Below are 57,671 nucleotides of genomic sequence, written 5' to 3'. Positions count from 1 at the left end.
TCGGTGTCGTCCCGCCCGCCCGGCGGGCGGGCTCCACGCGGCGGACGCCGCCGTGTGACGGCTCGCACGCGGCACGCGTCAACCCCGGACGATCAGCAGCCTTCCATACCGCCGGCACGCCCGGAGACCCCCGGGCAGGTCGACGTGCCGCTGGCCGTGCCAGGCCGTGACCAGCCGATCCACTGCATCGACATGGACGGCCGCGAGCGTACCCGGTGGGCTGCCGGCGCCGACCGCCGCCGTCCGCAGCACCCGGGTGCGCACGGCTCTGGGCAGCTCATCGAGCCCTTCCAGCCGGATCGCGAGGACGACGTCCGGGCCATCGTGATCGCCGGCCCCGGGGTCCACCAGGTCTCCGTACGCGCGGGCCGCGAGTTCGTCCAGGGCGTCGGCGTCATCGCGCAGCATCCGCGCGGTCCGTGCCAGGGCTTCGGCCACTCCGGGCCCCAGTGTGTCTTCCAACACGGGCAGAGCCTTGTGCCGGACGCGCACGCGCGCGTAGGCGGGATCGACGTTGTGAGGATCGTCCCAGGGGTCGAGCCCCATCGCCTTGCAGGCCCTTCGCATCGTCGCCCGGTCAAGTTCCAGGAAAGGCCGGAGGTACCGGACGGTCTCGCCTCCGTCCTCGTCCGGCCTCGTCCGAGTGAGGGACGGCGCCATGCCGGCAAGGGAACGCGCCCCCGCCCCCCGCGCAAGCCCCAGCAGGACGGTCTCGGCCTGGTCGTCCCTGGTGTGCCCGAGGAGGACCGCCGCGGCCCCCAGCCGTACGGCGGCTCCGTTCAGGGCGTCGTAGCGGGCGTCGCGAGCCGCGTTCTCCATGCCGCCGCGCCGCCCCACGGTGACGGCGATCGACCCGGCCGGATCCAGGCCCAGCCCGGCGAGCGTGCGGACGACGGCCGCGGCGTGCGCGTCCGAGCCGTCCTGGAGGCCGTGGTCGACCGTGACCGCACCGGCCCGATGCCCGGACCGCGGCGCCTCGAAGGCCAGCGCCCCCGCGAGCGCCAGCGAGTCGGCGCCGCCGCTGCATGCGGCGAGCACCATCGATCCCGCCGGCAGGGCGGCGAGGCCGCGCCGTACCGCGAGACGTACCGCTGCCACTGCCGGATCAGGCCCCATGGGAGAAGCTCTACCACCACGCGTCCCGGACCGGGAAAGCCGGCAGGGCGGCAGAGAGGCCCCTGAGGCGCCGCCTACGCCTCATTGGCCTCCGGTGGGGCCACGTCGATGGCCTGCGAGCCGACGACCCGCCCGATCCACAGGGCGGGCTCCTTGATCTCGTCGTGCGAGGGCAAGGACTCCGGCGACTCCCAAACCTTGTTGAAGCCGCTCATCCCGACCTCGGCGACGACCCGCCGCACGAACCGCGAGCCCTCCGCGTACTGCTTCATCTTCAGGTCGATGCCGAGGAGCCGGCGGATCGTCTTGTCCAGCTTGGAGCCCCCGTCGCGGCGCCCCTGGAAGCGCGACCGGATCTGCTGCACCGACGGCACGACCTCCGGCCCGACGGCGTCCATCACGTAGTCGCCATGCCCCTCGACCAGGGTCATCACGGCGGTGAGCCGGTCGAGGATCTCACGCTGCTCCGGGCTCTGGATGGCGTCGATCAGGTTGGCGTCACCGCCGCGGACGGCGTCCGCGACGGCTTCGGCGGCGTCCCGGATCCGGTCCAGCATGACGCCGGGGTCCAGGTCGGACGCCAGCAGGAACTTGGTCATCTGGTCCTGCACGTACTCGCGCAGCCAGGGAACCCCGGTGAACTGGGCGCGGTGCGTCTCCTCGTGCAGGCACACCCAGAGCCGGAAGTCCCTCTCGTTGACGCCGAGCTCCTGCTCCACGTGCACGATGTTGGGCGCGACGAGGGTGAGCCTGCCCGTCGGAGCCCGCCCGGAGGGGTCGGGCGGCAGGAACAGCTCGTACTGCCCGAGGACCCGGCTCGCCATGTAGGCCAGGATCGCGCCCACCTGCATGCCGGTGACCCGGGAGCCGAGCGCCTGGACGACCGCGTTCCCCGCCCCGCCCAGCGGCCCGGGGCCGCGCCGCTCGGACATCTGCTCCATGAGCGGTTCCAGCACCACCCGGAAACCGTCGACGTTCGCCCGGATCCAGCCGGGCCTGTCCACGACCGTCGCCGGGGCCGGATCGATCTCCGAGGCCATGCCGGTGAAATCCCGAACGTGACCGTGCGCGAGGCCCGACAGCTCCCGCAGCTCCGCGACGACCTCGCGGGCCTCGGCATGGCTGACCTGCGGCCCAGGCCGTACCAGCCGGGTACCGGCCTGGACCGCCATGTTCCAGTCGATCATTGAGGCGCTCATGTGCTCCACCGTACGTTTCGGACACGGCGCCGGAGCGCCCCTGCACGATCGCTCAACGAACGACCGTTCTGGTTATCTCCCGTACGAACCCGGCCACACCCGGCCCGGCCGGTCAGCCGCACCCGCAGGAGGCGACCGCCGCCGCGAGCCGGTCCAGCATCCCCGGGTCCACCGGGCCCTTCCCGTCGCCCGCCATGAACGCGAACGCCAGCAGCCGCCCGTCGGCGTCGTGGGCGACCCCCGCGAGCGTGCTCACACCCGCGAGCGTCCCGGTCTTCGCCCGGACCGTCCCGGCCCCCGCCTGGCTCGCGGGGACGGTGTAGCGCGGCGGGCGGAGCGTGCCCGAGAACCCCGCGACCGGCAACCCGGTGATGACCGCGCGCAGGTCGGGACGCTCGGGCCCGGCGGCGAGCGAGACGATGCGCGCGAGCGCGACCGGGGAGATCCGGTTGCGCGGCGACAGCCCGCTGCCGTCGTTGACGAGCACGCCCTCGGCGACCCCTAGGGTCGACAGAACCTGCCGCACCGCCTGCGCCGCGCCCGCGAACGACGCCGGGCGCCCGAGCTTGACCGCGACCTGCCGCGCCACCGCCTCGGCCACATCGTTGTCACTGTCGGTCAGCAGATGCTCGACGAGCGCCGACAGCGGCGGCGACTGCACCGCGCCCAGCCGCGCCGCCCCCTGGGGCGCGGCCGTCGCCCGCCCCGCCTTCGCCACCACCCCGTTCTTCGCGAGCATGCGCGCGAACAAGGCCGCGGCGGCGGCGGGCGGATCGCCGACGCGCCCCTTCTTCGTCGGGTCCGCGGGCGAGAGGCGCCCCTCGTCCACGGTCAGGGCGGAGACGGGAGCGAGTTCACCGTCGGGCAGGTAGTTGGGCTTCCAACTGGAGGCGGCGCGAGGGCCCTGGTACAGCGACGCGTCGTAGTCCACCCGCACGCGGCGCAAGCCGGATGTCTTGAGCGCCGTGGCGGTCTGCCGGGCGAGCTCCGCGAGCGAGGCGTACGGCGGATGCCCGGCGTCCCCCCGTGGGGGAAGGGCCGTCAGTGTAGGATCCCCGCCTCCGACCAGTACGACGCCGCCGCCGGAACCACGCACGACCTGGGTGACGATCCGGTGCTGAGGCCCCACCGAGGCCAGCGCGGCCACCGTCGTCGCCAGCTTCGTGGTCGACGCCGGCGTGGCGGGCTGCCCGGCGCGCTGCTCGAACAGCGGACGGCGGGTCACGGCGTCGATGACCACCGCGTTCACCTTCGCCTTCGGGCCGCCGATCAGCGGTCCCAGCCGCGCCGCGAGGACGGAGGGGCTCGGCGTCCGCGCCGACGCGGAGTCGGCGGGCGGGATCGGCGCCGCGGCCTGGACCAGGTCACGAGCGGCGACGCCCGGCGGCTGGGGCGCCAGATGCCGATCAGGTGTGAGTTTGACCACTGCCAGCCCGGCGGCGGCGGTGAAAACGTTAAGGAGGGACAGTGACAGGACAGCGAGGACCCGGCCGCGTCCAGGCACGTGACCGTCCCCCTCCCACTCAGCACTCACCAACGTGCGACATCCTTATATAAGGGAACACCCACCCCGTGGGGTCTGCCCCGCCCGCACAGACCCCGAAAGACTATTCACTGCGACCGCGCAGGGAGCGGAGGACATCTTGGATTTCGACGTCACCATTGAGATCCCGAAGGGCCAGCGGAACAAGTACGAGGTGGACCACGAGACCGGTCGCATCCGGCTCGACCGCATGCTCTTCACCTCGACGCAGTACCCGGCCGACTACGGGTTCATCGAGAACACGCTGGGCGAGGACGGCGACCCCCTGGACGCGCTGGTCCTGCTGCAGGAGCCGACGTTCCCCGGCTGCCTCATCCGCTGCCGCGCGGTGGGGATGTTCCGGATGACGGACGAGGCCGGTGGTGACGACAAGGTCCTGTGCGTCCCCGCGACGGACCCGCGCATGGAGCACCTGCGCGACATCCACCACGTCCCCGAGTTCGACCGGCTCGAGATCCAGCACTTCTTCGAGGTCTACAAGGACCTCGAGCCCGGCAAGTCCGTGGAGGGCGCCAGCTGGGTCGGCCGTGTCGAGGCCGAGGTCGAGATCGAGCGGTCCCGCAAGCGGGCCGTCGACCAGGGCGGTCACTGACCGTCCACCCGGCCCGGACGCCCGGCGCCGCCCGGACCGCGCCCGGGGGTCGCGTACGGCACCGAACCGCTCCCTGCCGTCCCACGCGATGCGGCATGCGAGAACCCTTCCGCACGGAACTCCGCGCGGAAGGGTTCTCGCCTTCTGCGGGTCGCCTCTTCCGCGCGGGTCACCCGGCCGGACGCGTGGCTCCGATGAGGTCATTGCGTCGGATGCTGGAGATGCGCACGTGCGCTCCCGTGTAGGGCGCCTCCACCATCCGCTCCCTGCCGATGGCGATGCCCACGTGATGGATCGTGTCCGGGTTGGACGTGTCCCGTGCGAAGAAGACCAGGTCGCCCGGCCGGAGCGCGCGCAGCGGCACGTGCGGTCCTGACGTCCACTGTGTTCCCGTCCAGTGGTCCAGCCGTACGCCGGCCCTGGCCCACGCGTACATCGCCAGACCTGAGCAGTCGAAGCCCAGGATTCCCGATCCCTGATCGAAGCCGAAACTCGGGCCGCTGGCGTTGCCTCCGCCCCACGAGTAGGGCGTGCCGAGCCACTTGAGCGCCGCGCGGGCCACCAGCGCCCCTCGTGCAGGGGAGGCCGCTGGCCCGGCACTGGGCCGGTTGGACGCAGCAGGACTGGACGCAGCAGGACTGGACGCGGCAAGGTTGGACGCGGCAAGGGCAGCACGCGCCTTCGACGCCTCTCGCGCGTCCAACGCCTTCCGGCGCGCGCGCCGCAACTCAACTGCGTGAGCCTTGGCCTGGCCGAGGCGCCTCTCCAGGTTCTTCTTCTCTGTCCGTATCCGCTGGACCGACTCCCGTTGCCGTGTCACCGCGTCCTGCGCCGCCCTCTTGGCGTCCTCCGCACGCCTCGTCGCGGCCTCCTGTTCCTTGAACGCGGCCTCCGCCTCCCGGCGGAACACGTCGGCGACGTTCTGCGCGGCCTTCACCCGGTCGACGAGCCCGACCCGTTGCTGGGCGAGCACCTTGACCATGCCGGCCCGGTCCATGAACCCCTGCGGACCGCCCTTGCCCACGAGCGCCGACGAAATCTCGTCATAGCCGGTGTTGTGCTGGTAGGCGCGCGCGGCGAACGAGGCCAGCTCGGCGCGGCCCTGCTCGACGCGGCGGCCCGCCTCCGCGACCCGCGCCTGGGCTCCGGCGTAGGCTCCCCGGGCCCGTGCCAACTGGACGAGCTCACCGTTGTAGCGTTCCACCGCCGCTTCGGCGGTCACCGCGAGGCGGTCCAGCTCACCGTCGGCGAGGGCGAGCCTCGCCTTCGTCCGGCCGACCTCCGCGGCCCGTTCCCGCACCTGGCGGCGGCTCTTCTCGACGTCCCGCGCACTCGGGACGGGCTTGGCGGCGGAACGCGCGGACGCGACCGGGGCCAGCCAGGTCATGCCGATGGCCACGCCCGAGGAGAAGGCGATCAGACGCAGCGTCGGCGACCAGGCGGAGGACCGCGGTCCACGGCGGCGAAGCCCTGCTGTGCTCAGTGCCATGCCGACGTCCTGCCCAGGCCGTGTTTTACTTAGGGCAAATGATCATCTACGAAGCGTAGTTCACTTGGGCAACGATCGGAACGTCCGGCGTGGCCGGTCGCCGCGCTCAGCCTGCGGAGGCCGGCCTCCCGAGCGCGGCCCCGGGACCCGCTCCGGAGGCCGACGGTAGCCCGGGAGCGTGCACGGGCTGAACAGGGTCCGCGCCCCCGCCCGGGGCGGGCACCGGCAGGTACGGCGGTCGCGGGCGCGCGGCGCTCGACACGGGAGGCTTACCAGGCCGCTGCGTGTCCGTCGGTGTGGACGAAGCGGAGTCGCCACCACCTGTAGGAGCCTGCGTGGGTGTGGGATCCGGCGCAGGAGCGTTCGGACGCCACGTGACCCGGACCTGGACCGCACCGGGCTGGAACGCGATGCCGCCCTCACCTCGTGAGTGGGCGTACCGCACGATGTGCACACCGACGGTGACGGTTCGCCCCTGCTCGACGCGGCCGGACGACTGACTCAGCCGCACGGCTCCCCAACTGCGCGCGCGCCAGGTGACGGGTCCGCCGTCCGCCCGCAGCTCCACCGACCCGTCCGAGCCTCCGGCCAGATCCAGGAAGCCCGGGGAAACGGTCAGCGTCCCGGTCACCTTCGACGGCGCCGGGGCCTGTGCCCCTGCGGCCGGGACGGTGGAGGACACCGAGCCGGAAGGAGAGGACGACAGGGCGATCGGCGGCGTGGACGACTCCCGTGCCCCTAGGGGGAACGTGGCGGAGACGGGCGCCACGCCCATGGCGCCCTTGCCTTCTGGCCGTCCCCCGTTGGGACGACCCGGGAGGGGCATCTGCGACACACCCGGACTCGCTGTCGGTCGTGGGCCGGCGAAGATGCCGGCCGTCTCGACGCGCCGGTGCCCCAGATCGAACAGCTTGTACACGGACACGACACCGACGCCGAACAGGAGCGACACCAGCGCGAGCACCGCGGCCACTCTGGCGGCCTGGATCTGAAAGCCTGCACGCTCAGCAGCGTCCCTCGTTCCGCGGACGGTGCGCGACACCGATGGCCTGCGACCCGGGCGAGAAGGCCGGGACGGACTCTGCTCCCGGCGGGACTGGATCGGGAACCCGGTCGGAGCGAACTCGGTGACCCTGGTGGCGACGAAGAGCCGGTAGCCGACGAGTTCCGGATCCATGAAGCAGCTCATCACCCGGAGCCTCAACTCGGGCGGCGGAACCACGTCCGGCAGCAGCCCGTACACCTTGGCGGCCGAGACCGTGCGGGGACGGAGCGCTCCGCAGACGTCGCACTCCCCCGCGTGCCCCGCCAGCCGCCCGCCGAGGTCGGTCCCTTGCCCCGCCGACCGCTCGCGCAGCAACCGGGCCCGCTCGTCACAGCCGTACGGGCCCTGATGCGCGAGGATCTCCGCGGTCAGCGACTCCTCCAGCTCGCCATGAGCCCGGTCGAGCGCCGCCTGCGCCTCCTTGGGACCGAGGTCGAGGACGGCGGCCAGATCCGGGACCGCCAGCCGGTGCCTGACCCGCAACTCCAGGATCTCCCTGGAACGGGACGGCAGCGCGAGCACGGCCTGCCAGGCCACGATGCGCTGGTCGGCGTCCTCCTGGGCATGGCCGTCGACCGGCGGGTCCGGCGGACGCACGCGGGCCGACTGCCGCCGCCCGCACTCCAGCCGCGCGAGGGCGTAGAGCCACGGCCCGAACCGGCGCTTGTCGCGCAGCCTGCCGATGTGCGCCTCGGCCACGACGAAGGCGTCGCGCAGCGCCGCCTGCGCCGCGTCACGGTCGCGCAGCCGGAACCAGCAGTACGCGTAGAGCCGGTCGGCGTAGGCGCCGTACACCGTGGCCGGAGCACCGGGATCGCGGTCGCGCAGCGCCTCGACCAGGAGATGGTCGTCCATGCGAGAAAGGTAGGGGCTCGACGGTACCCGCCGGTGGGAAATCAAAGCACCGAACACCGATTCTGGACGCAATTTCTACTCGCGTTGCGGCTTTTTCCCGGAGGACTGTGAACAGTGCCGCAAGAGGCTTAGCTCCATCTTGTCGCCGCGCACCCCAACTCTCCCACCAGCAGAAGATCACCAAATGCCACCAAGGAACTACAATAAGCAAATAACCGGAATAGCGGACGAAGCGCACCGCCCATTACTCCACTTCGTCCCTCGCCAGGCAATCGAGAAACCCTGAACTCGCAGGTACGGACACTTTTCCAGCGCGGGCGGCTTGATCGGATTCGATCGGACTTGACACTGTCATCGTGACAGTGTCATCATGGCGGCATGGACGGTACCTGGACGATCGGCGAGCTGGCGGAACGCGCCGTGGTGGCGCTCACCGCCGGTGACTCCACGCAGGTCAACGGCCGGGTGCGCGATCTGCCCAATGAGCGCCTGATCCGCTGGTACACCACGATCGGCCTCGTCGACCCGCCCCTGGGCCGCCGCGGCCGAATCTCGCTGTACGGCCCGCGCCACCTGCTGCAGCTCGTCGCGGTGAAACGGCGGCAGGCGGCGGGCCGCTCCATCGCGGAGATCCAGCTGGAACTGGCCGCCGCCACGGACGCCGCCCTCGCGCGCATCGCCGGGCTACCCGAGCACACGGCGGTCGGCCCACACCCCGAGCCACACCCGGAGTCGCGCCCTGGCTCACACCCTGGCTCACACCCCGGCCCACACACCGGCCCACACACCGGCCCACACACCGGTTCGCGTCCTGGCCCACACACCGATTCGCGTCCCGGCCCGCGTCCCGGCCCGCGCCCTGGCCCACACCCCGGCCCCCACCCCGAGTCGCGCCCCGGCCCACACACCGGTTCGCGCCCTGGCCCGCACCCCGTACCGGTCCCGGCCTCCGCAGAGCAGCCTGCGACTCCGCCGGAGGAGCCGCCCGGCCCGCCGCGCACGGAGCCCCCGGTGTCGGCGGCCCCTTCCCTTGCTCACGACTCGTCCTCGGCCACCGAAGAGCCCGCGCCCGACGCGGATCCGCGGTCCGCGCCGCCCGCCGCGCACCGAGGCGAGGCGTCCACGCGTGACCGTTTCTGGAGCAGCCGGCCCGAGGTGACCTACGCGCCCGCGTTCACCGTCGAGTTCGGCGAACCTCCTCCGGCGGTCGTCCAGGGCGTCCGGCTGGCCCCCGGCCTCACCCTGCTGCTCGACGTCCCCGCACTCGGCGGCGACGACCTCGCCGCGATCCAGGCCGCCGCCCGGCCACTGCTGGAGGAACTGCGCCGGCGCGGCCTCGCCGCCCCCGCCGCCCACGCGCCTCCGCCCACCGCGACGCCCACCGAGACGCCCCCCGACCTGCCCGCCGACACTTCCCGGAGGCCCCAGTGACCGTGCGCATCCTGCCACTGCCCGATACCCCGACGCCTCCGGACGGCGATCACGGGCTCGGCGCCCTGACCACCGGCAGGGGCAACCTGCCGCTCGACTCCGTCCACGTGCACGCCGCCATCACCGGGCTGGCCGCCGGCCTGGAGGTCGTCCAGGGCTTCCGGAACCCCTTCGACGTCCCGCTGGAGGCGACCTACGTCTTCCCACTGCCCGACCGGGCCGCCGTCACCGGGCTGCGGATGGAGGCCGCCGACCGTACCGTCGAGGGCACCCTGAAGGAACGCGGCGCGGCCCGGCGCGACTACGCCGACGCCGTCGCCGCCGGCCGGCGGGCCGCCATCGCCGAGGAGGACCGCCCCGACGTCTTCACCATGCGGGTCGGCAACATCCTGCCCGGCGAGCGCGTGACGATCAGGATCACGCTCGACCAGCCCCTGCCCTACGAGACCGGCGGCTCCGGCGCCGGCGCCGCGACGTTCCGGTTCCCGCTGGTCGTCGCCCCCCGCTACATCCCCGGCACCCCGCTGGACGGCGAGCGCGCCGGCTCCGGCGTGGCCGACGACACCGACGCCGTCCCCGACGCCTCCCGGATCAGCCCGCCCGTCCTGCTCCCGGGGTTCCCGAACCCGGTCCAGCTCTCGATCACCGCCGACGTCGACCCGGCGGGGCTGCCGCTCACCGGGATCCGCTCCGCCCTGCACGTGGTCGCCGAGGACTCCGACGGCGGGCGAACGACGGTGCGCCTGCGTCCCGGTGAACGCCTCGACCGCGACTTCGTCCTGCGCATGGACTACGACCCGCACGAGAGCGCCGCCCTCTCCCTCGTCCCCGACGAGTCCGGCGACGAGGGCACGTTCACGCTCACCGTGCTGCCCTCCGGGGAATCCCGGCCCGCGCCCCGCGACGTCGTCCTCGTCCTGGACCGGTCCGGCAGCATGCAGGGCTGGAAGATGGTCGCCGCCCGCCGCGCCGCCGCCCGCATCGTCGACACGTTCCGCGCGGAGGACCGCTTCGCCGTCCTGTCGTTCGACACCGTCGTCGAACGTCCCCGCGACCTCGGCTCCGGCCTCGCCGCCGGCACCGACCGCAACCGCTTCCGCGCCGTCGAGCACCTCGCCGCGCTCGGCGCCCGCGGCGGCACGGAGATGCTCGCCCCGCTGGACGAGGCGTGCACGCTCCTCGCCGACTCCACCCGTGACAGGGTCCTCGTCCTCATCACCGACGGCCAGATCGGCAACGAGGACCAGATCCTCGCGCACCTGGCGCCGCGGCTCCAGGGCGTGCGCGTCCACACCGTCGGCATCGACCGGGCCGTGAACGCGGGCTTCCTCACCCGCCTCGCCGCCGCCGGGCAGGGCCGCTGCGAGCTCGTCGAGTCCGAGGACCGCCTCGACGAGGCGATGGAGCAGATCCACCACCGGATCGGCGCGCCCATCGCGACTCACCTCGCCCTGCATGCCGACGGCCTGCGGATCGACGCCGCGTCGGTGGCCCCCGCCCGCCTCGGCGCCCTGTTCCCCGGCGTGCCCCTGGTGATCGCCGGGCGCTTCCGGGGCGCGCCGTCCGGCGCGCTGTCGGTCCAGGGCACCGGGCCCGGCGGCGCGCTCTGGGAGCAGCGCGCGACCGGGACCATCGTCGGTGACCGCGCCGCCGCCTCGATCTGGGCCCGCGCGCACCTCCGCGACCTGGAGGACCGCTACACCATCGGCGGCGCGGACGACCTGGAGCGGCGCATCGTCGACACCTCCCTGCGCTTCGGTGTCCTGTGCCGCTTCACCGCCTTCGTCGCCGTCGACAGCCGCGTCGTCACCGACGGAGACACCCCGCATCAGGCCGTCCAGCCGGTGGAGGTCCCCGACGGCTGGGCCACCCCCGCCGTCGCCTCCGCCGCGGCGGCCCCTCTGGCGGCCTTCCGCCCCGGCGGCGTCGGCGCCGCGAGGCCGAAAGGCCGGCCAGGCGGCGGCGCCGGTCACTCCGCGCCCGGGCCACGGGCGGCCTTCGCCTCCGCCGACGACTTCGACACGCCCGACTTCATGTCCACCGGCGCCCCCGCCGCTCCGGCCGGTCCGCCTCCCCCACCGGGCATCGCGCCCGCCGCACCCGCCGCGCCGGCGTACGGCGGCCCGCCCATGCCCCAGGGCGGCCCGCCCCGTCCACCGCGGGCGACCCCCGGCCGCCAGGCCCGCCGCGCACCGGCCGGACGGCTCGCCACCATCCTCGAAGGGCTCCAGCGCGTCCCGGACGACCCCGAGCAGCGCCTGAACCACCTGACCGGCGAACTCCTCCCGGCGTTGGACACCCTCATCGGCGACCTGGAGACGCGGAGCCTCGATCTGACCGCCGTCTCCGCGCTCAGAGACGAGCTCCGCACCCTCCGCCCCGGCACGGACGCGGCGCGCGTGAACGACCTGTGGGCCCGGGCCCTCCGCGTCCTCACCGATCTCGGGCACCAGCCGCTCCCGTCGCGCCGCCCCTTCTGGAAGCGCAACGGGTAGCCGCAGAAAAGGCAAAGCGGCAAGAAGAAGGGCGCCCTCCCGCGAAGGGAGGGCGCCCGGGTCGGAAGGGAAGGGTCAGTGACGCTTGGTGCGGAAGCCGAGGGCCACCAGGTTCAGCAGGAGCCCCACGACCGCCACGCCCGTGACCAGGTTGACGCCGGGGTGGAACTGGGAGAAGTCCCCGCTGCCCTGGCCGTCGCTCGCCACCAGCGCGGTGACGACCGCGAGCACCAGCGCGCAGCCGACCTGCCCCGAGGTCTGGACGAGACCCGACGCCAGTCCCTGCTCGGAGTCGGCGATGCCGTCGGTGGCCTGCGCCATGATCGCGCTGAAGCCGAAGGCGAATCCGCCGCCGAGCAGGATCGTCGTCGGGAAGACCGCGACCGCGTAGTTCGGGGCGTCGCCGGCCGTCGCCAGGAACCAGATGTAGCCGAGGCTCAGCGACAGCATCGAGCTGATGATCAGCCGCGGGGTCCCGTACCGGTCGAGCAGCCGGCCGACGAACGGCGAGCCGACGGCCACGATCAGCCCGACCGGCAGCAGCGCCATGGCCATCTTCAGCGGCGACCAGTGCAGCACGTCCTGCAGGTAGAGGGTCATCATGAACTGGAAGCTCATGAACGAGCCGAACAGCGCGACGATGCTGAGGTTGGCGCGGACGATCGTGCCGACCCGCAGGATGCCGAGACGGATCAGCGGGTGCCGCACCTTGTTCTCGGTGACGACGAACGCGATCAGCAGGGCCACCGCGAGAGCGAACGAACCCAGCGTCACGGGGTCGAGCCAGCCGCGGTCCGGCGCGGACACCACCGTGTAGACGGCGAGGAGCATTCCCCCGGTCAGCGTGACGGCACCGAGGATGTCGTGACCACCGTCACTGGACGGCTTGTCACGCGGGATCAACGCCATGCCCGCGGCGAGGGCGAGCAGGGCCAGCGGAACGGGGGTCAAGAACGTCCAGCGCCAGCCGAAGCTGGTCAGCAGCCCACCGAGGATCAACCCGGACGAGTAGCCGCTGGCACCGAAGACCGAGAAGACCGACAGCGCCCGGTTGCGCGCGGGTCCCTCGTGGAAGGTCGTGGTCAAAATGGACAGGGCGGTCGGCGCGGTGAAGGCGGCCGACAAACCCTTGACGAAGCGGGTGACGATGAGCAGCGTGCCGTCGTTGACCAGGCCGCCGACCAGCGACGCGATGGCGAAAACGGCCAGCGCGACGAGGAAGACGCGGCGGCGGCCGAGCAGGTCGGCGGTCCGTCCGCCGAGCAGGAGCAGTCCGCCGTAGCCGAGCACATAGCCGTTCACGATCCACTGCAGCGAGGTGGTCGACAGCCCGAGCTCGGTACCGATCGAGGGCAACGCGACGCCCACCATGGACACGTCGAGCCCGTCGAGGAACAACACGGCGCACAGCACCGCGAGGACTCCCCAAAGCCGGGGGGTCCAGGTCTGCTCGGCCGGCGAGGCCGCCGGCGCACGGACGGCGGGGGCAGGTGAGGTGTCGGTGATAGCCACGTTGGAGGACAGTACATGCATATGCATCAAATGTCCACGCACTAAATTCTGCGGAATTTAATGCAAGTGCATCTCATGCGTCCGCATGCTAGGATGCGCGGCATGGAGTCGAACGCTGCTCTGATCGGCCGGTGGCGCTTGCTGGCGACCTGCTACAACACCGTCGCCTGCGACCTCGATCGCAAGCTGCAGGACGCCCACGGCCTGACCATGAGCGAGTTCGAGACGCTGGACCGGCTCGTCGAGCGCGACTGTGACTCATGCCGCATGCAGGAGATCGCCGCGGACATGTACCTCAGCCAGAGCGCGCTCTCCCGCACGGTCGCCCGCCTGGAGAAGAACGGCCTCGTCCAGCGCGTCCTATGCGAATCGGACCGCCGCGGCGTCGTCGTCCAGCTCACCGACGCCGGACGCCGCTGTCACGCCGAGGCCCGAAAGACCCACCTGGCGACCCTGGCCCAGCATCTAGCCCCCCTGGCCGAAGCAGTCGCCTAGCGCTCAGGCCATGCTCGTCGCCTTGCGCCGGGCTGGCGGCCGGCGCGCGAGCACAGGACGCGCGACGGTGGACAAGCCCTACCCGCCTCCTCCATGCTCACCCGCGTCGCCCCGCCGGGCGAACCCCTGTACCCGACCATAAAGCCACCGGGGGAACGCCTCGACCGCGCCTTCGCCAGCGAGGTCTCCCGGCGGCATCACCGTCAACGCATGGCGCCCGGCCTGCCCCGCACAGAGGGGCGTCCCGGCGGCCGCACCCCCTCGATGCGCTCGTCGCCCAGCCCTGCTCGGCCGGCTGGGCGAGACTAAGGACATCAGCTTCCCAGCCTCCGACGCCGCAAGGTGCATCACCGGTCACAACATGACCGCCGGCAGCGGCCTGCCCGCATAGGGAACAGCACACGCACCCCCAGGCTCTCCGCCGCCAGCGCCCACCGCTCGTATCAACTCATGGTGGCCACAGACCGCCAGGCTCGCGAAGCAACGAATGGGCCATCAGGCCGGTCATCTTCACCAAGTCAGCAGAACCCCGACCGCCCCAGCGGACACCGACGACCGCCGACGTCCCGCCCCATCCCCTGTCCCCGTGTCGACCAACCCGCCTAGCCCCAAGCCTTGCTCGCGAGGAACAGCCGACCGATCTTCACCGCGCCAATCCGGCGCGTCGGCCACGGTGCAAGTCCGTCCCCACCCATCGGGACGCCGCCGACACCCCGGTCGCGCCCACCCGCGCCGCCCCCGGTCACCCCGAACTACGCCACCAGCGCACCGGATCTCCCAGCCCCAACCCGCCTCCCTCGACCAGCATCACCAAGACCACGGGTGTGCGGAGATCACGGCCTTACCTGGGACGCCGCGGCGCCCAAGGCGAGGCCCGGGCCGCCGATTTGGGGGCCTTCCGGCCAGAGTGAGGCCAGGTCGGAAGGCGTCAGGGGGGCGGTGTAGGCGGCGCGGAGCACCGTTCGTCCGAGGGCGGGGTCCGCCTCCGCGAGGTGGACGAACCAGTCGATGCCCGCCGGGTAGGACCACAGGTACGAGCTGAGCTGGGGGTCGCGCCGGTCCCCCAGCAGGTCGGCGATGGCAGCGTCGTCCAGCCAGGGGACGTCGCGGCGCGCGCGGTCGGCCAGGTCCAGGATCGGCTCGCCGCGGTGGAGGCCCACGTGCAGGTCGGCGCGTACGAGCTGGACGTAATGGTCGAGCCGGACGCGGGCGACGAGTGCCTGGTCGTCCGGGGTGACGAACAGGGGAAGAGCCTGAGCCAGCCCTTCCAAAAGCACCTGATAGAGGGCGTGGACGGACATCAGGCGCACCCATGGCACACCGCCCTTGGCGGTCTCCGTCCAGCTGGAGCTCTGCAGGCCGTGCCCGAGGATCTCGTGCAGCGCGAACCGGCGGGCGCCGGTCTCGGTCAGGACGGCGTTGCGCAGGTTCAACCGCAGCCGCACGCGGTTGCCCGCTCCGTCGAGCCAGTACGACCAGTACGCGTCCACCCTGGTGGTCTCGATCTCGAGCTCGAACGGGGCGGTGCTGCCGGTCGCCTCGCGGACGGCGTGCTCGAGGTCGTCGCCGGCCTTGCGGATGGCGTCCGGGGCGTCCTCGACGGCCAGCCGCCCCTCGGCCTCGTTGAGGGCGGTGGCGGTGCCGGCGCCCCAGGCGATCCCCATCCCGGTGAGGAGCTCCCGGGCCTGGTCACCGCGTGCCCGGACGTAGTCCGGCGGCCACCCGGCCGTCCCGCAGCCCTGTGTGCGGCGCACGTACTCCGCCAGCGGCGGCCGCTCGCCGAGCAGCGCCGCAAGGTAGGCGAGGTCGGCGTCGAGCCGCTCGGCCACCGGGCCCCCGGCCCGCCGGCGCAGCGCGGCGAGGCGGCGGTACACCTCGAGCCTGCCACCGGCCGGGACGGGCTCCGCGCGCTGCGGACTGCAGTCGAAGTCGATCACCGGGGAGCCGCCGCGGCCGAGCTCGTACGCGTGCCAGGCCCGCAGGACGGTCTCCGTCTCGTCCCGTACCCCGTCGCTCTCTCGAAGGTCCACGCCAGCTCCAAGATCGAGTCCTGCCGGGACCCTAACCCGGCCGCGACATCGGCCATAGCCCCCAATCCGGCGGGTCCGTCCCTCCTCGCCACCGTCGAGGGACGAATCACCCGATCCGGTCAGCCCGGCCACGGCTCCGGCGTGCCGATGCCCACGGACATGCCGAAAGTCGCGGCCGTCCACCGCAATACTCGCCAGTCCACCCTCGGTCGCCGCGCGGCCACGAGGACCGTACACGGCCGCGGCCCGGGAGAGGCCGACGGCGGCTCGCCTGGGCGAGCCGCCGTTCGGCGTTCGTGGTCGGGCGAACCGTCGTCAGGCGAGCAGGGCGGGCTTGAGGATCTCCTCGCACCACTGCGCGAAGGTCGTCGGGCTCGCGGTCTCCGGGGTGCGCCGAACGCCGTCGTCGAGGCCCTCGTCCTTGGCCCGCTTCATCTCGATCATGCCGTGGACGAAGGCGTCGCCGAGGCCGTGGCCCGCGAGCGCGGCACCGAAGTCGCCGGGCGACCGCTGCTCGTAGCGGACCGGCCGGCCGAGCACCTCGGACATGACGCGGGCCATGTCGTTCGGTGAGAGGTCCTCGGGGCCGAGTACCGGGATGTCGCCCGTCCCCGTCCACGTCCGGTCGAGCAGCAATCCGGCGGCGACCTGGGCGAGGTCACGTGTCGCGACCGACGGCGCTCGCCTGTCCGCGGCGACGATGTCGGTGAACACGCCACCGGCACGGATCGAGTCCACCTGCCCTAGCAAGTTGTCCATGAACGAGGGGCTCGCAAGGGCCCGGTAGGCCACGCCCGTGCTCGCGATGAGGTCGTCCATGGCCAGTGACGCGGTGACGTGCCCGGCGCGGCGGGCGACGGGGGTACCGCGCCCGAGCGCCGAGACTCCGACCACGTGCGCGACGTCGTGGACGGCGAACGCCTTGGCGGCGGCGCGGGTGAAGCCGGAGAACGCGTCCTCCAGGCTCGGCGCCTGAGTGTCCGGCGGGACGACCCAGAAGACGGCGTCCGCGCCGGCGAAGGCCCGGTCGACGACCTCGGCGTCACCGTGCGAGCCGGGCACGACGTCGGTCCGCGCGCGGACGGAGTCGGGGAGCTTGGCGGGATCTCGCGCGATGACGCGAATCTCCTCGCCGTGGAAGGGAGCGTTGTCGAGCAGGATGGTCAGGAGGCGGTGGCCGATGTCGCCCGTGGGCGTCGTAATGACGATCATTGCTCGAGTGTCCGGGCGGCACTGGCGGGACGTCCAATACCCTTCGCCCGCGATTGATACCCTGCGGGCATGGATCTGGACCTCCGTAAGCTCCGCTACTTCGTCGCGGTGGCCGACCAGCGGCACTTCGGCCGGGCCGCGGAGGACCTCTACATCACCCAACCGGTCCTCAGCCGGCAGATCCGCGCCTTCGAGCGGGAGGTGGGGTGCGCGCTCTTCGTCCGGACGAGCCGCAGCGTGGAGCTGACGGACGCCGGGCGGCGGCTCCACGAGGAGGCTCGGCGGATCATCACGACCGTCGACGCGGCGGTGCGGCGGGTGCGCGAGGCCGGGCGGGGCGTCGAGCGGCTCGCCGTGACCTTCTCCGCCGGGCTGCACGTGTCGGAGGCGATCCGCTCGTTCACCGCGAGCCACCCGGACGTCGAGATCGAGCTCGTCCCGTCGCAGCAGTGGGACCGGGACGCGCCGCTGCGGGACGGCCGGGCCCACGTCGGATACCTGCGGCGGCCGTTCAACGACTCGGGCCTGCGGACCATCCCCATCGGCCACGAGCCCAAGGTGGCGTGTCTTCCCGTGACCCACCCGCTCGCCGGCCGCCGGTCGCTCACGACGGCGGATCTCGGCGGTCAGCCGATCTTCGACGCGCGGGCGCGGCGGACGTCCTCGGCGGAGGAGAAGTTCGAGCTCATCGCCTCGGGGCACGGCATCGCCCTGGTGCCGCAGAGCGTCGCGCGGTCGTACTCCCGGCCCGATCTCGTCTATCTCCCCCTCACCGACGCCGAGCCCGTCGAGACGTGCCTGGTCGTGGTGGAGGACAGGCGCGACAAGGCGCTGCTCGACTTCCTCCAGATCGCGACCACGACGCTCCGCCGCACGTCGACGCCCTGAGCCGGTCGCGTCCCACGGCAGGTCGAAACGGCCGGGCCCCACCTTGGTGAACGGGACGAGGGCGCGGCCGTGCCGGATGGGGCCGGGCCGTGCCCCTCCTGGAAGGGCACGGCCCGGTCAAGCCGGATCAGTGTCCGGGGCACTTCTTCCAGGCGAACTGGTAGATGGTCCGCACGTCCCCGTCGGTGGAGTCGAAGGAGAGGAAGCTGGTCTGGTCGGGCTTGGAGCTGCCCTTGTCCACGCGCAGCTCGGTGTTGATGTTGAAGTTGCGGTCCTCACCGCACGGCTTCCACACCAGTTCGGCGACCGGGGTCGAGTCGGTGAACTGCCAGTTGTCGGAGACCTTGCCCTTGATGGTGTGGCTGACGGGCGTCGACTGGGGCGAGCCCTGGTGGTAGTAGTTCGCGCGTTCCACTCCGGACGCACCCTCGGCCAGGCTCGCGAAGCCGCGGTAGTCGGCGCTGGCGATCGCGTAGGTGAAGCCCTGCGGGATGTGAACGCCGAGGCTGAGCTGGCAGTTCTTGCGGAAGTCGGTCGGCTTGGAGTTCCCGCCGGCCTGCGCCGTGTAGTTGCTGTAGGTGACGGTGAAGGCGGTGTTGTCCTTCGACGGGGCCACGGCGGCGGTGCCGGCGGGGCAGCCGGAGCCGTTCACCGTGAGCACGTTGAGGGTGATCTTCCCGATCGGCGGGGGCTCGACGGCCGACGTCGACGACGCCGAGGCCGTACCCGTGGTCAGCGCGAGAGCGGAGAGCAATGCCGCCGAAGCAGTCATTCCCTTGCGCATGGATTCTTCTCCTTCAGAGTGGGTTTCTCGAACTACGGACAGCGCTTCCAAGCGAAGTGGTAGGTCGTCTTGATGCTGCCGTCGGTGGAGTCCATCGTGATGAAGCTGACCTTCGCCGGGTCCGAAGTACCCTCGTCAACGCGCAACTCCGTGTTGATGTTGAAGTTGCGCTCCTCACCACACGGCTTGTACACGAGCTGGGCGACCGGCACCTCGTCGTCGAACTGCCAGCTCTTCTTGGCGGGACCCGGCAGATGATGGCTGATCGTTTCGGTGCCCTGGCTGCCCTGGAAGTAGTAACTGGCCAGTTGCCAGGCTTCCGAACCGGGCTGCAGGGAGGCGAAGCCGCGGTAGTCCGTCGACGAGATCGCGTAGGTGAAGCCCTGCGGGACGTGGACCTTCATGTTGATCTGGCAGTTCTTACGGAAGTCGGTGGGCTTTGATGGGCCGCCCACCTGAGCCGTGTAGTTGCTGTAGGTGACAGTGAACGCCTCCTTGTCGGGGGACAGTGCGACCGCGGCGGTGCCGAGCGGGCACCCGGAGCCGTTGACGGTCGCGATCTCGATGGTCACGCCGTTGGGACCCGGCGTGAACAGTGGTGCGGAGGCGGCGGCCGTGGTGACGGACGCCGTGGTCATGGCAAGCGCGCAGGCAGCGGCGGCGGAAAGGGCGATCCTTTTACGCATGCGATTCCCCGTTCAGTGGAGAGTGGGCGCGTTTTTCATCGGTGACCGACAACCCGTGCGCCGGGAATTCCGGATTAAACGGTTACCGTCAGGGGACAGAGATCCAGGATCTCAACGGAGAGTAACTTTCATGGCAAGGGCTGTCAATCGCGAGGTTTTCAACTTATTTCGATTCGGAGTTAATTGGCGACCGGGAGCGCGTTGTTCAACTTGATCGATGATTGTCGAAGGGTGTTGCCGGCCATTTGAAAAAGGATCGTTCCAGCACGTGTCCCGGCAAGCTGGAGCGCGGCGAACGGGCGGGCGTACATGCGGGAATGGCGCGGACCGAGCGATCTCGACGGCTCATGGAAACGACCCGGCGGGCATGTCGCCCGCACCGTGCTCGCAGCCGAACCGGTTGCGCCGACGCTACCGAGAGCGACTGGATTTGAATCGGATGGAGCGCATGCCCGGCCTCTTCGCCCCCACATTTCGAAAGTGCCGGAGCCCCGCCGATCACCGGCCGGATCGGACCGGATCCGTCCCGCCCCGCCGGCGCCGCCGAACCGTCACCCGTGGCCAGGACGAACAGAAGCGCTCGCACCCGGGTCTCACCCGGTGACGTTCACCGGCGACGGCCCCGAGCCGTCCACCGAACCCGTCCCAGGCGGCCTGACAGGATCTGGCCACCGTCGCGGCCATCTGGACGGGCCGAGCGCCTTCGACGCGGGGAAGATCACGGCTCCGCACGTCCGATGTCACCCGGATCACCGGGCACCGCCCCGCGTCGCGGAAGGCCCGGTAGCGGCCTGACGTGCGAGCCGCGGGCCGAAAGAATGTCCGCCGCACCGGGCATCCTTGCCGCGTGATCAGCGAAGAGGATCTGGTGTTCGAGGACGTGCGCGCGCGGGTGGAGTCGGGCGACTACCTCGACGAGCGAGTCGGGTTTCCCGGCGTCGACACCGAAGGCGGTGGAACCTTCAGGCACACCCGTGACGGGCGGCTTCAGCGGTTGTACTGGCGAGGCTCGCCCGAGTACCTCGCCGCTCACGCCGCCGGACAGTTCGAACCGCTGCCCCCGCTGACGCCCGCTTCGGAGGACGAGGTGAACGAGTGCGAAGCCTCCCTGGGGCGGCCTCTGCCGTCCTTGCTGCGCCGTTCCTATCTGCGACTCGGCGACGGCGGCTTCGGTCCCGCCTATGGCCTCATTCCCCTGGAAGGCATCCTGAGCAGGTACCGAGGGCAACAGCAGCATTGGACCGGGCCATGGGAGGCAAGGGCCGGGTCATTGCTGCCGATCTGCGACTGGGGATGCGGCATCACCTCTTATGTGGACGTCGCCGATCCGGCCGCCGGGATGTGGGCGATCGACCCCAACCCCGCCCCGGCGGACGATTTCCACGTGGCCCTGTTCCCCCAGCACATGAGCCTCGCTACGTGGATGCGTAGCTGGCTGGAAGGCACCCTTCTGCAACCATGGCTATTCCAGGACCAGGACACCGGCGAGTGGCGGGGCGCGACCAACGCCGAAATCGCCGCCGCGATGGACCAGGACCTTGAGTAGAGAGTGACGGGTCCTCAGGCGGGGAGCTTCGTGTCGACGACGAAGCCGATCTCGATGACCTGGCCGGAAAAGGCCAGGTCAGTGACACCGAGGACGGTGCTGACCGGGCGGTGGCCGCCGAAGTAGGCCAGGTTGCCCTCCATCGTCGCCGCTGCGTTCTGCCGCAGGTCGACCACGTACAGGGTCTGCGAGATGACCTGATTCCGGGTCGCACCGAAATGGGCCAGGACCTTGTCCAGGTTGATATGGGTCTGCTTGAGCTGAGCGGCGAAGTCGTCCGCGTGGACGAACTCGCCCGCCTCGTCCAGCGAGACCTGTCCGGAGACGTGAATCAGGTCGCCCGACTTGATCGCCTGTGAGTAACCGAAGTCACTTTCGGCGGAGATCTCGTGGTTGAAGACATCGATGGCGGCCACAGTGCCCACCCTTTCCCTTGCTCTCTTGTGGTTACTCAAGAACCGTAGGAGAGTGAGAGCCGACGTGGAAGAACGCACTTTCCGGTGACTGAGGAACCCCATGGTGACCAAGCAGCTGCGCGAAGACCTGCCCGAGGACGCCGACCTGAGGCGAGCGGACTCCCTGGCACGGGAGATCTTCTCCGACGTCGCCAACAAGTGGGCGCTCCTGATCACCGAGGCGCTCGGCGAACGCACCCTGCGCTTCAGCGAACTGCGGAACGAGGTCGAGGGCATCAGCCACAAGATGCTCACCCAGAACCTGCGGATGCTGGAGCGCAACGGCCTGGTCGACCGGAAGGTCTACCCGACCGTCCCGCCGCGTGTCGACTACACCCTCACCGAACCGGGACGGGCACTGCGCGGCACGGTCGACGCCATCTGCGGCTGGACCCACCAGTACCTCGGCAGCATCGAGGACGCGCGTCGCCGTTTCGACACCTGACGCGCTCAGATGCCCCCAGTGCCGCACCCGCAGCCACTAGCAACCGCCTTGGCCGCACTTGTCCTGCGGCGGGCCGCGAGGACGAACGTGACCACGGCCCAGAACGGTCAGGCCCCCGGCGACGAGCGGCAGGCCGCCGGCGAAGGACACCACCGCGCCCCCGCCGAGCACCCCGGTGCCGAGAAAGGACGGCATGCCGCGGCGGCCAGTGCGCCCAAGCCCGTCCCCGATGCGGTCTTCACGCGCGCTCCTCTTCGGCATCGGCGAGGCCGGCGAACGGCAGCGGACAGCACGGCTGTCGGGCGCACGTCATCAGGTCGTCACAGCCGGCGTCGATCGCTTCGTGCAGAGCGGACCGGATGACCTCCAGGTCAGCGATGCGCCGCTCGACCTCGACCAGCTTCAGCCGTGCCCGGTCCATCAGGCCCGTGTCAGGCCGCCCATGCCGATGCCGCGCGGCCTCCAGCAGCTCGGCTACCTCGTCCAAGGTGAAGCCCAGCCGTTGCGCCGTCTTGATCACCCGCAGGACGGTCACCGCCTCTCGGGGATAGAGCCGATGTCCGCCCAAGGTCCGCTCGGGCTCGGCCAGCAGGCCGCGCCGTTCGTAGTACCGCAGGGTCTGCGGGTTCACGCCCGCCGCCTCCGCGACCTGGCTGGACCGCAGCCCCTCGTACTGAGCGCTCATCTCGTCCATCCCGTGGCCACGACCTCCGGCGGCGCGTTGCGCTCGGCCAGGGCCTGCATGCCGTCCAAGGTCGGCGCGGCGTCCTCCGGAGCGATCACCTCGACCCGCAGCCCCGCCTCGGTGCGGTCGAACGCGAAGCGCAGGAACGCGCAGCACTGCCGCTCCGCCTCGAAGACGTCACGAAGCCGATTCTCCGTTTCGGCATCGGCATCGAAGGTCAGCCGCAGCCGGAGCGGCTCGCGCTCCACCGTGGTCAGGCTCTCGGCGAACAGTGCCTCGAACTCCGTCAGCCGGTCCACGATCGCGTTCGGCGACAGCGTGCACAAGATCGGCACGTCGGGCTCGGCCATCATCCAGCCCCCTTCGTCTCGGCGTCGCCCACCTGGCGGCGGCCGCGTCTCGACGGTAAGCCTGTACCTCGGTACAGGATGCAACCTCCGTCACGACCAGCACAAATACGGCGGGACGGGCCCAGGACGCCCTCGGAGCACGCTTCCCCTCACCGCGTCTTCAGCACGGTGGTCGTGTCGACATCGGCGGGGTCGCCGCCCGAGAGGGTGGGCCGGAGCTCCGGAATCGGGAGACCGCGCTCGTCGACGAGGACGGAATGGGTCTCGTCCGGGGCGAAGGCGTGCCGTTCACCCCACTGCCGCAGGGCGACGATGACGGTGAACAGATCGCGCCCGACCGGGGTGAGCGCGTAGAGCTGCCGCTTGCCCGATGGTGCGACCTTCCTATCGAGGACGCCACGCTCGACCAGCCGCCGGAGCCTGTCGGTGAGGATGTTGCGGGCGATGCCGGTGCGCTGCTGGAAGTCGGTGAACGCGCGCGCGCCGTCCATGGCGTCGCGAACGATGAGCAGGCTCCAGCGGTCGCCGATCAGGTCGAGGGTCCGCGCCACTGGGCAGGTCGGATCCGTCCAGGCCACATCCTCGGCACGGATCGCGGGCTGGGACATCACACCTCCCGAAGAGTTGCTGATTGAAACCATTCTGCCGTAGCCTCAGGTTAGTTGCAATTTGCTACTGATCGAAGGAGGATCGGATGGGGTTGACCGCTGGCCGAAGGGCCTTGTTCGCCGCCGTCTGCGCGGTGGCGGTCGCGGGCATCTACGCCGCGCAGCCCGTGCTCGCCCAGATCCGCGACGACCTGGGCGTGCCGGACGCCCACCTGGGATGGACCGTCACGGCCGGGCAGCTCGGCTATCTGGCGGGGCTCGCCCTCCTCGTCCCTTTGGGCGACATGGTGGACCGGCGCAAGCTCATGGCGGGGCACCTCCTGCTGACCGCGGTGGGCGCGTTGCTGGCCGCGACGGCGTCCCGGACCTGGCTGTTGCTGGTCGGACTCGCCGTCGTGGGCCTGTTCGCGGTCGTCGTGCAGACGACCGTCGCCTACGCCGCGGCCCTGTCGACGCCCGGGGAACGCGGCCGCACGCTCGGCGTGGTGACCTCCGGCGTCGTCGTCGGCATCCTCGGCGCACGCGTCGCGGCCGGGGCACTGGCCGCGGTGTGGGGCTGGCGCAGCGTGTACTTCGCACTCGCCGCGATCCTGGTGACGCTGGCGGGCCTCGTCCTGCGGGCGCTGCCGCCCGACCCGCGCACCGACCACACCACGTATCGGCAGGTCCTGACCTCGCTGGGCGGACTGTTCCGCGAGCGCTCGTTCGTCTCGCGCGGGCTGATCGCGTTCTTCCTGTTCGCCTCCTTCGGCACGCTGTGGAGCGGCCTGGCCCTCCCGCTCGCGGCCGCCCCGTGGCACCTGAGCACGGCACAGATCGGCCTGTTCGGCGTCGCCGGCCTGGCCGGGGCACTCGGCGCCGCGCGGGCCGGACGCTGGGCCGACGCCGGGTTCGCGAGCCCCGTCACCGGCGGAGCACTCGTGCTGCTCGCCCTCTCGTGGCTCGCCATCGCGCAAACGTCCTGGTCGCTGTGGCTCGTCGTCATCGGCGTGGTCGTGCTCGACTTCGCCGTCCAAGCCGTGCACGTCAGCAACCAGCACCTGCTCACGACGGTCCACCCGGACCGCACCAGCAGCGTCGTCGGCGGCTACATGATCTTCTACTCGCTCGGCTCCGCCCTCGGCGCCACCACCACGACCACCGTCTTCGCCAATGCCGGATGGACCGGCTCCAGCATCCTCGGCGCGGCCTTCGCCGCCTGCGCCCTCGCGGTCTGGGCCGTCAACCGTCGCGCGACCCCCGCCCCGCACCCGCCTCTGAACAACCTCGGTGACCTCACCCGCCCCGCCGACCGAACCCGAGCCGACCACTGACACCACTAGAGCCGCTCGGACGGGTTGCCGGTTCGCCGCGACGGCCTTCAGCGGCGCCCCTGAAAGACGCCCCCTCGCGAAGTCGCGAGGGGGCTTCGGGGCATATCCGCCGAGGCATTCGGCGGTGACACCGTCCGGGGAACCGCCAACGGCGGAAGCTCGACCAGGGACGGTCGCCGGCCTTCGGCCGTTCAGGTCGCCTCGAAACGCGAGCGTCCACCGATCTGAGCGGTGGCTTCGGAGGCGAGCCTTCCCGGTTCGGGACGGTGGCGTGGTCGCCGTCCACCTGCATGAAAGCGTTGGTGACCGAAGCCGGTGGCTAGACCCGATCGGCTCAGGAGCCGGCCCAACATCGACGAGGTCGCCGGGTCTCCTGGATGAAGGTCGCGACCTGGCCGGAGAGATGCACGCCGGCGTTGTGCGACGTGGCCCGCCCCCCTTCACCGAACCCGGACATGGAGCACCTACCGGGCGCGGGGCACCGTCCGGGCACTTCCCGTCGGCGGTGAAGAACACGACGCCGCCGACGGTGAACTTGCCGGCGACCAGATATTTCGGCCGCACTTACGGGGTCTGCTGAGTCGGCACCCCACCCGGCCCAGAGGGGGCCTCCGGCGCCGAGGGAGCAGTCGGCGGGGGCGGGGGCGGCACGGAATCGCTGTCGGCGACACTGCCGCAGGCCGTCAAACCGAGCGCCAGCACAGCCCCCGCTCCGGCGATCACAAACTTCCGCATGAGCCCTCGTCCCCATCCCCAATGCGCAACCCTCTCGGTCGCGCCGTACCAGGTAAGATGCACACCCGCACCGACGAGGTTGGCGCCCGTGGACGTGATCAACACGACTCCGCGCACCCGAACCCACCGGCCCGCGCCCGCGTCCGGCTGATCAACACAAGAAGAAGCCCACCCGCTTTCGGCTCTCCCCGCGCCGCCCGGCTTATAGGGGACTCAGGTTCGAGAGGTGGCCGCAACATCGGCCGATCAACTGGCCGGGGTTCCTGGCCGGGCGCCTGTCGTGGTCCGACGTCCAGGTCAGCGTTGGCCACGATCACACCGCGGTCGTTCGCCGACGTGGCGCTCCCGACTCTGGGGACTCTGGGACTGGTCGCCGCCCTGGTCCTGCTCGTCGCCGCCGCCACCGCCACCGCCTCGACATTCTCCGCCGAGCTCACCGCGAGGGGAATCTTGGACAGGCCACGGCCCTGCTTCACGCCTTAAGAAACTGCATTGGGCAACGTAGCCCTCTGGTTCAAAAAGACTCGACCATCTGATTTGAGGACGAAAGACCAACCCCAGGCGACTCGGCTCTATAGGCTGGATGCCTACGGCAAAGCTCTGCGAGAGGATGGCAAAATGCACAGCTTCTACGTGTTCGAGGACTCATTCTTTCAAGGCGGTGGAGGCTGGGGAAATCTAACAGTGGCCGGTTCCCTGGAGGAGATCCACGAGGCGGTCTATGACGTCCTACGAACGGGATGGAATCTCAGCCCCGCAGCCGACCTGGACATCCGCGTATATCAGAAGGGCGAACTCACACTGGTCCGAGACCTGTATCCGCACATTCGGCTGGAAATCCCCGGACTAACCGAGATCCGTTGGGACGACGAAGGCTGGATCCTTGGTGGTGAACCTCTGCCTGATTCTGACATGCAGTGGGTCACCGAGGATCTCAACAGCGCGGAGCCGAGGAACCGTAACGAGCGGATGTGGGTGCTCACGGACGAGCGCTTGTTGAGAGATACCGAGTACACCGTGACCGTCGACTGGGCGGGTCTCGGATTGCCTGAACTGCTGGCGCCGGTACTGAAGGAAGGCCGGATCGAACTGGACGGGGAAGAGCGCAGGTACGGCTTCAACGATCTCCTCATGAACGACGACGAGTACGACTACGAGTAGAGTTCACCGTCCCGCAAGGCAGCCTCACGATTCTAGGGAATCCATCAATCACGCCCTGGGGCCCTAATCTCACCCATCTACTGGCCTGGACAACGGCGGCTACCCGGGCTGACCTGAAAGGTTCAACTGGCTTCGTAGTGCCGGCGCCAGGCTGCGCAGTGTTCTACGAAGGCGGCGAGATGCCGGGCGTCGAAGTCTTCGGCCGACCAGTCGTCGGGGTCGACGTCGGTTCCGGGAATGCAGGCGTAGGCCCAGCTGTGGCGTCCGTCACGCAGATCAACGCGAACGAGTTCATAGACCGGGCCCTCGAATGCGTCCAGGACGCGCCACTCATCGCGGGTAAGACCGGTCATCAGGTAGCCATGGGCCGTGGCGGTACCGATGACCAGCCCGGGATAGACCCGTCCAGGGAGGGCGGCGACGCGCCACCCCTCGGCGGCTGCAGGCTCACGGTCGGGAACGCGGTCGATGAGGGTACGCAGGACGTCAGAGAACCGGAGGGTCCCATAGACGAACAGGGCATCCAAGGCCACCGGCAGTCGGTCCGCTCGGCCATAGCCCTGCAAGGTCGGTCGGGATGAGCGGGGCTCGGCAGACGTCATGGAGTACCTCCCGAAACACCTTAGCGTCGCGCTCGGCGGGGGACCTGCAGGCGGGCACCGCCAGGCAACTGGGACAGCCGTGACGGGAGCACCCTCTGGTTTCGCGTCCGCGGTCGGAACTGAGCGGAACGCCAACAACGTGCTGCAGTCGTTTCGTCCATCCGAGCGAAGACAGACCTCAACGCGGACGAGCCGACGCTGCGGCAGCTTCGTGTCGGTGCTGTCGGACGCCGACGTCCCGATTGAGGACATCTCACGGCCGGTCCGCCACAAGAGCACGGAGGTCACCGAGACGGTCTACTGGCACCAGATCCGGCCCGCTCTGCTGGCCGGCGCCGAGGCGATGGACGACGTGTTCCCGCTCGTCGACGAGGGCGGCTAGTCAGGCACTGTGTCAGTCAGTCATGCAGAAGGCCCCTCGCGAGCGATCGCGAGGGGCCTCTGAGGTGGAGCCGCCTATCGGAATCGAACCGATGACCTATTCATTACGAGTCTCACGGACAAGATCCGAAGACGTCCAAATTTGTCCGCTGACCTGCAGGGCGGCCCTCGCGGACGCCCCCGGGTTCCCCCCTCGTCCAGGCCCGTCCAGACCCGCCGTAAGCATCCGCGTTAGCAAGCCTGAGCACTCCGCGCTGTTCGGTCCGGGGTGTTCGTTCGCACGAACGGCGCGCTATGTGCGACAGACCGTTCTTCGCGCGAATGAGCCCCCCGGCTCGCGGGGTCCAGGGGGCCGGCGCAGCCAATGCAGTTGCTTTTGGTGGTCCTGGCTGTCGTCGGCCCGGATGGACACAGTGACGTGCCGGGGCGCACGATCGCGCGAACGGCGGTCAGGCGTGACGGTCGGTAGCGCGCGATCGTGTGTCCCGGGGCCAGGAGGGGTCTGGGGAGCCACGGGGTTCCCCAGTCGCACGCGCCCAGCCGACAGCGCCAGCCCCCGCGCTGCGAGAGATCACGAACCGTGTCCGTGATCGTCACGGGTTGGTGATACCGCGTGGTAGCGACCGCTCTGTGCCTGAGGGTTTTCGAGCGTGAGTGCCGGAACCGCTGGGCTGCGGGTCCGGCTCGGGGTTCTGACGACGGTGTTCACGTCCGAGCTGGTCGACGTGGTGATCGCCAAACACGACCGGGCCGAGCGTCGGCGCAGGCTGCTGCCGGCGCGGCTGGTGGTGTACTTCGTGCTCGCCCTGTGCCTGTTCGCGCGCGAGTCGTATGAGGAGGTCATCCAGCTGCTGACCGGTGGGATTTCGGGGACCCGGGCATTAGCCCGCGTCAACAGGTCGTCGCTGTCGCGTGCCCGTGCTCGGCTGGGCACCGAGGTGATGGAGACGCTGTTCCGGGAGGTCGCCGGGCCGCTGGCAACACACGACACGCCCGGCGCCTGGTGGCGCGGGCTGCGGCTGCTGGCGCTGGACGGCACACAGTTCGACGTGCCGGACTCGATGAGCAACGGCTCCGCCTTCGACGGGCCGTCCACCACAGACCACACCCCGCTCGGGTTCCCACAGGTCAGGGCCGTAGTGCTCGCTGAGATCGGCACGCACGGCGTGCTGGACGCCGCGATCGGCGGCTACCGCGACGGCGAACGCGCACTGGCCTTCTCGCTCGCTGCTGCGGCCGGTCCCGGTGACCTGGTGATCGTCGATCGAGGATTCTGGTCGGTCGAGTTCGTGGACACCTTCGCCGCGACCGGCACGAACCTGCTGGCCCGGCTGCAGTCCAATCACCTGGGCACCACCATGAGGGAGCTCCCCGACGGGTCATGCCTGGCGGTCTCTCGGCCGGGCAAGGGCACCCGCCTGCGCGCCAAGGCCGACGGCCGAGAGTTGCCCGAGCAGATCACCTTCCGCGTCATCACCTTCACCACCGACGACGGCAAGACGCTGTTACACCTGGGCACCACACTGCTTGACCACGAACGCCACCCCACCATGGAACTGATCGCGCTCTACCGGCAACGCTGGGAGATCGAGCTCGCCTTCGACGAGGTCAAGAATCACCTCGGCCCCGGCGGTCCGCTGCGCTCGCGCACTCCCGACGGTGTCCGCCAGGAGCTGTGGGCCTTTCTGGCGGTGCATCACGCTGTCCGCCGGGTCGCCCACCACGCCGCGGTCCACACAAGTGAACCCGTCGTCGACGCCGACCGCATCCCCTACCTGACCTGCGTCAGGATTATCCGCCGCAGCGTGATCGCGCACCTGGGCGCCACCGCCGCCAAGCTTGCCGAGGCCGTGGCCGACACCGCCCGGCAAGCCCGCCGGCGGCTGCTGCCGCCGCGCGCCGGCCGCCAGTGCCCCCGCGCGATCAAGAAACCGCCCCGATGGCCCGTCCTGCGAATCCGCGCAAGCCGCGGGCAAGCCGACACCGGCCGCTGGAACTGGAACCCCTCCAACAAACACAAGCCCCGCCGCAACGCGGGCAAAGCCTTCAAGGCCACCGCACCCTCACCGTGATCTCTCGCAGCGCGGGGGCTGGCGCTGTCGGCTGGGCGCGTGCGACTGGGGAACCCCGTGGCTCCCCAGACCCCTCCTGGCCCCGGGACACACGATCGCGCGCTACCGACCGTCACACCTGACCGCCGTCCGCGCGATCGCGCGCCCCGGGCACGTCACCGTGTCCATCCAGGCCGACAACGGCCAAGACCACAAAAACAACTGCATTAGGCTGCGCAGCCCCCTGGTTCGAGCACGCTCAAGCGGCTTCCGGCTCGCCACAGACCTGGGTTCGCGATCCCTGCCGGAGAACGAGGACCTGACCACGGCAACGGCACGCCTCTCTGAGGACGTATTGCGAACCCTCGTAGGGGCGATGAGGACAGGTTCCGGGCATCGTCGGTGTCCGAGATAGCGTGTTGCGAACCCTCGTAGAGGCGATGAGGACGTCGGAGGACGCGCCGCACACCGGGTACGGGCATTACGTTGCGAACCCTCCTAGGGCGATGAGGACGCCGATGGGCGCGTGGGACGGCGCTTGAGTACGCGTTGCGAACCCTCGTAGGGGCGATGAGGACGGGAATGGACGAGATCGGCATCGCCGAGTTCAAGTTCGTTGCGAACCCTCGCAGGGGTGATGAGGACCACTCTTCATGGGACTGGAACTCCTCGCGGACGGCGGGTTGCGAACCCTCGTAGGGGCGATGAGGACCGAGAAGGACGGACAGAAGCGCACCGTCTTCGAAATGTTGCGAACCCTCGTAGGGGCGATGAGGACCCCCATGGTAAAGCCGCTGGCGAGGTGGTGCATAGGCGACCGTACATGGCGCGTTTTTGCAGCGAACCTCTGGTCGTGCACGAAACCCCGGCGTGTCGCTGAAACGATCAAGACGGGCCTCGGTGGTGGGCACGTCCCCAGCATCTCAGGGAGGCGCGGACGTTCGCGCTCTCTTGGGTTGGGCTCTGCCTCTGGAGGGTCAGCGCGGGACGGCGGGACCGGCCCGGAGAGGCCGCACGCCCGCCGTCCCGGGCTGGCCCGGCGGCCGCGGAGCGGGCGCCTTTAAAGACGTAAAGAAAGTTCTCATCCGGGGCTCTGCCGCTCCCGGTGATCTTGATTCTTAGGTGTCTTGGCCGCCGATGGTGGGGCCCGTCGGCCAGAGTGCTGCCAGGTCGGTCGGGGTTAGCGGGGCCTGGTAGGCGGCTTGCAGGACTGTGGTCTTGGTGGCCTGGTCTGCTTCGGCGAGGTTGACGAACCAGTCGCATCCGGCTGGGTAGGCCCAGAGGTAGGAGCGCAGTTGGGGGTTGGCTCCGCGATCGGTGATGATGTCGGAGATGGCCTCGTCAGAGATCCATGGAGCGCGGAACCGGGCGTGGTCGGCCAGTTCTTCGATGGAGGCGCCACGGTTGAGAGCCACGTGAAGTTCGCCGCGGACGAGTTGGCTGTAGTGGTCTAAGCGGGTGCGGGTGAGCAAGAGTTCGTCATCGGGGGCGATGAACAGCGGTAGCGCTTGGGCCAAGCCCTCCAGGAGTACCTGTTGCGGGGCGTGGACGGAAGAGAGCCGTACCCAGGGGACGTCTTCGGCGGCGGCCTGTGCCGTCCAGCTCGCGCCCTGGAGGCCGTGGCCGAGAACCTCGTGCAGAGCGAATTGCCGGGCTGCAACCTTGGTGAAGGCACTTCGGCGGAGGTTGAGTCGGAGCCGTACCCGGTGGCCGGCGCCGTCCAGCCAGTACGCCCAGTAGGCGTCAACGTCGGCCGTTTCGATCGTCAGCTCGAACGGGGCCTGGCTACCGGTGGCCTGCCGGACCGCGTCCTCGTAGTCGGCGGCGGCCTGGCGGATGGCGTCGGGGGCTTCGTCGGTCTCGATCGGGCCCTCGATGGTGTGCAGATCGCGGGACGTGTCCGGGCCCCACTCGACACCGAGGTTGGCCAGTGCTTGACGGGCTTGGTCGCCGCGCTGGGTGATGTACCCGTCATGCCACCCGGCCGCCCCGCATCCCTGAGTGGCGCGGATGTAGGCGGCGAAGGGCGGGTGTTCGCCGAGTAGCGCACCGAGGTAGGCGATATCGGCATTGAGGCGGGAGACCAGGTGGGTCGCCTCGTCCCGCTCGGCGCGGGTGTGGAGTTCGCGGAGACGGAGGTAGACGGTCAGACGGCTGTCCGCCGGTTCGGTCGCGGTGTCGGTGGGGTTGCAGTCGAAGTCGATGACGGCCGCCGATCCGCGGTTCACCTCGTAGGCATGCCACGCCCGGAGCGTCTGTTCGATCTCGTCACGCAGGTCCACGGAGCACATCACAGCGCAGTGTCACGGCCTGGTTCGGGCGTAGGTAATCCCGGGTCAGGGACATGATGGCGTCCTTGCCGTCAATGTCCCAAACCAGACTGTCAGTGGCGGAGTTCTCCGATCCGTCCGGGTGCTCCTCAGTCGCCGTGCAGCCTCCCAGGTCGATGTTGCGCTGCCGGACGTTGATCTCGTAGCGGCGGCAGTAGCGGGGCATCGACTCGCGCCAGTAGTGGTTGACGTCGAACTTGCCGTGTTCGCAGACGTAGCCGACGCGGGCCCACTCCCCCGGGCGTAGTGGCGGGGAAATCTGGAAGGCGAACTTGGCCAGGTTGGTCGTGTCGTGGATGCGCTGGATGGCGACGCGTCGATCGATGTCGGGAACCGGCTTGATGACCAGCGGGCCCGTCGTGTGCTCGAACCACACTTCGCGGGTCATGCGGGCCTGCGGCTGGTCGCCGAGGTTGAGCAGGTCGAAGCGGTATTCGATGTGGGCGCCGCCGTCTTCGTCGATCTCCAGGTTGATCGTTTTACTCAACTCGATCACATGACCGGTGAGGCCGGCCAGCTCGGTGATCTCGGCGGCGATCACGCTGCGGGTCTACGCGCACGTGGTCAGGTCGGCCGAGGTGGCTGCGGCGGACGTGTTCGCTCGGGTCATGAGCGAAGCGGCATAACGGTCGCTGTTAGCAAGCCTGTTAGCAAAGAGGCCCCTTCCGGGATCGGAAGGGGCCTCTGAGGTGGAGCCGCCTATCGGAATCGAACCGATGACCTATTCATTACGAGTGAATCGCTCTGCCGACTGAGCTAAGGCGGCTTGCCGTGCTCGGCACGGCCGGGAGCAGTCTACCGGGTTTCGGAGGGTGGGTGTGCACCCGTTTTCAGCGGCAGACCGTGCCGGGTTTCGGGGGGTCTGCGGTGACGAGGTAGGTGTCGGTGGCCTTGGTGATGCAGGGGTCGCCTTGGAGGTAGGCGGTGTGGCCGTCGCCGTCGAGGGTGAGGAGGACGCCGCTGGAGAGCTGTGAGGCGAGGCTCTGGGCCCACTTGTAGGGGGTGGCGGGGTCACGGAGGGTGCCGATGACGAGGATGGGGGCGGCGCCCTTGGCGGTGATGGGGGCGGGCTGCTTCTTGGTCTGGACGGGCCAGTAGACGCAGGGGAGGCCGCCCCAGACGACAAAGGGGCCGAAGCGGGGGGCGACCTTCTTGGCCTCGGCGGCGGCCTTGCCGTACTCCTGAGCGGACGGCGGGTTGGGCTTGTCGACGCAGTTGACGGCCATGTTGGCGTCGGTCTGGTTGCTGTAGGAGCCGTCGGATTTGCGCTCGACCATCTGGTCGGCGAGGGAGAGCAGGAGCGTGCCGTCGGATTTCTGGATGGCCTGGGTGAGGGCCTGGCGGAGGAGGGGCCAGTACTCCTTCAGGTAGAGGGCGGTGGCGATGCCCATGACGGCTAGGGCCTCGGTGACCTGGCGGGTGTCGCGGGTGTTGGCGAGGGGTTTCCGGTCCGTCTCCGCTAGGAAGGACGTCAGTTTCGCGAGGGCGGCGTCGGTGGACGTGCCGAGGGGGCAGCGGCCGGACTTGACGCAGTCGTCGGCGAAGGCGCGGAAGGCCGTCTCGAAGCCCTTGGCCTGCTCGACCAGGAGGCCGGTGGAGGATTCCTTGGGGTCGACGGCGCCGTCCAGGACGAGGGCGCGGACGTTGGCGGGGAACTGCTCGGCGTAGAAGGCGCCGAGGTAGGTGCCGTAGGAGGCGCCGTAGTAGGTGAGCTTCCGGTCGCCGAGGGCGGCGCGGAGGACGTCGATGTCGCGGGCGGCGTCGGCGGTGCCGACGTGGGGCAGTTCGGTGGCGGCCTTGGCGCCGCAGTTGACGGCGAAGCCCTTGCTCTCGGCGGCGAAGGCGTCGACCTCGCGCTGGTCGTCGGGGGACGAGTCGGCGGCGAAGAAGCGGTCGAGCTGGGGGCCGGTGTTGCAGCGGACGGGGTCGCTGGCGCCGACGCCGCGCGGGTCGAAGCCGACGATGTCGAAGCGTTTGCGCAGGTCGGTGCCGAAGCTTCCGGCGGCCTGCCGGATGAAGTCGACACCGGAGCCGCCGGGGCCGCCGGGGTTGGTGAACAGTGAGCCGATGCGGCGGGACTCGTCCTGGGCGGGGAGCCTGATGAGGGCCAGGCCGAGCTTCTCGCCGGACGGCTTCGCGTAGTCGAGCGGGACCTGCGCCTTGGCGCACTGGAACCCGCCGCCGCAGGACTTCCAGTCCGGCCGCTGGGAGTAGAACGCGTCGAGCCCGGCGGGTGCGCTCTGTGACGGCGCGGCCTGCTCGGCCTTGCCGTCGCCGCTGCATCCGGACATCGCCAGCGCCGCCGCCATGGCGACACCGATGAACCTCACTGCCCGCACCCTGGTCCCCGTCCCGTCGTAACAGCCCGCATGCCGACGCCTACGCTACGTCGTACGGGCGGTGGAGGCTACTTCTCTCCGTATTCGTGTTCGATGCCGTCGAGCAGCAGTTTGAGGCCCCGCTCGAAGTTCTCGACGCCGTACAGGCCCAGCTTGAAGAGCCGTTGCAGGTGGGGGATCTCGCCGCTGTCCAGGACCGACTTGTAGTACGGCTGCTCCTGGAGGCTGTCGTACGCGTCCTGCATGCCGTTCCGCTTGGCCTCCTGGACGCGTTGCTCACGGAGCGTGAAACCGAGCATGTAGTGGTCGACGGTGGTGATGACCGTGAGCATCACCTCAGGGTCGTCACTGAGGGGCGCCACGGCGGCGAGGGACTGTTCCAGGTGGCGCAGGCCGTTCGGGCCGACGCGGGGAGAGCGTCCGGCGAGCTCGAACATCCAGGGATGGCGCAGGCCGGCGTCGCGCTCCCGCCGGGCGATCCGCAGGATGCCCTCGCGCCAGTCGTCCGGCGGATCGCCGGGGACGAGGACCTCGGCGGCGACGACGTCGTACATGAGGTCGAAGAGGTCTTCCTTGGCGTCGATGTGCGTGTAGAGGCTCATCGCGCGGACGCCGAGCTCGGCGGCGATGCGGCGGATGGAGACGGCGTCCAGGCCCTCGGCGTCGGCGAGCGCGATCGCGGCGTCGACGATCGCCTCGCGGGTGAGCTTGGGACGGCGTCCGCCACGGGGGCGTGTCCACACGTCACCGGGCCGCTCGCGGTCGCGGGGTCCCCTGGGTGTTGCTGCCACGTCCCCGATCGTACGCGATACACCGTATCGATACACTGTACGGATTCGCCGATACGGTGTACGTTTCTGCCGATACAGCGTACGGAAACGGAAGGTGGACGACGCATGAGCACCAAGGTGGCCGCCGCCCCACAGGGCACGCGTGGCCTGGATCCCCAGCTGCGCAGACTCGCGATCGTGGTGATCCTCGGCGTGACGATGACCGTGCTCGACAGCACGATCGTGAACGTCGCGCTCAGCTCGCTCGGCAAGGACTTCGACGCCTCTCTCTCGTCCATCCAGTGGGTCGTGACCGGGTACATGCTGGCGCTGTCGATGGCGATCCCGATGACGGGCTGGTCGGTGCGGCGGTTCGGCGCGCGGACGATGTGGCTGGTGTCGCTCGGGCTGTTCATCGGCGGGTCGCTGCTGTGCGGGCTGGCCTGGTCGCTGCCCACGCTGGTCGCGTTCCGCGTCCTGCAGGGGCTCGGCGGCGGGATGCTGTTGCCGATCGGGCAGACGATGCTGGTGCGGGAGGCCGGCCCCGATCGGATGGGCCGGGTGATGAGCGTCGTCGCGGTGCCCGCGATGCTGGCGCCGGTGCTCGGCCCGCTGCTCGGCGGCGTGATCGTCGATCATCTCGACTGGCGCTGGATGTTCTACGTGAACGTCCCTGTGTGCGCGCTGGCGCTGGTGGCGGCGATCCGGATGCTGCCGCGCGACACCGAGCGGGACGCGAGCGCGCGGCTCGACGTCCTCGGCATGGCGCTGCTGTCACCGGGCCTGGCCGCCCTCGTGTACGGGCTCGCCGAGGCCGGGGACGGGGCCAGCCTGACCGGCGCGACGTTCCTGACCAGCGTCATCGCCGGGACCGTCCTGGTGGCGGCGTTCCTCGCGCACGCCGCGCGCAAGGGGGACGACGCCCTGATCGACGTCCGGCGGCTCCGCACCCGGTCGTTCGCCGCGGCCACCGGAGCCTTCTTCCTCTACGGCGGCGCCGTGTTCGGGCTGATGATCCTCATCCCGCTGTACGCGCGGATCGTCCGGGAGGACTCGGCGCTGGCCTCGGGCTGGCTGCTGGCCCCGCTCGGCCTCGGCGCGATGGTCACGATGTCGGTCTCGGGCCGGATCGCCGACCGGTTCGGCGGCCGCTGGGTCGCCCTCGCCGGCGTGCTGGGCGTACTGGCGGGGACCCTGGCGCTGACCACCCTGGAGGCGGGGACCGGACGCGCCATGATCATGGCCGCGATGTTCGTGGTCGGGCTCGGGCACGGCATGATCGCGCCGCCCCTGATGGCGATGAGCTACCAGGGGCTGCCGCGCTCGGCGGTGCCCGCGGCGACGACCGGCGCGAACGTGCTGCTGCGGATCGGCAGCTCGTTCGGCACGGCGGCCGCGGCGGTCGTGTTGCAGATCGCGCTCCGGGACGAGATCCCGGGTGCGAGCGGCAACCTGAAGGACGCCGCCGCCCAGCACGGCGCGCGGACCCCGGCACTGCTCACCGACGCGTTCACCCAGACGTTCTGGTGGACGGCGGGGGTCCTGATCCTCACGCTGCTGCCGATCCTGCTCGTCCCGCGTAAGCAGGCAGAACCCCAGGACGCGTGAGCGTGGGGCCCACACCCCGGGGTGTGGGCCCCACTCGCGCGGAAATGGCGGAATGTGGACGGTTCCCAGGTGAAATAGGCACACGGACGGAGCTGTTGGCCCGGACATGGGCACACCACAGAAGACGCGCGTCCGGATCGAACAGAGCGGCAAGCGCGTCCGGGCGTATCTGGGCGGGAGCCTGGTGGCCGACACCACCGCCCCGATCCTCGTATGGGAGATCCCCTACTACCCCACCTACTACATCCCGGTCGCCGACATCCGCGCAGAGCTGGTTGAGGACGGCCCAGGCGAGCACTCACCGAGCCGTGGGGACGCCACCGTCTACACAGTGAAGGTGAACGGCACCAACGCCCCCAGCGCCGCCGTGCGCTACCTGGACTCGCCCCTAGAGGATCTGCGCGACCTCGTCCGTCTCGACTGGGACGCCATGGACTCCTGGTTCGAGGAGGACGAGGAGGTCTTCGTCCACCCGCGCAGCCCGTACGCCCGCATCGACATCCTCCCCAGTTCACGGCACGTCCGTGTAGAGGTGGACGGCGTGACGGTCGCGGAGTCGTCCAGCCCACGCATGCTGTTCGAGACCGGACTCCCGGTGCGCTACTACCTGCCGAAGACCCACGTACGCATGGACCTTCTAGAGCACACCGACACCGTGACCCGCTGTCCTTACAAGGGCGATGCCGAGTACTGGTCAGTGCGTGCCAACGGTGAGCTCCGCAAGGACCTCGCGTGGTCGTACCCCGTCCCGCTGGACGAGAGCCGCAAGGTCACCGGCCTCATCTGCTTCTACAGCGAGAAGGTCGACATCTTCGTCGACGGGGTGTTGCAGGAGCGCCCCAAGTCAAAGTTCGCCTGACCAGGACCCGATCCCGCTCCGCCACGGTCATTGCGAAGCCGCCCGTCCCGTCTCCGCTCCGTCCCCGATTTGATCGTGAACGGAACGGAGACGGAACAGCGACCGGTCAACCGCCCCAGGCCGCCTCGTACGTCCCTTCCGTGAACTGCCCATAGACACCGCCCGTGACCGGCAGGCGGGAGCCCTTATGGCTGCGCCCCATCCGGTCCATGACGCCCGCCAGGGACACCCCGGTGTGCGCAGCGTCGTGGAGAGCCAGCGCCATAGCGCGTGCATCCCGTCTTGGCGTGGGCCGACGAAGACGCACCAGTCGCCAAAACCATTGCAGACCACTGGAGTTACGAACCCGCCTAGGGGCGATTAAGGCGTCCGCGATGAGCGGCCCGGCCCGGTGGACCACCACGTTGCGAACCCCCGCAGGGGCGATGAGGACCCCAGGGTAAGGCCACAGGTGGTCGGCGGCTTGGGGTGTTGCTGCCGGTCGATTCTTCAGCGACCCTCCGGACGGTCCGGACGCGTCCGATCCTGGTGAAGACGTCCACCGGGGCGACGCCGTCCTCAGGGCGTGGAGGCTGGTGCCCCGGACCTCGGGTGCGCGCCTTCAACCCGAGGTTCCGGTGTCAGGGAGCCGCGGCCCCGGCGCCCCGCGCAGGACTCCCGAGACCGTGGCGTTCACGGAGCGAGTGCCTCGCCGACGGCCTCGGCGGCCGATTGCGCGTCCGGGCCGAGGTAGGGGCCGCGCCCGGACGGCCCGTACCAGGCGAACGCGGCCTTCTCGGAGTCCCAGAGGACGTACAGAGTGCCTTTGCCGCGCAGGAGCAGGTAGAGGATGCTCGACCCGGTGGGACGGATCGGCGCGATGTGCGGGAAGCGGCGCTCGATCAGCGCGGCCAGCTCGTCGAGGCGTTCGTAGGCGTCGTCGCTCATGCCGCCACCCGCTCGGCCGCGTTCCGCCACGGCTCGTCCACCCATGGCGGGACGAACACCTCGCGGGCGTCGCCGCGCGGCGTTCGGCACCGCCACCAACCGCCGCCAAGGTCGACGAGCGTGCCCCGGATGTCGCGGGTCCGCGGGTCGACGAGGAGGTAGACGCCGGCGCCGCCCTCGACATCGAGCCTCCCCTCCGAGGAGGAGTGCACCGACTGCGGGGTCGAGGACGCGAGGGCTTCCGGCGGCCGACACGCCGTGGACGCGGCAGGACCCACACCACATCCGCCCACGGTCATTGGTCGGCCTCCACGGCGTCCGCCTCGCGCAGCACGTACTGGATGCGGTCGGCGACGCCGGGCGTCTCGGTCAGCGGGCCTATGCCCTGGCCCCATGTCCAGCGGAACGCGGCGTCGTCGGCGACGACCTCGTCGTTCAATCGAGGTGCACGTGGGTTGCGAACGTGCAGGGCCGGGCGGCGGCCCTGCACGGTCCGAACCGTGACGTGCCACCCTCTGTCTCTTAACTCACCGGCGAGCCGCTCCAGGTGTGCAGCCGTGTCCGTTGCCTTCATGGGGTGACGGTATTCGCGCAATGACAGAGAGTTATGCTCAGTGGAAACCTAGTGCGCCATGCCCATCCGTGCCGCCATCCCTCGCAGCTCTCGGCCGACGCCGGTCGCCTTGGCCTGGGTCAGCAAGGTCGCGACCGTCTCGTGGACCGCTGCCGAATTGCGGATCTTGTGGGGTGCAACCCGCTCGGCGTGCCGCAGCCAGCGCACCGCCTCGTCTCGTGTGCGCTTGTCTCTGGCTAGACCGCGCCCTACGTCGGCGAGGAACACCGCGTGCCGACCACGCCTTGGCTGGAGCCGGTCCTCGTCAACCGCCTCGGCCACCTCCAGCAGGGCGGCACCGCTCTCGCCGCGTTCGGTCGCGAGGCTCACCTGCCAGACTCCGACGTTCGTCTTCGAGAAGGCCCCCCAGTTCACACCCGGCGTATCAGGGACCCGGCTCGCCAGATCGGCGGCTCTGCCCAGCCAGTCCTCGGCCCGCTCGTGCCTGTAGGTGACGGTCGCCGACAGCGCGGCGGCAAGCACGATCATGCCGAGAACGTGGATCGCCGTGTCCGTCCCGGCATGCGGTTCGAGCGCGTCCGCGGCCTCTTCGGCGGCGGCCAAGGCGAGGTCGCGTGCTCCGCCGGGCATCGTGTGGATGCGGAGGGTCGCGGCCTTGCCCTTGCTGATCGGGTCGCCCAAGGTGCGCGCGACCTCGTCGGCACGCATGGCCGCGATCCCCGCGAGGTCCGCGTATCCAAGGTCTTTGGCCGCCCATGTCGCGGTCTGGAACGCTTCGATCAGCGTCTCCAGCGCGAGGCGCTGGGCCGCCTCGTCCGCGGGCGCGGCGGCGTGTACGTGCAATTCACCCAAGACCGCCGGGAGGGACTCTCCGACCTGGATGTACTTGTACTCGCTGCGGTCTATCCGCCCCATCTCAGCGACCAACTCGGCCAGCGGCCGAGCATGATCCGCGGCAGGGCGGGTCAAGGTGTTGGACATCAGCGCGGCACGGACGGCCGGTATCGCGGCGTGGGGGGCCGACTGGACCGGGTCCCGGCTCAAGTGGGGCGCGCCTATGAGGTCGGTCTCTGAAACTTCCAGAGCACCGGCGACGGCTGAGATGTGGGAACGGCGGTCGAGGGCGGCCTTCCCGTTCTCGACCTTGGACAGGAAGCCCTGGGACAACCCAGATAGATCTGCCAGCGCGGTAAGGGTCATGCCTCGCCAACGGCGTAGGGCTCGGAGCCGGGTCCCAATGGTCGATTCGTCGTGCACCGGGCTTGCCCCTTCCTGAGCGTCAGGACGACCTCAGGCTACGGCGCGGGGGCGGCGTGCGTTACCCCCTCGCCTATGCCTCGGCGGCCGAGTGCGCGTCCGGGCCGAGGTACGCGTTCCGCCACGGCTCGTCCCACCCATGGCGGGACGAACACCTCGCGGGCCTCGCATCGCGGCGTCCGGCATCGCCACCAACCGCCGCCAAGGTCGACGAGCGTGCCCCGTATGTCGCGGGTCCGCGGGTCGACGAGGAGGTAGACGCCGGCGCCGCCCTCGACATCAAGCCGCCCCTCCGGCGAAGGACACGCCGACGGCGGGGTCGAGGGCGCACGGTCTTCCGGCGGCCGACACACGGTGGACGCGGCAGGACCCACACCACATCCGCCCACGGTCATTGGTCGGCCTCCACGGCGTCCGCCTCGCGCAGCACGTACTGGATACGGTCGGCGACTCCGGGCGTCTCGGTCAGCGGGCCGATGCCCTGACCCCATGTCCAGCGGAACGCGGCGTCGTCGGCGACGACCTCGTCGTTCAATCGAGGTGCACGTGGGTTGCGGACGTGCAGGGCCGGGCGGCGGCCTTGCTCGGTCCGGACCGTGGCGGGCCAACCTCTGGCTCTTAACTCACCGGCGAGCCGCTCCAGGTGTGCGGCCGTGTCCGTTGCCTTCATGGCACTTGAAAGTAATCATGCCGCGACAGAGAGTTATGCCGAGCGGAATGTCAGTGCGGTACCCCCATGCGCGCGGCCATCCCCCGCAGCTCACGGCCGACGGCCGCCGCCTTGGCCTGGGTCAGCATGACCTCGATCGCGTGACGAGCCGGCACGCTGTTGCGAATCCTCTGCGGGGCGATCCTCTCGGCGCGCACGAGCGTGGACACGGCGTCCCGCTGGCGGCCGGGGATATGAGCGAGGGCCCGGCCTACGTCGGCCCACAGCATCGCCCGGCGCTCCCGGCTGTCGAGATGCTCCGGGTCGACGGTCTCGGCCGCACGCACGGCGCCTTCGTAGTCGCCGACCTCGGTCGCGATGGCGACGCCCCACACGCCGACGTTCGCAGGACCGAAGGTCCCCCATGCGCGGGGACGCTCCCCCGTGCGGGTCGCGGTGTCGCGTGCCTCGGCAAGGTGCTCTTCGGCGCCCGCCACATCGTTCAAGGTCGCGGCGCACATCGCCGCGTTCAGGTGGAGCATTCCGTAGGTGTCGAGCGCTTCAGCGTCGTCCACGCCCTGGAGTTGGTCGGCCGCACGTTGGGCGAGCCGGGCACCGGCGTCCGTACCGCGGGGCAGAGTCTGGGCACGCACAAACGCCGCGCGTCCCGTGACCGTGGGATCTTCCAGGCGTTCCGCCGCCTCCCGGGCCCGCGAGGCGGCCAGTGCCGCGAGGTCGTCGTAACCGAGGAAACGCGCGGTCATCGCGGCACCGTAACTCGCCTGGACGAGCAGCGGCAGGGCACGCACCTGTTCGGCTTCCCCACCTGCGGCAACGTGAGCGTGCAACTCCGCGAGGATCGGGCCGAGCAGGGCGCCGCGCGTGGCGTAGTCCGCGCTCTTCTCCGCCTGGTGCACGGGCCCGTTCAGCGCGGCATCGAGATCATCGAGGGGCCGGGGACGGTCGGTCGCGGCATCGTCGAGGGTGTTGGTGGTGAGCGCTGTCCGCAGTCCGGGGATAGTGGCATGGCCACTGGATTGCTCGGCATCCTTAGTCAGGTGCGGACCACCCACCAAGTCGGCCTCGGAGACCTGGAGGGCCAAAGCGATCGCGGCGATGTGCGATCGGCGGTCGAGTGCCAGTTGGCCGTTCTCCACCTTGGACAGGAACCCTTGGGATACGCCGGAAAGATCCGCCAGCGCGGTGAGGGTCATGCCTCGCCAGCGGCGTAGGGCTCGGAGCCGGGTCCCAATGGTCGATTCGTCGTGCATCGGGCTTGTCCCTTCCTGAGCGTCAGGACGACCTCAGGCTACGGCGCGGGGGCGATGTGCGTTACCCCTCCGGGCAAGTGAACGTGGCCCCTCGGGGGTCGTCGCCATCAGGGCTCTTGCCGCTCCCGCGGGCCGGGTGCGGCTTTGTTTGGGGGCTTGGCTATTCGGCTTCTTGCTCGCGTAGGACGTTCTCTATGTGGTCGGCGGCTCCCGGGGTGTCCGTGAGGGGGGCGATTTCCTGGCCGCGGTCCCAGGTGAAGGTCGCGCCGTCGGCGAGGACCTCGTCGTTGAAGCGGGGCGCCCGTGGATTGCGCACGCGCAGGACCGGGGCCCGGCCACGCCGGCCGCGGACCTCGGCCTCCCAGCCGCGGTCACGGAGTTCGCCTGCGAGCCGCGCCAGGTGCGCGGCGGCCGTCGCGTTCATGGACAGGACGGTACGAGCGCCCCGGCGCGGAAAGTTCACGACAGTGAACCGGGGTGCGCACCCTCAGTGAGGCATTCCCATACGGGCCGCCATTCCCCGTAGTTCACGGCCCTGCGCCGCCACACGAGCCTGCTCCAGCATCACCGCCACGGACTCGCGAACCTTCGCGTCGTTGCGGAACCGTTGCGGTGCGACGGCTTCGCTTCGGCGCAGCCAGCCGAGCGCCTCGTCCCGCCATTTCGGGTCGCGCGCCAGGCCCCTGCCCACGTCTCCGAGGAAACACGTCTTGCGGCCGGGGTGGGTATCGAGCTTGTCTTCGCGTACGTCCTGCGCGAGTGCGGCGATGGCGCCGCCGGTCCTGCCGCACTCGACGCCGACGGTGACGGTCCAGATCGCGACGTTCGTGGCGCCGAACGCCTGCCAGTTCCGCTCCAGGTCGTCGGGAACCCTCGCGGCGAGCCTGGTCGCCCGCGCGAGCCAATGGTCCGCCGACGCCGTGTCGCGGCTGACCGCCGCGGCGAGGGCGGCGTTCAGCGTGAGCATTCCGAGGACGGGGATGTCCTTGTCGTCGCGGACGTGCGGTTCCAGCCGGTCGACGGCGGCCTCGGCCATCCTCTTGACCCGGTGCCAGTTCGATGTGCCCGGCCTGACCAGCGAGAACGCCGCCTTGCCCACGGCGATCGGGTCGTCCAGCCGGACGGCGGCCTCGGCGGCGAGCACCGCCGCGACGTGGCCGAGGTCGGGTTGCCGCAGGGCCCGCGCCATTCCCGCGGCGCACATGTACGCCTCCACCAGGACGGTCAACGCGCGCTTCTGGACGCCCTCGTCCGGCCGGGCGGCATGCCAGTGCAGTTCGTCGATGACGTCGGGCAGGTTCTTCCCGACGCCGATGTAGTCGTAGCGGCGGCGGCACTGCTCGATGGGCCCGGACATCAGCGCGGCCAGCTCGTCCAGCGGCCGGGCACGTTCCACGACGGGGTCGCCAAGGAAGCCGTTGGTCTCCAGCGCGACCCGAAGCGGGGAGACGTAGATATGCGGCTCGGATTGTTCTCGGTCGCCGCCGAGATGCGGGCCGCCAATGAGGTCGACCTCGGAGACGCGGAGGGCCGTGGCCAAGGCGGCGATGTGAGAACGGCGGTCCAGGGCCCGTTGTCCGCGTTCGGCCATCGACAGGAACGACTTGCTGAGGCCGGACAATCCCGCTACCTCGTCCAGGCTCATTCCGCGCCAGCGGCGTAGTACCCGGAGCCGGGCTCCGATGGTGGATTCGTCGTGCATCGACCTCGCACCCTTCCTGAGCGTCAGGACCAGATTACGGTGCGAGGCCGATATGTGTTGCCTTTTTGGACATGTTACCGGCGGCCTTTTCGGAGATCTTCATAAAGGCGGGGACGCTCCCCGGCCGTGGCGTTTCCGCTCTCGGTGTCACTGCGAAGTGGTACGTCCGCGTCGTGAAACGGAGCCGGTTTCACTATTCCAACTCACGCCCGCCCCGCCATTCGATCGCGGCGCGGCGGGCGGCTGGGGCGCCGCTGCCGGATGGGAATCCGCGGGAGGTCAGCCGAGCGCCAGTGCGACCGGGAGGAAGAGCCGGGAGGGGTCGATCGCCACCGGCGCGCCGTACTCCATGATCGTGGTGTTGAAAATGGGACGCAGGCCGTGCTCCTCGGACCAGGCGGTCAGCCCGCGATGGCGGGTGTCGACCTCCAGCCGCAGCGGTCCGGGACGGGCCATCTCCTCGACGAGCGCCAAGGCGATCTCCTCGTCCCGCGCTAGGACGGGCCCCACAATGAGCTGGTCCACGTTCCGCCAGGTTCCGCCGTACCCCACCAGGTCGGTTCCGTCCCGGACGACGCGTAGCGTCTCGCAGAACGACGGCAGCGACTCGACCAGTGCGGCACGTGTCGCGCCGAACACCTTGGCATCGAGCTTGATGATGTCCTGGACGTCCTCCGGGTGGGCGGGCGCCGTCCTATTCCCCCTGGGAAACCCGTCCACGATCCCCTGGTACGAGGTGAGCAGGCCGGTGGAGCGGAACCCCAGCCGCTCGTACAGGGGACGTCCGGCGTCGGTGGCCGTCAGGAAGAGGCTCGCGGTCTTGGCGCGCTCCATGGCGTGGCGCATCAGCCGCTCGCCGAGCCCCTGCCGCTGCCGGTGCCCGGCGACCAGGACCATGCCGATCGCCGCGACGTCGTCCCCGTACGGTGTGGACACGACCGTCCCGGCGAGCCCGCCGCCCGGGTCGTCGATGCCGTAGACGTCGCCGATCGCGAACAGGAGCCGCCAGGTGCGCTCCTCGGCGCCCCAGCCGTGGCTCGCGGCGAGGTCACGGCAGTGACCCAGGTCGCTCAGTCCGAGCCGCCGCACCCTGTCGTCCGACTCCGATACGCCCATGCCCCCGCCTTCCCCGTCGCCGGATTCCGACCTTAGGTCCGGGCGGACGCGCCGCCAATCGCATGACGCGCCCCGGCGCGCCGAACCGCCGCGGTGGACCGGGCTACTCCCCGTTGTGCATCTCGTCGTGCTGCTGACGGGGAGAACAGACCGAGGCGGACGGGCACGAGCACCGGCCGCCCGCGTTCAGCCGGACCGTGACGCGGTCGGACGGCACGTTGCGCGCCACCACCTGGCCGGGCCCGTTCGGCGTATCCACCCGGGATCCGAGCGCTGGCATCCGCTGGTGCGCCTCCACGTAGAGCGGGTGCTCGTACTTCAGGCAGCACATCAGCCGCCCGCAGGCACCGGCGATGCGCAGCGGGTTGACGGGCAGGTCCTGTTCCTTCGCCATCCGGACGGACACGGGCTCGAAGTCCTTGAGGAACGTGGCGCAGCACAGGTCGCGCCCGCACGGGCCGATCCCGCCCTGCAGCCGCGCCTCGTCGCGCGGCCCGACCTGGCGCAGCTCGACGCGGGACCTGATGCCGCGGGCGAGGTCGCGGACCAGCGCGCGGAAGTCCACCCGGTGCGGCGCCGAGAAATAGATCTTGAAGACGTTCTCGTGGTCGAGGAAGTCGACCCCGATCACCTTCATCGGCAGGCCGTGCTTGCGGATCAGCCGCTTGGCGGTCGCGCGGCCCTCGGCGCGGCGGCGGCGGTTCGCCTCGTCCCGCGCCAGGTGCTCCTCGGTCGCGGGCCCGGCGCACTCGGGGAGCCCGCCGATGTCGTCGGAGACCCACTGCGGCGCCCACACGCACTCGGCTACCTCGGGGCCGGAGTCGGTGGGCACGAGCACCCGATCGCCGACCTCCGGCGAGTGGGGGCCCGGATCGAGGTAGTACAGGCGGCCGTACCGGGTGAAGCTGACTGCCATCACCATGCCCACGGTTTCGCTCCGTTCGCCCGATTCCGTGCGCCCCACTCTAGGCCGCTATCTCCGTTTTTCGGGGATTACCGGGCGAGCAAGATCCATCCGTGTCGCGGGACGGCGCGCGCCGCGTCCCGCCGGGTGGGCCGGCGGCGGCTCACCAGGCCGCGTCGGCGAGGTCCCGGGCCGGGAGCGACGCGCCGCCCGCGTACAGGCGGCCGTCGGTGCCGGCGACGAGCAGGCGGCCGCCCGTCCGGTCGGGGTCCAGCCGCGCGACCCGTCCCGCCGAGGCGAACCGCGCCACGACCTTCGCGGGCCCGCGCGTCCCGGCCGGGAACGCGCGCAGCGTGATCTGGCCGCCGCGGGCGTGCCCGGCGACGATCGTCCGCCCGTCGCGGCCGAGCACGGCGGCGCCGCCCTGCGGCAGGTCCAGGACGGCCTTGCTCGCCTTGAGATCACCGGACGGCAGGCGGGTGTCGAGCACGCGCACCTGGTGGCGGGCCTCGACCCGCCGGCCGCCCACGACGCGCAGCGGATTCCACACGAAGGCGAGCGTGTCGCCCGCCCACGACAGGCTGCCGACACGCGCGGGCAGCCTGGTCGCCCACGCCTTGTGCCGCCCAGTACGGACGGACACGACGTCGACGCGGGCGGCGGCGCCCCGGTAGGTCACGTAGGCGATGCGGTCGCCGTCGGGGTTCACGGCGAGGTCGGAGTAGGCCGTGGACACGCCCGCGACGGTCACGCCGGGGATCTCCTCCAGTTCCTCGGGCCGGCCTTCGTCGTCCAGGTCGAGGCGCTCGAAGCGGACTCTTCGGGCGGCGTAGGACGACACGACGTACGAGCCGTCCCGGGCGGCCGAGACGCGGTGGAAGCGGCGGCCCCGCGGCGCGGCGACGGCGGGACCGGTCTCGCCTCCGTCCCGGGCGTCGCGGACGACGAGCGCGGTGCCGCCCGTCCGGACGCCGACGACGTACCCGGGCCCGCCTTGGGCGCCCGCAGCGTCCTTCCCCGCGAGCCCCGTCCGGGACGAGGAGTTCGCGGACGTGTTCGCGGCGTGCTCCTGCTTCTCGGCGCGCTGGCGGTTGTGCACGACGTCCACCGCGCCGCCCGCGACCAGGGCCACGCCCGCCGCGACGCCGACCGGCACGACGGTCCTGCACGCCGAGGCGAGCCGAGCGCCCCGAGCCGGTTCCCTGCGCCTGCCGTCCATGGGGTCGTCCCGCACTCAACTCTCCGCTGCTCGCCGCTGTGCCGACCCGTCGTTTCTACAGCATTCACCTCACGGCGAGCACCCGTCCTCCCGGAGTCGCCCTCGTCCTGCGCCGGGCGCACCGCTGGATCTCAAAGGGTGGACGTCAGGTGAGGTCGACGGCGCAGGCGCGGCGGACCTCCTGCACCGTCGCGGGTGCGTCGAGGCGGAACAGGCCGTCGAGTCCGCGTTCCAGCCTCGACGCTCGCACGGCCGCCTTCACCGCGAGGAACACCCCGGCCGCGAGCACCAGCGGGGGCTCACCGACCTCCTTGGCCGACAGCAGGTCGCCGAGGTCGTCGGGGACGCCCGCCGCCCGGCTGCGCGGGAACAGGTGCGTGTTCAGCTCCAGCGGAATCGTGGCGGCGGCGGGCGGCTTGTAGCGCCAGGTGTTCACGCTGTTGAGCCGTCCCTTCTCGACGCCGTCCGGCTCGAACACGACCCGCTCGGTGAGCACGTAGCCGATCCCCTGGACGAACGCGCCCTCGACCTGCCCGATGTCCAGGGCAGGGTTGAGGGACCGGCCGATGTCGTAGACGAGGTCGGAGCCGAGGACCTTCACCTCGCCGGTGAGCATGTCGACCTCCACGACCGAGCACGCCGCCGAGTAGGTGAAGCCGGTGAAGGAGTCGACGCCGCCGCCGGGCACGGCCCGCTCGTCCACCTCGATGCCGGGGATGCCGGGCTGCCCGCCCGGCTTGAAGACCAGTGCCGGGACGGGCGCCTCGCCGCCGTGGATCGGCGCGGTGAACGTCTCGACCAGGCCGATCCGCTGCTGGTAGGCGAGCTGCACGAGGTTCTGCCAGACGATCCGGTGGGTGCCGGGGACCTGCGCGGCCCAGCCCTGCCTTCCGTAGTTCCAGAAGTCGACCCCGCGGGCTCTGCACCATTCGTCGCCGTAATCGCGCAGCAGGGAGTGTCCGAAGTCGGTGAGGCGCGCCCGCAGCTTCTCGCAGACCTGCTTGACCGCCTCCCCGTTGTAGGCGGTGCCGGTGGACGCGCCGGTGCTCGTCGGGTTGGGGACGACGGAGGTGCGCACCCCCTCGACGCGCAGCAGGTCGAACGGGACGTTCAGGATGTAGGACGCGACCTGCTCGACCTTCGTGATCAAGCCCTGGCCCATGTCGACGCCGCCCTGATGGATGACGACGCTGCCGTCACCGGCGTACACCGCGATGTGGGCGGCGGCCTGTTCGAGCTGGGTGAAGTTGTAGCCCGAGCCGTACTTGACGGGCATCATCGCGATGCCGCGCTTGCGCCAGGTGTTGGCCGCGTTGAAGGCGTCGACGGCCGCCCTCTTCTCCTCGTACTTCGCCACCTCCTTCAGGTAGGCCCAGACCTCCTTCATGTAGCAGTAGGTGAGGGCCTGCCCGAACGGCGTGACGTCGCCGCGGTCGTACAGGTTCTTCTCGCGGACCTCCTCGGCCGTCATGCCCACGGAGAACGCCGCGTCGTCGATGGCGTTCTCGATGATCAGCTTGCACTGGACGTCGCCGAAGGCGCGGAACGCGGTGTTCGGGGCGGTGTTGGTGCGGCAGACGTCGATCCGGCTCTCGAAGTTGCGCACCCGGTAGGCGTTGTCGGCGCGCAGCTGGACGCAGTTCGACACGACGAACGAGCAGTCGTAGAAGGCTCCGCCGTCGCCCCACATGGCGGTGTGGAAGCCGCGGATGAGGCCCCGGTCGGCCGCGCGGACCTCGCCCCGGTCGATCGCGATCTGGTACTGGCCGTAGTACGGATGCCGCTTGCCGATCATGGCGGTGTCCTGCTCGCGCGGCATGACGAGCCGGACGGGGCGGCGCAGCGCGTGCGCCGCGACGATCGCGGGACCGGCGACGAAACGGGTCGGCTCGGTCTTGCCCCCGTAGCCGCCGCCGAGCTGCCGGACGTCGACCTCCAGCCGGTTGTGCTCGACGCCGATCGCCATCGCGGCCGTCTGGTGCATCTCCATCGGACTCTGCGTGGACGGCCGCACCACCCAGCGGTCGCCGTCGGCGGGCTCGACGACGCATGCCTGCGTCTCCAGGTAGAAGTGCGCCTGGCCGCCGGTCCGCTGGTCGCCCGCCACGACGGCGCAGGGCACGCCGTCCACGGTGGCCGTGCGGCGGACGATCCGCGGGTCGAACGGCGCGCGGTCGCGGTCGACCCAGCCGAGGTCGCCGCCGGGCCGCACGATCTTCCAGATGTGCGACACGAACGGCGCGGCCTTGGGACAGTCGGGGTAGACGCTGCCGATGGCGACGGCGTCCTCCAGCGACAGGACCGGCTCGGTCCAGGGCGGCTCGTTCCAGGGCGGCCGGTTCCACGGGGCGGGCCAGGTGATCGGGCGGTAGGCGACGCACCTGGTCGCGACGTACTCGGCGATCTCGGTGGCCTCCCGCTCGCTCCCGGCCGCCACGAGCGCGAGGGCCTGGCCGGCGTAGTGGACGCGGCCGGGCGCGAACAGGGGCTGGTCGCCGCCCATGCCCTGGAGGTTGATGCCCGCGGGCGGGACGTCGGCGGCCGTGATCAGTTCGATGAACGCCTCGCCGAAGCGCTCCTGCAGATGGTCGCGCAACCGCCCGGCACCGCCGGCGCCGCCCGCTTCGGCGCCGTCGCCGCTCTCGCCGTCGCCGCTCTCGCCGGGGGCGGCGAACGCGAAGTCGGCGAGCACGCGGCGGCTCGGCACGAACGCGGCGTGCGCCGTCGTCGCCGGGACGGGGATCTCGTGCGTGTAGTGCACCTGGCCGGTGGCCTGGTGCATCGCCATCAGCTTGATGTAGGGGCGGCCGACGGGGGCCTTCCACTCCTCGCTCTCGTAGTACTGGCGGCCGTCGCTCACCGCCCAATGCCCCCAGGTGATCTCGCCCGCGCTGCGGACCTTCGGGGGCACCTCGTCCGGGGCGCGCTCCAGCAGCGCGTTGACGAGCGCCTTGTAGAGGAAGGTCACCGCCAGCTCGATCCGGTAGGCGTCGGTGACGCCCTCCGAGGGGACGGTCGCCATGCGGGGCTTCCAGAAGTCGAGTTCCCGCTGCACCTCCTCGCGGAGGGTCCGCTCCAAGGCACCGATGTCGTCCAGGGAGAGTCTCCGGCCGGTCAAGGCCGCCTCGGTCGCGGCGGCGCGCCAGGGGAACGGGGCGATGCCGCCGTAGACCAGCGCGGCCTCGGTGACCCGGAGGTCGCCGGCGACCGACAGGTTCGTGGTCGCGTTGACCAGCGCGTGCGCGTTGACCTCCCGGAAGGCGACCTTCTGCGCGAGGACGACCTCACCGGCACCGCCGTAGGGGATCCGGTAGTCCAGGATCACCAGGTCGCGCAGGACGGTCGGCTGCTGGGCGACGAGCGCCGTCAGCTCCGCCGGGGACATCCGCCGCGCCTCGCCGGTGGAGGCCCGCCAGACGCCGATGCCCGCGTCCACGGCGGTCAGGGCGGTATAGAGATCCGACGGGAACGGCTCTCCGACACCCGCGCGGATGTGGTCGAGCACGAGCATCGTGTTCCCGCCGAGGGACGCGGCGTTCCGCACGACCGTCCCGGCGGTGCGGCGCGCCATGAACTCCAGGGCGCCGAGCCGGGTGTTCTCCCCGTCTCCCCGCTGCTCGCGGAGCGCTCCGAGGACCTCGATGAGGTCGCGGTAGGACGTCCCGGCGCCGAGGTCGGCGTGCTCGGCGCCGACCGCCCGGACGCGCAGCTCGGGAATGAGCCGCACGTCGACCAGCACCTCGGCGCCGGCGACCTCCTCTGGGTAGATCCCGTACGAGGTGTTGCCGTGGACGAGGCGGACGGCGCGGCCTTCGTTCTCCGTCATGATCCGGCGCAGCTCGGCCAGCGACACGGGGGTGACCCAGCTCTTGCCCGCGCCGCCGGACCGCACCGGGCGCGGGGCCCGGCGCGCCTCCTCGGGGAAGGCCACGCGGACGTCCGGCGCGGGAGGGGTTCCGGTGCGCTCGCTCAGGCACTTCATGCGGTTCGCCTCGTCCTGCTCGGACCAGTCCGCGGCGAACGTCTTCATGCCGGTGAGGATCGGGCGGTACCCGGTGCAGCGGCACAGGTTGCCGTCGAAGGCGTCCTCGACCTGGCGTTTGGTGGGCGCCGTGTTCTCCTGGAGCAACGCGGTCATGGTCATGACGAAGCCGGTGGTGCAGTAGCCGCACTGGGTGCCGTTGTTCATCGCCAGCCGGTGTGCGACGGGGTTCATCCGCGCGCCGGCGGGCTCCGCGCCCTCCTCGCCTTCCCCGTCCCCCGATTCCACGGCGGCCCGCTCGACCGGGCCGCTTCCCGGCGCGGCCTCCGACTCCGCCGTCGCCGCCGAGTGCAGCGCCGCGGCCATCCGGGCGGCCTCGGCGACGGCCGGGGGCTCGGCGAGATCGGGCGAGATCCCGCGCGAGTACGACGGCTGGTGGGACAGGTGCGGCGGAGCCGCGCGGGCGGCCGTCCCGGTGCCCTCGACCGTCGTGACGACGAGACCGTCCAGTGCGCAGACGGGCCGCAGGCAGGAGTTGACCGCCCGGTGCCGGGCCCGTCCGGCGTCGGCGTCCCAGTCCGAGAGGATCACCGTGCAGGCGCCGCAGCCGCCCTGGCCGCAGCCCTTCTTGGCCCCGGTCAGCGCCACCTCCGGGGACCGCAGGTAGTCGATCAGCAGCAGGTCGGGGGGCGGGTCCGCCAGCACGACGCGCTCGCCGTTCAGGTGGAACGTCACGCTCCCTGCCATGATCCGCCTCCGCCCCGTCGGGAATCCCTGGCGCTCATTCCCCGATCACTCGAACACGAAGCGTAACCAGATATAGACGAAACGCTACCGGGAAGTCCCGGTGACCTGGCTCGCTACCCGGCCGCCAGCGCGGCGCGCGCGGCCTCGACCACGGACGAACCGTACGAACCACCGAACAGCACCGCGTGCACGAGAAGCGGGTGGAGCTGATGCAAGGGAACCCGTGCGCGCCACCCGTCCGGCAGTGGGGCCGCCTCGTCGTACGCGGCGAGGATCCGGTCGAGGTGGGGCGTGCCGAACAGCGCCATCATCGCGAGGTCCGTCTCGCGGTGCCCGCCGTGGGCCGCGGGGTCGACCAGCATGGCCCGGCCTCCGGTCCACACGATGTTGCCCGACCACAGGTCGCCGTGGACGCGGCTCGGCGGCTCCGGCGGCCCGGCGAGCGATCCGGCGTCCGCCATGACCCGCTCGACGAGGCGGACGCCGTCCGCGGGCAGGTGCCGCGCGGCGGCGCGGAGGAACGGGGCGAGGCGCCGCTCGGCGTACCACTGCGGCCAGGCCCGGCCGTCCGGGGTGTTGTCCAGGGGAAGGTCGGCGATGAACCCGTCCCACGGCGCCCCGTAGGCGGACGGACGGGCCCCGGTGTGCAGCGCCGCCAGGTCGCGTCCGAACCGCTCGGCGGCCTCCGCGCCGGGCGGGGCGGGCGGGAGCCACGGCAGGATCAGCAGCCGCTCGTCCGCGCCGAGCACCGGGGGGACGGGCACGTCCGGCCCTGCCTCGGCCAGCCACCGCAGCCCGGCCGCCTCCGCCGCGAACACCCCGGCCTGGTCGTCGGCCGCCTTGACGAACACCTCGCGGCCGTCGTGCAGGCTCACACGGTGCAGGGTCCAGGAGTGGCTCGACCCCAGGTCGTCGATGCTCTCGACTCCGGATCCGACCAGCCGCTGTATTCGCGCCTTCTCGCCCCGCACGGTGTTTCCCGTAGGTCAGGCGGCTTTGAGCCCGGCGCGGATCTCCTCCAAGAGGCCGGGTATCGCCGCCTCCACCATCTCTAGGACGAGGTCGAAGTCTGCACGGCCGCCGTAATAGGGGTCGGGAACGTCCAGGTCGCCGTCCGCGGCCGGGTCGAACTCCCTCAGCAGGCGGATCCGGGCGAGCGCCTCGGCGTCCGGCGCCATCGACCGCAGCGCCCGCAGGTGCCCGTCGTCCAGCGCCAGGATCAGGTCGTACCGGTCGAACCAGTCGGCCTCGAACCGCCGGGCGATATGGGCCGACCGGTAGCCCGCGCGGTGCAGCGCCGCGACCGTCCGGTCGTCTGCGCCGTCGCCCACGTGCCAGCCGCCCGTACCCGAACTGTCCACCTCGACGTCCAGCCCCTCCTCCTCGACGTGGTGGCGCAGGACCCACTCGGCCATGGGAGAGCGGCAGATGTTGCCCGTGCAGACGAACGTGACCCGGTACGGCATGCCCCCATCATGCCCGAGGGTTCAGCGGCCCTCGACGACGATGTCGTCCACACCGTAGATGGCGATCAGACGCTTCTCGCTGACCACCACCAGGGCGAGGCCCATCAGCCCCAGGGCATGGCCTTTCACGGCCTCCGACCATAACCGGTCGGAGGCCGCGAAAAGGGAGCAGGTCAGTGCTGTACGGCGTGCAGCGCGTCCACGATGCCGTTGCCGAAGAACCCGTTCCGCCTCAGCGAACCCTCACAGGTCTGGGTCGAGGTGTTCTTCACCCACTTGCCGTTCACCAGGCTGTACCAGACGTACTCGACGGTGCTCGGGTTCGGGCACGCCTTGGGCGTGGCCGTGCCGCGCAGCACGCGCTCCACGACCGACGGGTCGAGCGTGAGGCCGCCGTGGCGGCGGTCCGGCCGTCCGTACTTGCTGACGATGAGCGCGGCGACGCCCACCGCGTGCGGCGAGGCCATCGAGGTGCCTTGCAGCGACTGGTAGTAGGCGCACGTGCCGCGCTTGCAGCTACGGACCACGTTCGGCACCTTGGGCGTGCCATCGGGGTTGAGCTGCCCCCGCAGCTTGGCGATGTGCTCGGGGTAGGCGGCCCAGACCCCGCGCCGGTCGTCGGGCTTGGCGTCGGGCCCGTCCACCTTGTCGCCGCCTGGAGCGGCCACGGCCGTGTACCCGTTGCCGAAGCTGCTGTAGTAGGACTTCCGCGTGGTGGGCCCGGTCGCCGACACGGCGATGACGTGCTCACCCTCGGACGGCATGGACGAACAGCTCGCCGGGACGGTCCGCTGGTAGGGCTTCTCCCCTGGCACGGACGCGAAGTCCGGGCTCGTCACGTCCACGTTGGTCTTGGTGTAGTCGACGCGTTCGTTGCCCGCCGCCGCCACCAGGGTGACTCCGCGCTCGTGGGCGAAGTCAAGCGCGCGCTGCGTGGCCTTGATGATGGTGAGCTGCTCCAGCTGGTCCTCTGGCTTGTCCGCAGGGTTGCTGGCGCAGTTCCACAACCACGGGTCAATAAAATAAGACATGTTCACGACGTCGATGCCGACCTTCGCCGCGTACGTCAGGCCGTCCACGCTGGGCTGGAGATAGAACTGACCGCCGTCCTGCCCGACCCGGATGTTCACCAGCGACACGTTCGGCGCGACGCCCGCGATGCCGAGACCGTTGCGAGGCGACCCGATCGTGGACGCGACGTGCGTGCCGTGCTGGTTGTCGTCCCAGTCGACCGGGTCCACGCACGACTTGAACTCGCAGGGCCCATCCAGTTCCTTGCCGTCCGCGTCCACGGGGATGTCGGTCGTGAAGTTCCGGCTGAGCTTCCGGTTGAAGTTCGGCTTGATGTCGGGATGGTTCCCGTCCACGCCGGTGTCCAGGATGCCGACCAGGACACGCCTGTCACCCGGCTCGGTCTTGTACGACCCCTTCGGTGTGGCGTGGATCTGCTTCATGTCCCACTGCAGCTCGTCCAGCGGCTCGGCGCCCTTCGGCGGCTTGCCCGCCAGGGCGGTCCCGCCCCGCGCACCCTTCACCGGTGCGCCCTTGACCTGCTCCACCGCGGTGGCGGGCTTCGTAGGCGCCTTGGGCGCGTGACCGATGACGCGGTTGTGCGCGACGCCCTCCAGAGCACGCTGACCCATGGCGTCGGCGGTGAACTTCGGGTTCTCCGAACGAACGGTGGCGACGCCCACGTCGGTGTTCTCGTGGACGACCCGACCTCCGGCCGCCTTGACGGCGGCGCGGGCCTTGCCTAAGGAAACGCCCTCTCTGTAGAGGACGACGTACTCCGATGCCTCACCCTGGGTCCGCGGCTGGGTAGGAGCCGCGGACGCGGGAAACGCGAGCGCCGTCGTGGTGACGACGGCGCACGCGGCGGAAATCAAGGCGCGCCGCAAAACAGACCTCCTGGGCTGACGGGGAGCTTGCCCGATTTGTCGGACTCAGCCAGGAGACGGTACGTCGGCGTGTGTTGAGAGACGCGAACGGGTCTGTAACGAAAGAGGAGAGCTCTGGTAAGTCAGCCGGTGCGCAGCGCGAGGGTGAGCGCCTCGACGGCCAGCAGCGGGTCCACGTTCGCCTCGACCCGCTCCCGGCACTCCATGATCGCGTCCAGCCGCCGGACGGTCGCCTCCGGCCGGCCGCCCGCCGCCACCGACCGCAGCTCGGCGCCGAGCTCGGCGTTGACCAGCTCGCTGCCCGCCCCGAGCTGCAGGACGAGCACGTCCCGGTAGTAGGACGCCAGGTCGAGCAACGCCCGGTCCAGCGCGTCCCGCTTCACCCGCGTCGCGCGCGACTTCTGCCGCGCCTCCAGTTCCTTGAGCGCGCCGACCGTGCCGCGGGGCATCCGGCCCTTCGCGCTCTCCCCGAGCGCCTGCCGCAGCGCCGCCGTCTCCGCCTCGTTCAGCTCGTCGGTCGTCGCGGCGGCCTCCGCCTTGGCCGCGTTGACCAGGGACTCCGCCGCCGCGACCGCCGGGCTCACCCCGGTCAGCCGGCGCGGCACCGCCATCACCTCGCTGCGCCTGTGGCGGGCCTGCGGGTCGGTCGCGAGCCGCCGCGCCCGGCTGATGTGCCCCTGCGCCGCCCGCGCCACCACGTCCGCGGTCTCCGGGTCCACCCCGTCCCGGCGGACGAGCACGTCCGCGATCGCCGCGGCCGGCGGGGTCTGCAGCGTCACCAGCCGGCAGCGGGACCGGATCGTCACCAGCAGGTCCTCCGGCGACGGCGTGCACAGCAGCCACACCGTCCGCGGCGGCGGCTCCTCGATCGCTTTCAGCAGCGCGTTCGCGGCGCCCTCGGTGGCCCGGTCCGCGTCCTCGAACAGCACGATCTGCCAGCGGCCCCCGCTCGGCGACGACGACGCCCGCAGGACCAGCGCGCGGGTCTCCTTCACCCCGTACGACAGGCCCGCCGGGCGGATCACCTCCACGTCCGCGTGCGTGCCCTGGAGCACCTGGTGGCAGGACGGGCAGTGCCCGCACCCGCGCGGCGCCTCCGCGCACTGCAGCGCCGCCGCGAACGCCCGCGCGGCGGCGGAACGCCCGGCCCCGGGCGGCCCGGTGAACAGCCACGCGTGCGCCACGCCGCCCGTCCCCTCGGCGGCCGACGACAGCTGCGCGACAACCGGCTCCTGCCCCACCAGGTCATCCCACACGCTCATGCACCAAAGGCTACGGCCTCCGGAGGCGTCCCACCGCCCGGTCCGCGCTCCCGGCCCCGGAGGCGGGACGGCTCAGTAGTCGGTGATGACGGGGAAGGTGCTCGTGGCGTCCTCGGTCCCGGCGGGGATCGGGTCGGGCAGGATCTCCCGGATCCGGTACTGGATCTCCCGGCTCAGTTCGCCCTGCGGGCGGCTCGCGTCGAGGACGAGGTAGCGGTCCGGATCGGCCTCGGCCAGCGCGCGGAACCCCGCGTGGACCCGCTCGTGGAACTCGCGCGGCTCGGACTCGATGCGGTCCGCCGGGGCCGGCAGCCGGCCGAGCCCCGTCTGCGGCGGAACCTCCAGCAGCACGGTGAGGTCGGGGACGAGGCCGCCGGTCGCCCAGGCGTTCACCTCCGCGATGTCCTCGACCCGCTGCTCCCGCCCGTACCCCTGGTAGGCCAGGGACGAGTCGACGTACCGGTCGCTGACCACGATCGCGCCGCGCTCCATCGCCGGGACGATCACGTTGGCGACGTGGTCGGCGCGGTCCGCCGCGTACAGCAGCGTCTCCGCGCGCGACGACAGCCCGGTGGTCTCCTTGTCCAGCAGCATCGCGCGCAGCCGCATGCCGGTCTTGGTGGCGCCGGGCTCGTGCGTGGTGACGACGTCGTAGCCGTGGTCGCGCAGCCAGATCGCGGCGAGCCTCGCCTGCGTCGTCTTGCCCGCGCCCTCGCCGCCCTCGAACGCGATGAACACGCCGCGCTCCCGGCGCGCCGGCGGCTCCTGCTCCGGCTCCCGCTCCGGCGGCGTGTACACCCGGCCCTGCAGCGCGGCCCGCAGATCGGCGACCAGCGGGACGCCGTGCCGGTCGTCCAGCCGGCGGAACGCGACGAGCCCCGCCAGCAGCGCCAGCAGGCCCGCGACGAGCAGCGCCGCGCCCGTCCCGTCGAAGTCGTAGTCGCCGCCCAGATCGAGGTGGCGGACGCCGATCGCCCCGGCCGCCGGCGGCACCGCCGCGACCGCGACCAGCGCGATGACCAGCGCCACCGACCGCAGGTAGGCGACCGGGCGGTCGCCGCCGTCCGCGGCGGTCGCCCCCGCCTCG

At 70.9% G+C, this 57,671-nt stretch carries 49 protein-coding genes and 1 tRNA gene; 13 read left to right on the top strand and 37 right to left on the bottom strand.

All coding sequences use genetic code 11. From position 1 onward, the window contains the following. Positions 1-78: 78 nt before the first annotated feature. From tilS to dacB, 3 genes are all read right to left on the bottom strand, one after another. Positions 79-1,116, bottom strand: coding sequence for a tRNA lysidine(34) synthetase TilS (gene tilS / locus E1291_RS02625; RefSeq protein WP_131735896.1), 1,038 nt, complete (start codon positions 1,114-1,116; stop codon positions 79-81). Positions 1,117-1,190: 74 nt separating this feature from the next. Continuing rightward, complete coding sequence (locus E1291_RS02620) at positions 1,191-2,303, bottom strand: Rv3626c family coenzyme F420 biosynthesis-associated protein (RefSeq protein ID WP_131735930.1); 1,113 nt, start codon at positions 2,301-2,303, stop codon at positions 1,191-1,193. A 124-nt stretch (positions 2,304-2,427) separates the two neighbouring features. Beyond that, complete coding sequence (dacB, locus tag E1291_RS02615) at positions 2,428-3,849, bottom strand: D-alanyl-D-alanine carboxypeptidase/D-alanyl-D-alanine endopeptidase (RefSeq protein ID WP_242613894.1); 1,422 nt, start codon at positions 3,847-3,849, stop codon at positions 2,428-2,430. Between the two features lie 109 nt (positions 3,850-3,958). On the opposite strand from dacB, the gene E1291_RS02610 reads away from it, so the two are divergent. Next, complete coding sequence (locus E1291_RS02610) at positions 3,959-4,450, top strand: inorganic diphosphatase (protein ID WP_131735895.1); 492 nt, start codon at positions 3,959-3,961, stop codon at positions 4,448-4,450. Positions 4,451-4,619: 169 nt separating this feature from the next. On the opposite strand, the gene E1291_RS02605 is transcribed toward E1291_RS02610, so the two are convergent. Continuing rightward, positions 4,620-5,939: a C40 family peptidase gene (locus E1291_RS02605; RefSeq protein WP_242613893.1), complete on the bottom strand. Its 1,320-nt coding sequence runs from the start codon at positions 5,937-5,939 to the stop codon at positions 4,620-4,622. A gap of 106 nt (positions 5,940-6,045) precedes the next feature. Next, positions 6,046-7,839 carry an RNA polymerase sigma factor gene (locus E1291_RS02600; protein ID WP_131735894.1) on the bottom strand — a complete coding sequence of 598 codons (1,794 nt, stop codon included), beginning with the start codon at positions 7,837-7,839 and terminating at the stop codon, positions 6,046-6,048. 378 nt (positions 7,840-8,217) lie between these two features. Between E1291_RS02600 and E1291_RS43675 the strand changes: the two genes are divergently transcribed. Together E1291_RS43675 and E1291_RS02585 are read left to right on the top strand one after the other, a co-directional pair. Then, positions 8,218-9,270, top strand: a complete 1,053-nt coding sequence (locus E1291_RS43675) for a MerR family transcriptional regulator (RefSeq protein ID WP_242613892.1) — start codon at positions 8,218-8,220, stop codon at positions 9,268-9,270. Further along, positions 9,267-11,765: a VIT domain-containing protein gene (locus E1291_RS02585; protein WP_131735893.1), complete on the top strand. Its 2,499-nt coding sequence runs from the start codon at positions 9,267-9,269 to the stop codon at positions 11,763-11,765. The genes E1291_RS43675 and E1291_RS02585 overlap by 4 nt, the downstream gene beginning before the upstream one ends. A gap of 75 nt (positions 11,766-11,840) precedes the next feature. On the opposite strand, the gene E1291_RS02580 is transcribed toward E1291_RS02585, so the two are convergent. Further along, complete coding sequence (locus tag E1291_RS02580; RefSeq protein WP_242613891.1) at positions 11,841-13,277, bottom strand: MFS transporter; 1,437 nt, start codon at positions 13,275-13,277, stop codon at positions 11,841-11,843. A gap of 102 nt (positions 13,278-13,379) precedes the next feature. On the opposite strand from E1291_RS02580, the gene E1291_RS02575 reads away from it, so the two are divergent. Then, complete coding sequence (locus tag E1291_RS02575) at positions 13,380-13,772, top strand: MarR family winged helix-turn-helix transcriptional regulator (protein ID WP_131735892.1); 393 nt, start codon at positions 13,380-13,382, stop codon at positions 13,770-13,772. Between the two features lie 833 nt (positions 13,773-14,605). Here E1291_RS02575 and E1291_RS02570 read toward each other — a convergent pair. Then, positions 14,606-15,802 (bottom strand): hypothetical protein, encoded by a 1,197-nt coding sequence (locus E1291_RS02570; protein ID WP_131735891.1) that lies wholly within the window; start codon positions 15,800-15,802, stop codon positions 14,606-14,608. Positions 15,803-16,117: 315 nt separating this feature from the next. Then, on the bottom strand, positions 16,118-17,014 hold the full coding sequence (locus E1291_RS02565; RefSeq protein ID WP_131735890.1) for an NAD(P)H-binding protein: 897 nt from the start codon (positions 17,012-17,014) through the stop codon (positions 16,118-16,120). A gap of 69 nt (positions 17,015-17,083) precedes the next feature. Between E1291_RS02565 and E1291_RS02560 the strand changes: the two genes are divergently transcribed. After that, entirely contained in the window at positions 17,084-17,902 is an 819-nt protein-coding gene (locus E1291_RS02560) for a LysR family transcriptional regulator (protein ID WP_131735889.1), read from the top strand. A 127-nt stretch (positions 17,903-18,029) separates the two neighbouring features. Here the strand turns inward: E1291_RS02560 and E1291_RS02555 are convergent, their stop codons facing one another. Both E1291_RS02555 and E1291_RS02550 read right to left on the bottom strand, forming a co-directional pair. After that, the gene (locus E1291_RS02555; RefSeq protein WP_131735888.1) at positions 18,030-18,686 is read right to left on the bottom strand and encodes a DUF4360 domain-containing protein; all 657 of its coding nucleotides are present in this window, start codon (positions 18,684-18,686) and stop codon (positions 18,030-18,032) included. 32 nt (positions 18,687-18,718) lie between these two features. Then, positions 18,719-19,372, bottom strand: a complete 654-nt coding sequence (locus E1291_RS02550) for a DUF4360 domain-containing protein (protein WP_131735887.1) — start codon at positions 19,370-19,372, stop codon at positions 18,719-18,721. Positions 19,373-20,219: 847 nt separating this feature from the next. Between E1291_RS02550 and E1291_RS02545 the strand changes: the two genes are divergently transcribed. Beyond that, the gene (locus E1291_RS02545) at positions 20,220-20,918 is read left to right on the top strand and encodes an SMI1/KNR4 family protein (protein ID WP_131735886.1); all 699 of its coding nucleotides are present in this window, start codon (positions 20,220-20,222) and stop codon (positions 20,916-20,918) included. Positions 20,919-20,932: 14 nt separating this feature from the next. Here the strand turns inward: E1291_RS02545 and E1291_RS02540 are convergent, their stop codons facing one another. After that, the gene (locus E1291_RS02540) at positions 20,933-21,334 is read right to left on the bottom strand and encodes a RidA family protein (RefSeq protein WP_131735885.1); all 402 of its coding nucleotides are present in this window, start codon (positions 21,332-21,334) and stop codon (positions 20,933-20,935) included. Positions 21,335-21,434: 100 nt separating this feature from the next. Here E1291_RS02540 and E1291_RS02535 point away from each other — a divergent pair, with 100 nt between their 5' ends. After that, complete coding sequence (locus E1291_RS02535; protein ID WP_131735884.1) at positions 21,435-21,818, top strand: winged helix-turn-helix transcriptional regulator; 384 nt, start codon at positions 21,435-21,437, stop codon at positions 21,816-21,818. A 238-nt stretch (positions 21,819-22,056) separates the two neighbouring features. On the opposite strand, the gene E1291_RS02530 is transcribed toward E1291_RS02535, so the two are convergent. The 3 genes from E1291_RS02530 to E1291_RS02520 form a co-directional block, all read right to left on the bottom strand. Then, positions 22,057-22,503 carry a MerR family transcriptional regulator gene (locus E1291_RS02530; RefSeq protein ID WP_131735883.1) on the bottom strand — a complete coding sequence of 149 codons (447 nt, stop codon included), beginning with the start codon at positions 22,501-22,503 and terminating at the stop codon, positions 22,057-22,059. Continuing rightward, a complete protein-coding gene (locus tag E1291_RS02525) occupies positions 22,500-22,856 on the bottom strand; it encodes a hypothetical protein (protein ID WP_131735882.1) in 357 nt (118 codons plus the stop codon). The genes E1291_RS02530 and E1291_RS02525 overlap by 4 nt, the downstream gene beginning before the upstream one ends. A gap of 146 nt (positions 22,857-23,002) precedes the next feature. Next, a complete protein-coding gene (locus E1291_RS02520) occupies positions 23,003-23,461 on the bottom strand; it encodes a winged helix-turn-helix transcriptional regulator (RefSeq protein ID WP_131735881.1) in 459 nt (152 codons plus the stop codon). An 86-nt stretch (positions 23,462-23,547) separates the two neighbouring features. On the opposite strand from E1291_RS02520, the gene E1291_RS02515 reads away from it, so the two are divergent. Further along, positions 23,548-24,774, top strand: a complete 1,227-nt coding sequence (locus E1291_RS02515; protein ID WP_131735880.1) for an MFS transporter — start codon at positions 23,548-23,550, stop codon at positions 24,772-24,774. A 1,353-nt stretch (positions 24,775-26,127) separates the two neighbouring features. Continuing rightward, positions 26,128-26,670, top strand: a complete 543-nt coding sequence (locus tag E1291_RS02510) for a hypothetical protein (protein ID WP_131735879.1) — start codon at positions 26,128-26,130, stop codon at positions 26,668-26,670. Positions 26,671-26,792: 122 nt separating this feature from the next. On the opposite strand, the gene E1291_RS02505 is transcribed toward E1291_RS02510, so the two are convergent. Then, the gene (locus E1291_RS02505) at positions 26,793-27,272 is read right to left on the bottom strand and encodes a gamma-glutamylcyclotransferase family protein (RefSeq protein WP_131735878.1); all 480 of its coding nucleotides are present in this window, start codon (positions 27,270-27,272) and stop codon (positions 26,793-26,795) included. A gap of 217 nt (positions 27,273-27,489) precedes the next feature. Between E1291_RS02505 and E1291_RS41715 the strand changes: the two genes are divergently transcribed. Both E1291_RS41715 and E1291_RS02500 read left to right on the top strand, forming a co-directional pair. Then, positions 27,490-27,654: a hypothetical protein gene (locus E1291_RS41715; protein ID WP_165494927.1), complete on the top strand. Its 165-nt coding sequence runs from the start codon at positions 27,490-27,492 to the stop codon at positions 27,652-27,654. Between the two features lie 649 nt (positions 27,655-28,303). Continuing rightward, positions 28,304-29,725 carry an IS4 family transposase gene (locus tag E1291_RS02500; protein WP_131735877.1) on the top strand — a complete coding sequence of 474 codons (1,422 nt, stop codon included), beginning with the start codon at positions 28,304-28,306 and terminating at the stop codon, positions 29,723-29,725. Positions 29,726-30,822: 1,097 nt separating this feature from the next. On the opposite strand, the gene E1291_RS02495 is transcribed toward E1291_RS02500, so the two are convergent. The 5 genes from E1291_RS02495 to E1291_RS02475 form a co-directional block, all read right to left on the bottom strand. Further along, complete coding sequence (locus E1291_RS02495) at positions 30,823-31,986, bottom strand: hypothetical protein (RefSeq protein ID WP_131735876.1); 1,164 nt, start codon at positions 31,984-31,986, stop codon at positions 30,823-30,825. Then, positions 31,973-32,575, bottom strand: coding sequence for a hypothetical protein (locus E1291_RS02490; protein WP_131735875.1), 603 nt, complete (start codon positions 32,573-32,575; stop codon positions 31,973-31,975). The genes E1291_RS02495 and E1291_RS02490 overlap by 14 nt, the downstream gene beginning before the upstream one ends. Positions 32,576-32,724: 149 nt before the next feature. After that, positions 32,725-32,800 (bottom strand) — tRNA-Thr (locus E1291_RS02485). Between the two features lie 64 nt (positions 32,801-32,864). Continuing rightward, positions 32,865-34,364 (bottom strand): alpha/beta hydrolase, encoded by a 1,500-nt coding sequence (locus tag E1291_RS02480; protein WP_242613890.1) that lies wholly within the window; start codon positions 34,362-34,364, stop codon positions 32,865-32,867. A gap of 77 nt (positions 34,365-34,441) precedes the next feature. Further along, entirely contained in the window at positions 34,442-35,164 is a 723-nt protein-coding gene (locus E1291_RS02475; protein WP_165494925.1) for a TetR/AcrR family transcriptional regulator, read from the bottom strand. A gap of 105 nt (positions 35,165-35,269) precedes the next feature. Between E1291_RS02475 and E1291_RS02470 the strand changes: the two genes are divergently transcribed. Both E1291_RS02470 and E1291_RS02465 read left to right on the top strand, forming a co-directional pair. After that, complete coding sequence (locus E1291_RS02470) at positions 35,270-36,751, top strand: DHA2 family efflux MFS transporter permease subunit (protein WP_131735874.1); 1,482 nt, start codon at positions 35,270-35,272, stop codon at positions 36,749-36,751. A gap of 106 nt (positions 36,752-36,857) precedes the next feature. Next, a complete protein-coding gene (locus tag E1291_RS02465) occupies positions 36,858-37,610 on the top strand; it encodes a DUF427 domain-containing protein (protein WP_131735873.1) in 753 nt (250 codons plus the stop codon). Positions 37,611-38,282: 672 nt separating this feature from the next. On the opposite strand, the gene E1291_RS02460 is transcribed toward E1291_RS02465, so the two are convergent. The 17 genes from E1291_RS02460 to tmk all read right to left on the bottom strand — a co-directional run. After that, entirely contained in the window at positions 38,283-38,537 is a 255-nt protein-coding gene (locus E1291_RS02460) for a hypothetical protein (RefSeq protein WP_131735872.1), read from the bottom strand. Next, positions 38,534-38,749, bottom strand: a complete 216-nt coding sequence (locus tag E1291_RS02455; protein ID WP_131735871.1) for a hypothetical protein — start codon at positions 38,747-38,749, stop codon at positions 38,534-38,536. The genes E1291_RS02460 and E1291_RS02455 overlap by 4 nt, the downstream gene beginning before the upstream one ends. Before the next feature lie 83 nt (positions 38,750-38,832). Further along, on the bottom strand, positions 38,833-39,111 hold the full coding sequence (locus tag E1291_RS02450; protein ID WP_131735870.1) for a hypothetical protein: 279 nt from the start codon (positions 39,109-39,111) through the stop codon (positions 38,833-38,835). 48 nt (positions 39,112-39,159) lie between these two features. Continuing rightward, positions 39,160-40,368 carry a helix-turn-helix domain-containing protein gene (locus E1291_RS02445; RefSeq protein WP_165494924.1) on the bottom strand — a complete coding sequence of 403 codons (1,209 nt, stop codon included), beginning with the start codon at positions 40,366-40,368 and terminating at the stop codon, positions 39,160-39,162. A gap of 391 nt (positions 40,369-40,759) precedes the next feature. After that, positions 40,760-41,038: a hypothetical protein gene (locus tag E1291_RS02440; RefSeq protein WP_131735868.1), complete on the bottom strand. Its 279-nt coding sequence runs from the start codon at positions 41,036-41,038 to the stop codon at positions 40,760-40,762. Between the two features lie 50 nt (positions 41,039-41,088). Next, entirely contained in the window at positions 41,089-42,288 is a 1,200-nt protein-coding gene (locus tag E1291_RS02435; RefSeq protein WP_131735867.1) for a helix-turn-helix domain-containing protein, read from the bottom strand. A gap of 160 nt (positions 42,289-42,448) precedes the next feature. Then, the gene (locus E1291_RS02430; protein WP_131735866.1) at positions 42,449-42,712 is read right to left on the bottom strand and encodes a hypothetical protein; all 264 of its coding nucleotides are present in this window, start codon (positions 42,710-42,712) and stop codon (positions 42,449-42,451) included. Between the two features lie 63 nt (positions 42,713-42,775). After that, positions 42,776-43,990, bottom strand: a complete 1,215-nt coding sequence (locus E1291_RS02425; protein WP_131735865.1) for a helix-turn-helix domain-containing protein — start codon at positions 43,988-43,990, stop codon at positions 42,776-42,778. Between the two features lie 279 nt (positions 43,991-44,269). Continuing rightward, positions 44,270-45,106, bottom strand: coding sequence for a GNAT family N-acetyltransferase (locus E1291_RS02420; RefSeq protein ID WP_131735864.1), 837 nt, complete (start codon positions 45,104-45,106; stop codon positions 44,270-44,272). A gap of 103 nt (positions 45,107-45,209) precedes the next feature. Further along, positions 45,210-46,028, bottom strand: a complete 819-nt coding sequence (locus tag E1291_RS02415; RefSeq protein ID WP_131735924.1) for a PSP1 domain-containing protein — start codon at positions 46,026-46,028, stop codon at positions 45,210-45,212. 145 nt (positions 46,029-46,173) lie between these two features. Continuing rightward, positions 46,174-47,244 carry a TolB-like translocation protein gene (locus E1291_RS02410; protein ID WP_242613889.1) on the bottom strand — a complete coding sequence of 357 codons (1,071 nt, stop codon included), beginning with the start codon at positions 47,242-47,244 and terminating at the stop codon, positions 46,174-46,176. Between the two features lie 130 nt (positions 47,245-47,374). Next, positions 47,375-51,958: a molybdopterin cofactor-binding domain-containing protein gene (locus tag E1291_RS02405; RefSeq protein ID WP_131735863.1), complete on the bottom strand. Its 4,584-nt coding sequence runs from the start codon at positions 51,956-51,958 to the stop codon at positions 47,375-47,377. 113 nt (positions 51,959-52,071) lie between these two features. Next, complete coding sequence (locus E1291_RS02400) at positions 52,072-52,929, bottom strand: fructosamine kinase family protein (protein WP_131735862.1); 858 nt, start codon at positions 52,927-52,929, stop codon at positions 52,072-52,074. 15 nt (positions 52,930-52,944) lie between these two features. Next, positions 52,945-53,424: a low molecular weight protein-tyrosine-phosphatase gene (locus E1291_RS02395; RefSeq protein WP_131735861.1), complete on the bottom strand. Its 480-nt coding sequence runs from the start codon at positions 53,422-53,424 to the stop codon at positions 52,945-52,947. Between the two features lie 173 nt (positions 53,425-53,597). Next, positions 53,598-55,322: a S8 family peptidase gene (locus E1291_RS02390; protein WP_131735860.1), complete on the bottom strand. Its 1,725-nt coding sequence runs from the start codon at positions 55,320-55,322 to the stop codon at positions 53,598-53,600. Positions 55,323-55,444: 122 nt separating this feature from the next. Then, the gene (locus E1291_RS02385; RefSeq protein WP_131735859.1) at positions 55,445-56,584 is read right to left on the bottom strand and encodes a DNA polymerase III subunit delta'; all 1,140 of its coding nucleotides are present in this window, start codon (positions 56,582-56,584) and stop codon (positions 55,445-55,447) included. Between the two features lie 72 nt (positions 56,585-56,656). After that, positions 56,657-57,671: dTMP kinase (gene tmk / locus E1291_RS02380; protein ID WP_131735858.1), on the bottom strand; the 1,015-nt coding region annotated here is incomplete at its 5' end.

The sequence above is a fragment of the Actinomadura roseirufa genome (assembly GCF_900659635.1).
Lineage (GTDB): Bacteria > Actinomycetota > Actinomycetes > Streptosporangiales > Streptosporangiaceae > Spirillospora > Spirillospora roseirufa.
The sequence above is the reverse complement of the archived record's forward strand: the minus strand, read 5'-3'. Positions and strand labels throughout refer to the sequence as shown.

Excerpts from the sequence above, each read along its gene's own strand:
- E1291_RS02555 (WP_131735888.1), bottom strand. The coding sequence starts at position 18,686 with ATGCGCAAGGGAATGACTGCTTCGGCGGCATTGCTCTCCGCTCTCGCG.
- E1291_RS02405 (WP_131735863.1), bottom strand. The coding sequence starts at position 51,958 with ATGGCAGGGAGCGTGACGTTCCACCTGAACGGCGAGCGCGTCGTGCTG.
- E1291_RS02565 (WP_131735890.1), bottom strand. The coding sequence starts at position 17,014 with ATGATCGTCATTACGACGCCCACGGGCGACATCGGCCACCGCCTCCTG.
- E1291_RS02505 (WP_131735878.1), bottom strand. The coding sequence starts at position 27,272 with ATGACGTCTGCCGAGCCCCGCTCATCCCGACCGACCTTGCAGGGCTAT.
- E1291_RS02560 (WP_131735889.1), top strand. The coding sequence starts at position 17,084 with ATGGATCTGGACCTCCGTAAGCTCCGCTACTTCGTCGCGGTGGCCGAC.
- E1291_RS02450 (WP_131735870.1), bottom strand. The coding sequence starts at position 39,111 with ATGAAGGCAACGGACACGGCTGCACACCTGGAGCGGCTCGCCGGTGAG.
- E1291_RS02535 (WP_131735884.1), top strand. The coding sequence starts at position 21,435 with ATGGTGACCAAGCAGCTGCGCGAAGACCTGCCCGAGGACGCCGACCTG.
- E1291_RS02510 (WP_131735879.1), top strand. The coding sequence starts at position 26,128 with ATGCACAGCTTCTACGTGTTCGAGGACTCATTCTTTCAAGGCGGTGGA.
- E1291_RS02385 (WP_131735859.1), bottom strand. The coding sequence starts at position 56,584 with ATGAGCGTGTGGGATGACCTGGTGGGGCAGGAGCCGGTTGTCGCGCAG.
- E1291_RS02415 (WP_131735924.1), bottom strand. The coding sequence starts at position 46,028 with ATGGTGATGGCAGTCAGCTTCACCCGGTACGGCCGCCTGTACTACCTC.
- E1291_RS02520 (WP_131735881.1), bottom strand. The coding sequence starts at position 23,461 with ATGTCCCAGCCCGCGATCCGTGCCGAGGATGTGGCCTGGACGGATCCG.
- E1291_RS02440 (WP_131735868.1), bottom strand. The coding sequence starts at position 41,038 with ATGAAGGCAACGGACACGGCCGCACACCTGGAGCGGCTCGCCGGTGAG.
- E1291_RS02420 (WP_131735864.1), bottom strand. The coding sequence starts at position 45,106 with ATGGGCGTATCGGAGTCGGACGACAGGGTGCGGCGGCTCGGACTGAGC.
- E1291_RS02515 (WP_131735880.1), top strand. The coding sequence starts at position 23,548 with ATGGGGTTGACCGCTGGCCGAAGGGCCTTGTTCGCCGCCGTCTGCGCG.
- E1291_RS02395 (WP_131735861.1), bottom strand. The coding sequence starts at position 53,424 with ATGCCGTACCGGGTCACGTTCGTCTGCACGGGCAACATCTGCCGCTCT.
- E1291_RS02620 (WP_131735930.1), bottom strand. The coding sequence starts at position 2,303 with ATGATCGACTGGAACATGGCGGTCCAGGCCGGTACCCGGCTGGTACGG.
- E1291_RS02550 (WP_131735887.1), bottom strand. The coding sequence starts at position 19,372 with ATGCGTAAAAGGATCGCCCTTTCCGCCGCCGCTGCCTGCGCGCTTGCC.
- E1291_RS02435 (WP_131735867.1), bottom strand. The coding sequence starts at position 42,288 with ATGCACGACGAATCGACCATTGGGACCCGGCTCCGAGCCCTACGCCGC.
- E1291_RS02465 (WP_131735873.1), top strand. The coding sequence starts at position 36,858 with ATGGGCACACCACAGAAGACGCGCGTCCGGATCGAACAGAGCGGCAAG.
- E1291_RS02425 (WP_131735865.1), bottom strand. The coding sequence starts at position 43,990 with ATGCACGACGAATCCACCATCGGAGCCCGGCTCCGGGTACTACGCCGC.
- E1291_RS02470 (WP_131735874.1), top strand. The coding sequence starts at position 35,270 with ATGAGCACCAAGGTGGCCGCCGCCCCACAGGGCACGCGTGGCCTGGAT.
- E1291_RS02605 (WP_242613893.1), bottom strand. The coding sequence starts at position 5,939 with ATGGCACTGAGCACAGCAGGGCTTCGCCGCCGTGGACCGCGGTCCTCC.
- E1291_RS02460 (WP_131735872.1), bottom strand. The coding sequence starts at position 38,537 with ATGAGCGACGACGCCTACGAACGCCTCGACGAGCTGGCCGCGCTGATC.
- E1291_RS02600 (WP_131735894.1), bottom strand. The coding sequence starts at position 7,839 with ATGGACGACCATCTCCTGGTCGAGGCGCTGCGCGACCGCGATCCCGGT.
- E1291_RS02525 (WP_131735882.1), bottom strand. The coding sequence starts at position 22,856 with ATGATGGCCGAGCCCGACGTGCCGATCTTGTGCACGCTGTCGCCGAAC.
- tilS (WP_131735896.1), bottom strand. The coding sequence starts at position 1,116 with ATGGGGCCTGATCCGGCAGTGGCAGCGGTACGTCTCGCGGTACGGCGC.
- E1291_RS02530 (WP_131735883.1), bottom strand. The coding sequence starts at position 22,503 with ATGAGCGCTCAGTACGAGGGGCTGCGGTCCAGCCAGGTCGCGGAGGCG.
- E1291_RS02575 (WP_131735892.1), top strand. The coding sequence starts at position 13,380 with ATGGAGTCGAACGCTGCTCTGATCGGCCGGTGGCGCTTGCTGGCGACC.
- E1291_RS43675 (WP_242613892.1), top strand. The coding sequence starts at position 8,218 with ATGGACGGTACCTGGACGATCGGCGAGCTGGCGGAACGCGCCGTGGTG.
- E1291_RS02430 (WP_131735866.1), bottom strand. The coding sequence starts at position 42,712 with ATGAACGCGACGGCCGCCGCGCACCTGGCGCGGCTCGCAGGCGAACTC.